Origin of the sequence: Frankia sp. Mgl5 (assembly GCF_023242985.1) — a bacterium.
Classification (GTDB): Bacteria; Actinomycetota; Actinomycetes; order Frankiales; family Frankiaceae; genus Parafrankia; species Parafrankia soli.
On sequence record NZ_JALKFY010000006.1, the window covers coordinates 57,672 to 115,342 of the forward strand.

The 57,671-nt window shown below is 72.1% G+C and carries 44 protein-coding genes and 6 pseudogenes (2 of these 50 cut by a window edge); 25 read left to right on the forward strand and 25 right to left on the reverse strand.

Going from position 1 to position 57,671, the window contains the following annotated elements:
- From MXD62_RS04550 to MXD62_RS04560, 3 genes are all read left to right on the forward strand, one after another.
- On the forward strand, positions 1–1,650 hold the 3' portion of the coding sequence (locus tag MXD62_RS04550) for a hypothetical protein (protein ID WP_248828171.1). It extends 702 nt beyond the left edge of the window; the window shows 1,650 of its 2,352 coding nt (coding positions 703–2,352); the start codon falls outside the window, past its left edge; it ends in the stop codon at positions 1,648–1,650.
- Positions 1,647–5,588: a hypothetical protein gene (locus MXD62_RS04555; RefSeq protein WP_248828172.1), complete on the forward strand. Its 3,942-nt coding sequence runs from the start codon at positions 1,647–1,649 to the stop codon at positions 5,586–5,588. The genes MXD62_RS04550 and MXD62_RS04555 overlap by 4 nt, the downstream gene beginning before the upstream one ends.
- A 66-nt stretch (positions 5,589–5,654) precedes the next feature.
- The gene (locus tag MXD62_RS04560) at positions 5,655–7,070 is read left to right on the forward strand and encodes a hypothetical protein (RefSeq protein WP_248828173.1); all 1,416 of its coding nucleotides are present in this window, start codon (positions 5,655–5,657) and stop codon (positions 7,068–7,070) included.
- Positions 7,071–7,127: 57 nt separating this feature from the next.
- Here MXD62_RS04560 and MXD62_RS04565 read toward each other — a convergent pair whose 3' ends face one another.
- The 6 genes from MXD62_RS04565 to MXD62_RS04590 all read right to left on the reverse strand — a co-directional run bounded on the left by MXD62_RS04565 (position 7,128) and on the right by MXD62_RS04590 (position 13,999).
- The gene (locus tag MXD62_RS04565; RefSeq protein ID WP_248828174.1) at positions 7,128–7,922 is read right to left on the reverse strand and encodes an SDR family NAD(P)-dependent oxidoreductase; all 795 of its coding nucleotides are present in this window, start codon (positions 7,920–7,922) and stop codon (positions 7,128–7,130) included.
- Between the two features lie 89 nt (positions 7,923–8,011).
- Entirely contained in the window at positions 8,012–9,202 is a 1,191-nt protein-coding gene (locus tag MXD62_RS04570) for an acyl-CoA dehydrogenase family protein (protein WP_248828175.1), read from the reverse strand.
- A gap of 97 nt (positions 9,203–9,299) precedes the next feature.
- Entirely contained in the window at positions 9,300–10,850 is a 1,551-nt protein-coding gene (locus tag MXD62_RS04575) for a class I adenylate-forming enzyme family protein (protein WP_248828176.1), read from the reverse strand.
- Positions 10,835–11,638, reverse strand: coding sequence for an enoyl-CoA hydratase/isomerase family protein (locus MXD62_RS04580; protein WP_248828177.1), 804 nt, complete (start codon positions 11,636–11,638; stop codon positions 10,835–10,837). The genes MXD62_RS04575 and MXD62_RS04580 overlap by 16 nt, the downstream gene beginning before the upstream one ends.
- A 57-nt stretch (positions 11,639–11,695) precedes the next feature.
- Positions 11,696–12,706, reverse strand: coding sequence for an acyl-CoA dehydrogenase family protein (locus tag MXD62_RS04585; RefSeq protein WP_248828178.1), 1,011 nt, complete (start codon positions 12,704–12,706; stop codon positions 11,696–11,698).
- A gap of 42 nt (positions 12,707–12,748) precedes the next feature.
- Entirely contained in the window at positions 12,749–13,999 is a 1,251-nt protein-coding gene (locus tag MXD62_RS04590) for an amidohydrolase family protein (protein WP_248828179.1), read from the reverse strand.
- A gap of 228 nt (positions 14,000–14,227) precedes the next feature.
- Between MXD62_RS04590 and MXD62_RS04595 the strand changes: the two genes are divergently transcribed.
- Genes MXD62_RS04595 through MXD62_RS04605 form a run of 3 tightly spaced genes read left to right on the forward strand, consistent with a single transcriptional unit; the run spans position 14,228 to position 17,556 of the window.
- Positions 14,228–15,112 carry an enoyl-CoA hydratase gene (locus MXD62_RS04595; RefSeq protein WP_248828180.1) on the forward strand — a complete coding sequence of 295 codons (885 nt, stop codon included), beginning with the start codon at positions 14,228–14,230 and terminating at the stop codon, positions 15,110–15,112.
- Between the two features lie 5 nt (positions 15,113–15,117).
- Positions 15,118–16,761: an NAD(P)/FAD-dependent oxidoreductase gene (locus MXD62_RS04600; RefSeq protein ID WP_248828181.1), complete on the forward strand. Its 1,644-nt coding sequence runs from the start codon at positions 15,118–15,120 to the stop codon at positions 16,759–16,761.
- 9 nt (positions 16,762–16,770) lie between these two features.
- Complete coding sequence (locus MXD62_RS04605; RefSeq protein WP_248828182.1) at positions 16,771–17,556, forward strand: alpha/beta fold hydrolase; 786 nt, start codon at positions 16,771–16,773, stop codon at positions 17,554–17,556.
- A gap of 11 nt (positions 17,557–17,567) precedes the next feature.
- Here MXD62_RS04605 and MXD62_RS40040 read toward each other — a convergent pair.
- A pseudogene (locus MXD62_RS40040) lies at positions 17,568–17,705 on the reverse strand (transposase); the annotation flags it as partial.
- Here MXD62_RS40040 and MXD62_RS04610 point away from each other — a divergent pair.
- On the forward strand, positions 17,643–18,716 hold the full coding sequence (locus tag MXD62_RS04610; protein WP_248828183.1) for a transposase: 1,074 nt from the start codon (positions 17,643–17,645) through the stop codon (positions 18,714–18,716). The pseudogene MXD62_RS40040 and the gene MXD62_RS04610 sit on opposite strands and share 63 nt — an antisense overlap.
- Before the next feature lie 93 nt (positions 18,717–18,809).
- Here MXD62_RS04610 and MXD62_RS04615 read toward each other — a convergent pair whose 3' ends face one another.
- Positions 18,810–19,406, reverse strand: coding sequence for a DUF4062 domain-containing protein (locus MXD62_RS04615; RefSeq protein WP_248828184.1), 597 nt, complete (start codon positions 19,404–19,406; stop codon positions 18,810–18,812).
- Entirely contained in the window at positions 19,357–19,779 is a 423-nt protein-coding gene (locus MXD62_RS04620; RefSeq protein WP_248828185.1) for a hypothetical protein, read from the reverse strand. Before MXD62_RS04620 ends, MXD62_RS04615 begins: the two co-directional genes overlap by 50 nt.
- A gap of 398 nt (positions 19,780–20,177) precedes the next feature.
- Between MXD62_RS04620 and MXD62_RS04625 the strand changes: the two genes are divergently transcribed.
- The gene (locus MXD62_RS04625) at positions 20,178–20,396 is read left to right on the forward strand and encodes a hypothetical protein (protein WP_248828186.1); all 219 of its coding nucleotides are present in this window, start codon (positions 20,178–20,180) and stop codon (positions 20,394–20,396) included.
- 233 nt (positions 20,397–20,629) lie between these two features.
- Here MXD62_RS04625 and ssb read toward each other — a convergent pair.
- Positions 20,630–20,851, reverse strand: a pseudogene (gene ssb / locus MXD62_RS04630) (single-stranded DNA-binding protein); the annotation flags it as partial.
- Positions 20,852–21,178: 327 nt separating this feature from the next.
- On the opposite strand from ssb, the gene MXD62_RS04635 reads away from it, so the two are divergent.
- Positions 21,179–21,460 (forward strand): hypothetical protein, encoded by a 282-nt coding sequence (locus tag MXD62_RS04635; RefSeq protein WP_248828187.1) that lies wholly within the window; start codon positions 21,179–21,181, stop codon positions 21,458–21,460.
- 32 nt (positions 21,461–21,492) lie between these two features.
- Here the strand turns inward: MXD62_RS04635 and MXD62_RS04640 are convergent, their stop codons facing one another.
- From MXD62_RS04640 to MXD62_RS04655, 4 genes are all read right to left on the reverse strand, one after another.
- On the reverse strand, positions 21,493–22,065 hold the full coding sequence (locus tag MXD62_RS04640; protein ID WP_248828188.1) for a hypothetical protein: 573 nt from the start codon (positions 22,063–22,065) through the stop codon (positions 21,493–21,495).
- Positions 22,062–22,199, reverse strand: coding sequence for a hypothetical protein (locus tag MXD62_RS04645; RefSeq protein WP_248828189.1), 138 nt, complete (start codon positions 22,197–22,199; stop codon positions 22,062–22,064). The genes MXD62_RS04640 and MXD62_RS04645 overlap by 4 nt, the downstream gene beginning before the upstream one ends.
- A 61-nt stretch (positions 22,200–22,260) precedes the next feature.
- A complete protein-coding gene (locus tag MXD62_RS04650) occupies positions 22,261–23,160 on the reverse strand; it encodes a carotenoid biosynthesis protein (RefSeq protein ID WP_248828190.1) in 900 nt (299 codons plus the stop codon).
- A gap of 8 nt (positions 23,161–23,168) precedes the next feature.
- On the reverse strand, positions 23,169–23,930 hold the full coding sequence (locus MXD62_RS04655; protein WP_248828191.1) for an SDR family NAD(P)-dependent oxidoreductase: 762 nt from the start codon (positions 23,928–23,930) through the stop codon (positions 23,169–23,171).
- 223 nt (positions 23,931–24,153) lie between these two features.
- On the opposite strand from MXD62_RS04655, the gene MXD62_RS04660 reads away from it, so the two are divergent.
- Genes MXD62_RS04660 through MXD62_RS04685 form a run of 6 tightly spaced genes read left to right on the forward strand, consistent with a single transcriptional unit; the run spans position 24,154 to position 31,006 of the window.
- A complete protein-coding gene (locus MXD62_RS04660) occupies positions 24,154–25,002 on the forward strand; it encodes an enoyl-CoA hydratase/isomerase family protein (RefSeq protein ID WP_248828192.1) in 849 nt (282 codons plus the stop codon).
- Positions 24,999–25,679 (forward strand): hypothetical protein, encoded by a 681-nt coding sequence (locus MXD62_RS04665; RefSeq protein ID WP_248828193.1) that lies wholly within the window; start codon positions 24,999–25,001, stop codon positions 25,677–25,679. Before MXD62_RS04660 ends, MXD62_RS04665 begins: the two co-directional genes overlap by 4 nt.
- Positions 25,676–27,340, forward strand: a complete 1,665-nt coding sequence (locus tag MXD62_RS04670) for a class I adenylate-forming enzyme family protein (RefSeq protein ID WP_248828194.1) — start codon at positions 25,676–25,678, stop codon at positions 27,338–27,340. The genes MXD62_RS04665 and MXD62_RS04670 overlap by 4 nt, the downstream gene beginning before the upstream one ends.
- The gene (locus tag MXD62_RS04675) at positions 27,327–29,078 is read left to right on the forward strand and encodes a class I adenylate-forming enzyme family protein (protein WP_248828195.1); all 1,752 of its coding nucleotides are present in this window, start codon (positions 27,327–27,329) and stop codon (positions 29,076–29,078) included. The genes MXD62_RS04670 and MXD62_RS04675 overlap by 14 nt, the downstream gene beginning before the upstream one ends.
- The gene (locus MXD62_RS04680) at positions 29,075–29,905 is read left to right on the forward strand and encodes an amidohydrolase family protein (RefSeq protein ID WP_248828196.1); all 831 of its coding nucleotides are present in this window, start codon (positions 29,075–29,077) and stop codon (positions 29,903–29,905) included. Before MXD62_RS04675 ends, MXD62_RS04680 begins: the two co-directional genes overlap by 4 nt.
- Positions 29,906–29,920: 15 nt before the next feature.
- Entirely contained in the window at positions 29,921–31,006 is a 1,086-nt protein-coding gene (locus MXD62_RS04685) for a TIGR03857 family LLM class F420-dependent oxidoreductase (protein WP_248828197.1), read from the forward strand.
- Between the two features lie 87 nt (positions 31,007–31,093).
- On the opposite strand, the gene MXD62_RS04690 is transcribed toward MXD62_RS04685, so the two are convergent.
- On the reverse strand, positions 31,094–31,654 hold the full coding sequence (locus MXD62_RS04690; protein WP_248828198.1) for an NUDIX hydrolase: 561 nt from the start codon (positions 31,652–31,654) through the stop codon (positions 31,094–31,096).
- Between the two features lie 200 nt (positions 31,655–31,854).
- Here MXD62_RS04690 and MXD62_RS04695 point away from each other — a divergent pair, with 200 nt between their 5' ends.
- Positions 31,855–32,070, forward strand: a complete 216-nt coding sequence (locus tag MXD62_RS04695) for a hypothetical protein (protein ID WP_112105491.1) — start codon at positions 31,855–31,857, stop codon at positions 32,068–32,070.
- Between the two features lie 370 nt (positions 32,071–32,440).
- Here MXD62_RS04695 and MXD62_RS04700 read toward each other — a convergent pair whose 3' ends face one another.
- Positions 32,441–33,715 carry an acyl-CoA dehydrogenase family protein gene (locus MXD62_RS04700; protein ID WP_248828199.1) on the reverse strand — a complete coding sequence of 425 codons (1,275 nt, stop codon included), beginning with the start codon at positions 33,713–33,715 and terminating at the stop codon, positions 32,441–32,443.
- Positions 33,715–34,893, reverse strand: a complete 1,179-nt coding sequence (locus MXD62_RS04705) for an acyl-CoA dehydrogenase family protein (RefSeq protein ID WP_248828200.1) — start codon at positions 34,891–34,893, stop codon at positions 33,715–33,717. Before MXD62_RS04705 ends, MXD62_RS04700 begins: the two co-directional genes overlap by 1 nt.
- A 415-nt stretch (positions 34,894–35,308) precedes the next feature.
- Between MXD62_RS04705 and MXD62_RS04710 the strand changes: the two genes are divergently transcribed.
- From MXD62_RS04710 to MXD62_RS04720, 3 genes are all read left to right on the forward strand, one after another.
- Positions 35,309–36,409 carry an NAD(P)-dependent alcohol dehydrogenase gene (locus MXD62_RS04710; protein WP_248828201.1) on the forward strand — a complete coding sequence of 367 codons (1,101 nt, stop codon included), beginning with the start codon at positions 35,309–35,311 and terminating at the stop codon, positions 36,407–36,409.
- A 92-nt stretch (positions 36,410–36,501) separates the two neighbouring features.
- Positions 36,502–38,019: an AMP-binding protein gene (locus MXD62_RS04715; protein ID WP_248828202.1), complete on the forward strand. Its 1,518-nt coding sequence runs from the start codon at positions 36,502–36,504 to the stop codon at positions 38,017–38,019.
- Entirely contained in the window at positions 38,016–39,467 is a 1,452-nt protein-coding gene (locus MXD62_RS04720; protein WP_248828203.1) for an aldehyde dehydrogenase, read from the forward strand. The genes MXD62_RS04715 and MXD62_RS04720 overlap by 4 nt, the downstream gene beginning before the upstream one ends.
- A 24-nt stretch (positions 39,468–39,491) precedes the next feature.
- Here MXD62_RS04720 and MXD62_RS04725 read toward each other — a convergent pair whose 3' ends face one another.
- Positions 39,492–39,887 carry a hypothetical protein gene (locus MXD62_RS04725; RefSeq protein WP_248828204.1) on the reverse strand — a complete coding sequence of 132 codons (396 nt, stop codon included), beginning with the start codon at positions 39,885–39,887 and terminating at the stop codon, positions 39,492–39,494.
- Positions 39,888–39,979: 92 nt separating this feature from the next.
- On the opposite strand from MXD62_RS04725, the pseudogene tnpA reads away from it, so the two are divergent.
- Together tnpA and MXD62_RS40045 are read left to right on the forward strand one after the other, a co-directional pair.
- Positions 39,980–40,401, forward strand: a pseudogene (tnpA, locus tag MXD62_RS04730) (IS200/IS605 family transposase).
- Positions 40,398–41,596: pseudogene (locus MXD62_RS40045) on the forward strand (RNA-guided endonuclease InsQ/TnpB family protein). Before tnpA ends, MXD62_RS40045 begins: the two co-directional pseudogenes overlap by 4 nt.
- 414 nt (positions 41,597–42,010) lie before the next feature.
- Here the strand turns inward: MXD62_RS40045 and MXD62_RS39630 are convergent.
- Positions 42,011–42,304: pseudogene (locus MXD62_RS39630) on the reverse strand (hypothetical protein); the annotation flags it as partial.
- Between the two features lie 154 nt (positions 42,305–42,458).
- Here MXD62_RS39630 and MXD62_RS04750 point away from each other — a divergent pair.
- The gene (locus MXD62_RS04750) at positions 42,459–43,643 is read left to right on the forward strand and encodes an amidohydrolase family protein (RefSeq protein ID WP_248828207.1); all 1,185 of its coding nucleotides are present in this window, start codon (positions 42,459–42,461) and stop codon (positions 43,641–43,643) included.
- A gap of 78 nt (positions 43,644–43,721) precedes the next feature.
- Here the strand turns inward: MXD62_RS04750 and MXD62_RS04755 are convergent, their stop codons facing one another.
- Positions 43,722–45,182 carry an aldehyde dehydrogenase family protein gene (locus MXD62_RS04755; protein WP_248828208.1) on the reverse strand — a complete coding sequence of 487 codons (1,461 nt, stop codon included), beginning with the start codon at positions 45,180–45,182 and terminating at the stop codon, positions 43,722–43,724.
- 230 nt (positions 45,183–45,412) lie between these two features.
- Here MXD62_RS04755 and MXD62_RS04760 point away from each other — a divergent pair, with 230 nt between their 5' ends.
- The gene (locus tag MXD62_RS04760) at positions 45,413–46,498 is read left to right on the forward strand and encodes an acyl-CoA dehydrogenase family protein (protein WP_248828209.1); all 1,086 of its coding nucleotides are present in this window, start codon (positions 45,413–45,415) and stop codon (positions 46,496–46,498) included.
- Positions 46,499–46,502: 4 nt separating this feature from the next.
- Entirely contained in the window at positions 46,503–47,663 is a 1,161-nt protein-coding gene (locus tag MXD62_RS04765) for an acyl-CoA dehydrogenase family protein (RefSeq protein ID WP_248828210.1), read from the forward strand.
- A gap of 169 nt (positions 47,664–47,832) precedes the next feature.
- Here MXD62_RS04765 and MXD62_RS04770 read toward each other — a convergent pair whose 3' ends face one another.
- Complete coding sequence (locus MXD62_RS04770; RefSeq protein ID WP_248828211.1) at positions 47,833–48,612, reverse strand: FadR/GntR family transcriptional regulator; 780 nt, start codon at positions 48,610–48,612, stop codon at positions 47,833–47,835.
- A 361-nt stretch (positions 48,613–48,973) separates the two neighbouring features.
- Here MXD62_RS04770 and MXD62_RS04775 point away from each other — a divergent pair, with 361 nt between their 5' ends.
- Positions 48,974–51,577, forward strand: a complete 2,604-nt coding sequence (locus MXD62_RS04775; RefSeq protein WP_248828212.1) for a sensor histidine kinase — start codon at positions 48,974–48,976, stop codon at positions 51,575–51,577.
- Between the two features lie 54 nt (positions 51,578–51,631).
- Here the strand turns inward: MXD62_RS04775 and MXD62_RS04780 are convergent, their stop codons facing one another.
- The 4 genes and pseudogenes from MXD62_RS04780 to MXD62_RS04795 all read right to left on the reverse strand — a co-directional run.
- Positions 51,632–52,882, reverse strand: coding sequence for an ABC transporter substrate-binding protein (locus tag MXD62_RS04780; protein WP_248828213.1), 1,251 nt, complete (start codon positions 52,880–52,882; stop codon positions 51,632–51,634).
- 449 nt (positions 52,883–53,331) lie between these two features.
- Positions 53,332–53,487 (reverse strand): annotated as a pseudogene (locus MXD62_RS04785) (CoA transferase); the annotation flags it as partial.
- Positions 53,483–56,359, reverse strand: coding sequence for a branched-chain amino acid ABC transporter permease/ATP-binding protein (locus MXD62_RS04790; RefSeq protein WP_248828215.1), 2,877 nt, complete (start codon positions 56,357–56,359; stop codon positions 53,483–53,485). The gene MXD62_RS04790 and the pseudogene MXD62_RS04785, both read right to left, overlap by 5 nt.
- Positions 56,360–56,415: 56 nt before the next feature.
- Positions 56,416–57,671 carry the 3' portion of an ABC transporter substrate-binding protein gene (locus MXD62_RS04795; RefSeq protein ID WP_248828216.1) on the reverse strand. The gene runs 1 nt beyond the window's last position, so only the last 1,256 of its 1,257 coding nucleotides appear in the window; the start codon is cut by the window's right edge — 2 of its three bases fall inside, at positions 57,670–57,671; it ends in the stop codon at positions 56,416–56,418.

Sequence of the window (57,671 nt, forward strand, 5' to 3'; positions counted from 1 at the left end):
GGGACCGGCACGAAGAACATCGTGCATCTCGTCTCCCTGGAGGGCCACGAGCGGATCCTCGCGGACACCCCGGACTTCCGGGGTCGCTCCTCGGTGGCGCTGCTGTCCCTGTGCAGCTGGTCGTTCCAGGCCCAGCCCGACCGCGAGGCGGACTTCGCCGACCTCGCCGAAGGACTCACCCAGACCCCCTCCGGCACCCGGGCCGGGCGCGACGACATGTGGCTGCGCCTGCCCGGCCCTCCCGGGCAGACCGACACCGCCGCGCGGCGACACGTGGCCCGGCGGCTCGACGACGGGTACCTGCCGTTGCCTTACCTGACCCGCTCGGGCGAGGCCACCTACGGCTGGTACCGAGGGCCGCTCACCCCCGTTCTGCCCCTGGCCACCGACCGGGCGGCGCAGGCCACCACCGCTGACGCGCTCATCGCCTACGACCCGGCCTGGGGCAGCTTCGACCTGTCGCTGGCCGCCGCGTTCGAGACCGGCCGGGCCCTCGCCCTCGCCGACGCCCCCTTCGCCCAGCACCTGCTCGCGTTCAAGCAAGCCACCCGGCACCTGGTGGACAGCCTCCACCACCAGGCCACCAGCACCCACCTGCAGCAGGACGGCAGCGGGAGCACGCGGCCGAGGACGGCGCGCGCCGCGTTCGGCACGCTGCTCGACGGTCGCCTGCTCACCGCCCTCGGCACGCCACCGGGCCGGCCCCGCGCCGCGTGGTCCCCGCCGGCACCCGCCGCGCCGTCCGCCGACCCGGCCGGCGGGCTCGAGACCGTGCTGCGATCCGACGCCACCCGGGCCGCCCTCGCCGCGGCGATGGACGCCGACGACGGCCTCGGGGAACACCTCACCCGGGTCGCGGACTGGCTCGGGCGGCTCCTGCTGCTCCACCCCGTGCCGTTCACCCACCTGGTGCCCGACGAACGGATGCTGCCGCGGGAGTCGCTGCGTTTCTTCCACCTCGACCCCGGCTGGCTGGACGCCGTGGTCTCCGGTGCCCTCAGCATCGGCGCGCAGTCCAGTCGGGACACCCTCCAGGACCAGGTCGTCGCCGCGACGATCCGGGCCGCGGCGGCGGAGAAGGCGGCGGGGTACCGCGCGACGCAGCGCGGCACCGAGGCCGGTGACCCCGCACCTGTGGACACGGCGTTCGGGCCGGTCTCCGGGCTGCTGCTGCGCTCGGCGCTCGTCTCCGGCTGGCCGAACCTGGCCGTGCGCGCCCTGGACGAGGCCGGTGAGCTCCTGCCCGTCCTGCGGATGGACCACCTCTCGCCCACCGTGCTGCTGTGCCTGTTCGACGGCCTGCCCGCGGCCGTCGAGCTCAGGGAGCCCCAGGAGGGCTTCCGGTTCGGCGTCGAGGACCACGGCCTGATCCCGCTGCGGAACCTGCTGGCCCCGCCCCACGCGTCCGGGGGCCGCCCGCTCGGCGAGCAGATCGGCCCCGACGTCACCTTCCCCGTCCTGGACCACGTCCGGGCCGGTGCCGGCGGCCCGGTCCTGGACCTCGGTTCGCTCATCCCCGCGCTGACGGCGGCTCTGGACGCCGCGCACGGCACCGCCGTCGGCCCCATCGGCCCCGCCGACCTGGCCCTGCAGATGGTCAAGGTCCCCGAGGCCATCCGCTTCACCGGCCCGAACGGAGACCGAGGTTGACCGCCCGCCCCGCGCTCGTCGTCCCCGTCGACCTCGACGTCCTCGTGGTCAACCGGGCCCTCCAGGGCCGCGACGCGTTCCGTAGCTGGCAGCACACCTACCTGGCGCTGGACGACTACCTGAGCCCGGAGCCGGACGGGGGAGACCGCCAGAGCAACGACCCGGTGCACAGCCACACCGGCGTCCATCTGCACTGGACCCTGCCCAGGGGGCTGCGCCACGGCGTGCAGGACCCGGCGACCGGTGAGATCGGCTACCCGCTGGTGCCCAACCGCTGGCTGGTGATCCGCTTCAGCGGTACCGGCACCCGCCTCGCCAGGGCGTGGGTGATCGAAAGCGACTGCCCGTACAGCCCGCGGGCGCAGGACGACGGACACGACCTCGCGCGCTCCAGCCCCTACCTGGTCGACGCCGCCACCCTGCGCGCCTGGCAGGCCAGCCCGGACCCGTACCGCAACACCATGGACCCCGACGGCGGGCAGGTCCAGATCGGGCTCGCCTTCCCGCACACCGACACCCCGTGGACGGAACGCGCCGCCCGGGACCCCCTTTTCGTCACCGCCATGGCCACCGGGGACCCGTACTTCACCACCTACACCCCGCACAACACCAACGTCTTCTCCTTCCTCGACGACCTCTCCGACCTCACGTCCGCCACCGCCCTCGGCTACCGGGTCGTCGGCTGGTACTCCGATCCGGACGCCGACGTCCTCGCGTCCCGCCCGCCCGGCACCTCCTACGCCGACCAGCTCGCGCACCTCGGCTGGCAGGATCCCCGCCTGACCGGCGAGGCCGGTCACGACGCCGCGGTCAGCCCGATCACCCGCAGCCTGTACGCCGGTACGGCCCTGACCGTCGGCTGGGATCCCGCCGCGAGCGCGGCGCCCGTCCCGGACCCGCTGGACACGATCCAGGACAACGGCGCGCTGAGCGTCGCCCTGGGCAACACCACCGAGGACGCCTTCACCGCCCTCGCCGGCCAGGCGCTGCACGCGACCGGCGCCGCGCCCTCCGCCGCCGACGTGGCGCTGCTGCGTGCGTTCCTGCACGACCTGCTCGCCGTCGCCGAGGAGAAGGGCGGCGACGAGCGGGTACGCCGCCACGTCCACGACGCCTCGTTCGCCGCGTCGACCGGCGGCCATCGTTGGACGGTCACACCGCCCCCCGCTGACACCTCGCCCGCCGGCAGCCCGTCCACCGGCAGCCCGTCCGCCGAGGCCGCGGCGCCGCGCCCGTTCGTCCCGCCGGCCTGGCTGGCCACACTCAACGACGATCAGCGTCAGCTCGACGAGCGGCTCGGCGAGCTGCGGGACCTCCAGTGGCGGCTCAACGCCCTGTGGCTGAAGAACGGGATCGCGGGGGCGTCGATGTTCCCGCCCGACGACGTCCCCGACCAGGACCTGATGGCGCGGGAGCTCGACGCCGAGCGGGAGGGATCTCTCGCCCACACCGTGGGCGTCCGAACCGCCCAGGTGAGAGAACTGGCCGCGAAGGTCCCCCAGCCCGACCACACCCGGCCCCACGCCAGCGCCCATGACGCGTTCCTCGCCGGGGTCGGCGCCTTCGCCGCGGCGAAGGGGCTGGGCGGGGGCGCCGAGCTCAAGGCCGTCCCGCGCCCCCCGTACGCGCAGAGCAACAACCCCGTGGTGAGCCTGTCGGGGATACTGCCCCCGGCCGACGCGACCGTTCCCGACCAGCCCGTACCCGTACGACCACTCACCGACGACGGCGCCGCGCTGATCAGCGCCGTCACGGTCGCGGGCACGACGATCACCGCGGTACCCGGCCGCGGCCCGGTGCCCGCCGTCGCGGGTCTCGACGCCTTCCCGCCCGAGGTGCCCGGGCTGCTCGCGGAGTACTTCCTGCTCGATCCCGGCAACGCCGCCGCGCTGGCCGCCGCCGGCGGCCAGCCGGCGGAGCAGGTCAGGGCCGTCCTGAGCGCCCACCCACCCGCCGCCTACACGGGCACGCTCCCGGAGCTGGGTCTGGAACCCTGGACCCAGCCCTGGGAGCCGCTGTTCATGGAGTGGAAGATCTCCTACCGGCACATCCCCCACACCGTGGGCGCGCGGCGCTGCTGGACCTTCGACGGCACCGACTACCGCTTCACACCGGAGGGCGTCGACGTCCCCCTGGACCGGGTCACCGTCACGGGTGTCTCCGCGCTCGGCCCGCACCCCCGGTCCCTGTTCGCGGCCAGGATGAAGGAGTACGTCGCCCAGCACGGCACCGACGACCAGCGTGACCAGCTCGACTCCTGGCTCACCGCGATCGGCGACTGGGGGCTGCTCGCCCAGGAACTCACCGGCTTCAACGATCGCCTGGCCGCCCGCGACCTGCGCGCCTTCCGCCGCCCCACGACCGACGACACCGACTTCCCCGCCGTCGCCGGCCTCGTCGGCTACCCGGACGCCGCCACCGAGGACGGCCTGCCCGCGCGTTACCGCGGCCGGGTCAGCAGCATCCCGTACCTGCCCGGCAGCGCCAGCGCCCCCTTCCACGAGACCCGGCAGGGGCAGATCTGCGTCGAGGAGCTCTTCCTCTACGACAAGTTCGGCCGAGTCCTGGACGTCGTCAGCGCCGACACCCGGAGCGGTGGCCTGCACGACTACCGCAACTTCCCGCTCACCGTCGACACCGCCCTCGCCGTCGGGACCTCGCTGACGCCCACGATCGCCTCCGTCGCCCAGCTACCCCCGCGCCCCCTGCAACCCGCCCGGCTCGACTTCGACCTCCTGGACGGCCAGGCCGGTACGCGCGTCGTCGGCACCGCGGCCGACCCCAGCCCCATCAGCGGCTGGATCCTCCCCAACCACCTCGACCACAGCCTGCTGCTCTACGACCCGGCGGGGCTCCTGCTCGGCACCTACCGGCTGCTCACCGGAGCCGACGGCCGGCGCACCGGCCAGTGGGAGCCCCCGCCCGGCAGCGCCATCACCACCGCGGACCAGCTCGCCGCCCACGCTCCCGAGATCGCGGCCCTCATCGGTTCCCCGAAGCTCGCCGCGGAGGCTAACTTCACGGCCTTCCTCGACGTCGTCGACTCCACCCTGTGGACCACCGACCCGCTCGGTCGGCGCGCCGACCAGAACCTGTCCCTCCTCCTCGGGCGCCCGCTGGCCCTCGTCCCCGCACAGCTCCGGCTGACCCTCGAGGGACCCCCCATCCGCGACACCGGATGGGCCGCCACCCTCGACCCGCCGCCGCCGGCCTTCACCGGCGACCGGTTCGAGATCCGCCTCGGCGACGTGGCCGCCCGCGACGACGGCCTCATCGGCTACTACGCCACCGACCCGCGCGGGGCCTACGACTACGACTGTTTCCACAGCGTCAGCGCTCCCGACGACCAGCAGGACTACACCGCCCAGATCGGGCCGCCCGGCGCCGCGGACACCGCGGACACCGCGGGCACGGCGCCGGGCGGAACCGGGCCCACCGGAACCGGGCCCACCGGAACCGGGCCCACCGGAACCGTGCCCACCGGAAACTACGTCCCCCTGACGTTCGGCGACCCGGCGCCCACCCGGCTGCTCCTGCTTCTCGATCCGCGTGCCCCCGTCCACGCCACCAGCGGCATCACCCCCACCGCCACTGTCACCGTCCCGCCCCGGCACACCGACGACGCGCTGCGGCACCTGCAGGCGCTCTTCCGTTTCGGCCCCGTACTCACCACCGAACACGCTCCGGCCAGCCAGCCCGACCCCGACCCCGACCGCGACCACGACCACGGCTCCGACCACGACTCGGAGGCCGGGACGCTCGCCTTCCCCCGGCCGGCCGAGAAGAACGGCTCGTGGTCCTGGCTGCGCCCGGTGCCCGGCGAGGCTCCCTGGGTGCCGTACGCGCTGATCCCGGCACCGCTGGAGGCGCGGTTCCCGGACAGCCCCGTTCTTCTCGAGGACGGCCTGCTCCGCTTCCTCGCCGACCCGGAGCAGTAACCACGTTCCCTCCCCGACGCACGTCAGGACACCGCAGTAAGGACCCGCACGCCAGGAGGATTCGCAATGGCCGCAAACCCTCTGTTCGACTACCTACCCGCCACCAGCCCGTCACCGCTCGAGGCGGGCGGTGACCCGGAGAAGGGCACCAAGGCCCGCATCAACATCTCCGTTGCCCACGGCGACCAGAACATCTACGCCGACAAGATCGCGATCTCGGTGCCGGTCAACCAGCAGAGCGGCACCGCGTACTTCACCGAGAATCCGCACATCGCGGTGAACGACGACAGATGGAAGCCGGTGTCGCTGGCGGCGAACACCGAGCAGGAGCTCACCGAGCATCATCAGCTCACCTTCCACAACGCCAACCCCAACGATCCGGTCACCTACCCCCTGGCCTTCAGCGTCAGCGGCCTGATCGCCACCGCCACCGGTGACCCGCTCGTCGTGCAGATCGTCGAATCCTCCAACACGCAACCGCAGAAATTCACCCGCAAGAATCCGCGGACCCTGACCCTGCCCGTCATCGAGCCCGTCTTCTACCTGCGCAACTTTCTGGCCCGCAGCACGGACAGGCCAACCGTCCCCAGGACGAGGATCGACGCCGGCGAGTCCCTCCAGCTCTCCTGGGAGAGCAACGGCTCCTACTTCTGGCTGTACGACGGCAGCAACGCGGCCCCCGTGTTCGAGGGAACCGGCACCTCGTGGTCCGCCCCGTCGGGCACGATCCTGCGCGACACCACCTTCATCGTGAAGGCGTCCGCCGTCGGCGGCGGACAGCAGGCCGCGGAAGGCTTCGAATCGGTCGAGCAGTACGCCAGCCTCACCATCGCCGTCAACAACCCCACCCTGACCGGACTGACCGTCTCCGGCCCGGTCACCGCCACGTCCACCCTGACCGTCTCCGGCTCGGTCACCGCCGAGTCCACGCTCGACGTGTACCGGTCGCTGTCCGCCCGCGACGACGTGACGGTCCAAGAGGAGCTGACGGTCTCGGGCAATCTCACCGCCCGGTCCCGGCTCGACGTGAACGGGCTGCTGAGCGCCAACGACGACCTGACGGTCGGGAGCAAGCTGAGCACACAGGGCATCAACGGCGCACGGTTCGGGGAGGACATCGACGTCGGCGACAAGATCAGCACCTATGGTCACAACGGACTGAAGGTGCTGCACGACCTTTCGGTCGATGGCGGCGCCGAATTCGTCGGGAGCGGAAAAATCGTGCGTATCCGTGAGCTGCGGGGGCCCTACGGTGAGGATCTGACCATCAACAGCACCGTCCGGGTGCTGGAACAGTGCGGGTTCACCATCGCCGGCAGCACGGTCCTGCGCGACGGGGACAACATCGGCCTGCAGAACAGGCAGAAGGACGGCTGGCTCTACGCGGCCGCCTACAATCACGACGGCGACCGCGGCTATATCTTCAGGTGGAATCCCGGTAACCGGGTGGGTGGGGACAGCTGGCGGGTGACCCGCGACTGACCGGGCGTTTTGTCTCCCGCCCGGTTCTGAGCCGGTCCGGCTAAGAACCGGTCCGGCTCAGAACCGGGTGCCGCCGTCGATGTTGATGACCGCGCCGGTGAGGTACCCCGCGCGGGGCGACAGGAGGAAGGCGAACAGGTCGCCGACCTCGTCCGGTGTGCCCGGCCGGCGCAGGGCGACGTCCATGTGCCACTCGTCGACCATGACCTGCTCCAGGAGGCCGGCCGGCGGGACGCCGCGCTCCCGGGCGAGCGCCCCGCGCAGGGCCGCGAGCGACCCGGTCTCGACGGCGCCGGGGCAGACGCAGTTCGCCCGCACCCCCGAGCCGCCGTACGCCCTGGCGACGGTCTTGGTGAACGCGGCCACCCCGCTCTTCAGCGTGACGTACGGCAGCCGGTCGGGATGATAGGCGCGCATTCCGTACGCCGCCGTGGTGACCACCGTGCCCCCGCCGCCGGCGACCAGGTGCGGAACGGCCGCCCTGACGGTGCGGACCGTCCCCATCAGCACGTCGTCGATCGCGTCCGCCCACACCGCGTCCGAGGCAGCGTCGAGGCTGGCGTGCGCGGCGGTCGACGTGCCGGTGGTCACCGCGACACCGGCCAGCTCGCCGAGCGTCCCGACCGCCTCGCTCACGATCCGTTCCGCCTCACCGGGGCGGTTGACGTCGCCGACGACCGCCGTCGCGTTCCGCCGGCCCAGCCGCTCCACGGCCGCCCGCGCCCGGCCGGGGTCCCGCCCCACGAGTGCCACGCGCGCGCCGTCGGCGACCAGCACCCGCGCGGCGGCGAGACCCATGCCCGCCGTCCCGCCGACGACGAGGAAACCACGATCACGTATACCGAGGTCCATCTCAACCCTCTTTGTTGCAGGCGGGGGCCGAGGCCGCCGCCGGTGGAGGAACGACTGGTCGCTTTCCCGTTCTGCGCCCGGACCCGGCGTCAGGCCACGCGGGGCATCCCGAGGACGCGTTCGGCGATGAGGTTGCGCTGGATCTGCGAGGTGCCGGCCGCGATCGTGTACTGCAACGACCAGAGGTAGGCCCGGGCGATCTCGGCGCCGTCGAGGCCGTGACCCCGCACGCCGCCCGTCGCCGCGCGGCCGAGAACGCGCACCGCGAGCTCGCTCAGCTCCTGGCTGAGCTCGCTGAACCGCAGCTTGACGGCGGAGCCGGTGGGTGCGGGCAGTCCGGTGGCCTCGGCCTCGGTGATGCCCCGCTGGGTCATCCGCCACAGCCCGTCGACGTGTGCATCCAGGCGGCCGACGTGCCCGCGCAGCGCCGGGTCGTCCCAGGCGGTGCCGCCGCCCGGCGCGGGCACCAGCCGGGCCGCCCTGACCAGGTCCCGCAGCTGGGAGCGCAGGGTGATGATGTGCTGGGCGAAGGCGGTGCCGCGCTCGAAGCGCAGGGTCACGTTCGTCACCCGCCACCCGTCGTTCTCCGCGCCGACGAGATTGGCCACGGGCACCCGGACGTCGGTGAGGAACACCTCGCAGAAGTGGCTCTCGCCGTCGATGGCCCGCATCGGGCGGACCTCGACGCCGGGGGAGTGCATGTCGAGGATGAGCCAGCTGATGCCGCGGTGCTTGCGCGCGTCGGGGTCGGTGCGGACCAGCAGCTCGCCGTAGTCGGCCACGTGCGCCCGGGTACTCCAGATCTTCTGGCCGTTGACGATGTACTCGTCGCCCTCGAGCACCGCGCTGGTGCGCAGGGAGGCGAGGTCGGAGCCGGCCTGAGGCTCGGAGAAGCCCTGGCACCAGACGTGTTCGCCGCGCAGGATGCGCGGCAGGTGGTAGGCCCGCTGCTCGTCGGTGCCCTCGGCGATCAGCGTGGGGCCGGCGTGCATCATCCCGACGAAGTTGACGCTGATGTAGGGGGCGCCGGCGCGGGCGTATTCCTCCAGGTAGACGAGCTGCTGGGTGACCGGCAGACCGCGGCCGCCGAACTGGCTGGGCCAGTGCAGGCCGGCGTACCCGGCGTCGTACAGCCTGCGCTGCCAGCCGGTGTCGTAGGCGCGTCGCGCCGGCCAGTCACCGGGGGGTGGGGGCGGGCCGTGCGTGGGCACCTCCGCCTGGAGCCAGGCGCGGAGCTCGGCGCGGAACGCCTCGTCCTGCTCGCTGTAGGTCAGGTCCATACCGCGCTCCTCCGGTTGTTCGTGGGCCGCTGGCTGTTCGTGCGTCTCCGGCTGTTCAGGACGCTGGCCCCTCGGCCGGCTGAGGGCTGCGGGGTGCTCAGGGCTGCTGGGTGAACAGCTCGCGCACGGCGGCCAGGTCGACCTTGCCCGAGGGCGTCCGGGGAAGAGCCTCGACGACTCGCAGCTGAGCCGGCAGCTCGTAGCGGGCCAGGACGCCTGCCGCCGCCGCCAGGAGGGCCTCGGCGGTCACCGTGACCCCGGGGCGCGGCTCGACGGCCGCCACCGGAACGGCACCCAGCCGGGCATCGGGACGGCCGACGACGGCGGCGCCGCGCACCCGCGGGTCGCGTTCCAGGGCGACGCGCACGTCGTCGGGCAGGATCTTGAACCCCCCGCGGATGATCGCCTGGTCGGCGCGGCCGAGGATCCACAGGAAGCCGTCGGCGTCGATCCGGGCGAGGTCGGTGGTCCGGGTCCAGCCGCTGTCGGCACCGAGCTGCGCCGCCCGAACCTCCAGCAGCCCCGGTTCGTCCGGTCCGCGGGGTGCGCCGGTGTCCGGGTCGACCACGCGCAGCGCGCAGCCGGCGTGGGCGCGCCCGACGCTGCCGCGCTTCGCGGCCCAGTACCGCTCGTGGTCGGCGAGGTTCCAGCCGGCGACGCCGCCGCCGAACTCGGTCGCCGCGTACGAGGTCAGCACCGGCACCCCGAACCTCGCCTGGAAGGCGTCGGCGTCCTCGGGCGACAGCGGCGCGGTACCCGAGATCACCGACCGCACGCCGGACAGGTCGGCGGGCTCGAGGTCGGCGTCGAGGACCATCCGCAGCGCCGCCGGGACCAGGCTGACGGTGGAGGGCCGATGCCGGCGCACGGCGTCCGCCCACTCCTCGACGCGGAAGCGTTCGAGCAGGCAGAACGAGCGGCCGTCGTTGACGCACTGCAGGATCCGGAACAGCCCGCCCAGGTGCACCAGCGGCGCGTTCACGACGACCACGCCACGGCGCAGCCGCAGGCCGGAGTCAGCGCCGCGCTCGTAGTGCCTGGCTCCGGCGAGCACGCGCCGGAAGGTCTCGTAGGTCAGCGGCACCCGCTTGGGCGGCCCGGTCGTCCCGCTGGTGAGCATCTCGACGGCGACCTCGGGGCGCGGCGTGCCGCCGTCCGGTGCGGGACGGCCGAGGTCGCCCCGTGCCGGTGGGCCGCCGTCCGGTGCCGGCCCGTCGCCGGTGACGATCAGGGCGCCGAGCGCGTCGCTGGCGAGCCGGCGCGCCGGCGGCGCGAACGCGGCCAGATCGGCCCGGTCGCCGGCGACCGTCGTGACGGCCAGGGAGTCGAGGTCGGCCCGGACCCGCTCGGCTCCGCGCCCCGGGTTGACGGCGACCACGCAGGCGCCGGCCCGGAGCAGGCCGAGAAGCAGGCCGAGCTGCGGTGGCCGGTTACGCAGCAGCAGGGCGACGCGTGCGCCCGGCCGCACCAGCGGTGCGACCGCGTCGGCGGACGCCGCCAGCTCGCCCCAGGTGTGCCAGTGGCGCTCGAACTCGACGGCCGGTGCCGACGGGTCGAGCGCGAGCACCTGCCCGATGCGTTCGCTGAGCGCGGGCAGCCCGCGCCTGGGCGACTGAGCCGTCCCGGGGCGGGTCAACGGCACTTCCATTCCGGCTGGCGCTTCTCCAGGAAGGCGCGGGGGCCCTCCTTGGCGTCCTCGGTGCGGACCACCCGTTCCCGGAACGTCTCGGCCATCACCTCGGCCTCGTACAGCGGAAGGTCGCGGCCGCGGCGGATGGCCAGGCGGGTGCCGCGCACGGCCAGCGGCGCGTTGCGGTTGACGGTGCGGGCGATCTCCCGGGCCCGCTCGAGCAGCCGGTCGTGCTCGACGACCTCGGAGACCAGCCCGAGGTCGTAGGCGCGCCGCGCGCCCATCCGCTCGTGCCGCCCCATCAGCGCCATCCGCATCGCGATGTTGGTCGGCAGGGCGCGGGCCAGCCGCACCACCTCACGGCCGGAGACCAGGCCGATGCTGACGTGCGGGTCGAAGAACTCGGCCCGGTCCGAGGCGATGACGATGTCGCCGGTGGTGACGAGGTCGAGCCCGGCGCCGCAGCACAGGCCGTTCACGGCGGTGAGGATCGGCTTGGTCATCGACCGGAACGGCGGCGTGCCCTCCTGCGGAGCCTCCCACTGCGGGAACGTCGACAGGTACGGCTCGTCGTAGACGACCCGCCCGTCGTCGGGGATCTCGCCGACGTCGGCGCCGGCGCAGAACGCCCGGCCGTTGCCGGTGACGAGCAGGATCCAGACCTGGTCGTCGGCCTCGGCGTCGGCGTAGGCCTGCCGCAGCTCCCGGACCATCGTCGGGCTCAGCGCGTTGAGCGCCTCGGGCCGGTCGAAGGTGATCGTGGCCACCCGTTCCTCGACCTGGTAACGGATCGTGTCGAATCCCATGCGCGAACAGCCTTTCGCTCTACCGGCCGGCGGACCGGGTGAACGCCTGCGCCCCGGTCACGGGGTGGCGGCCTCGTCGCCGACCGCCGCGCCGAGCCGGGCGGCGTGCCAGGACGTGGTGCCGAACCCGTTCTCGAGGACCCAGGCCCGCTTCAGGAAGTAGTGCGGGAGCATGTCCCAGGTGAAGCCCATGCCGCCGAGGATCTGCACGGCGGCCCGGCCGTTGGCGATGCCCGCCTCGCCGGCGAGTAGCTTCGCGGTGCTCGCGGCGCGGTCCGGGTCGCCGGCGCGTGGGTCGGCCGCGGTCGCGGCGGCGGCGTAGGTCGCCGACCGCGCGAGCTCCACCCGCACGTACATGTCGGCGAGCAGGTGTTTGACGGCCTGGAACGAGCCGATGGGAACGCCGAACTGCACCCGCTCGAGCGCGTGGTCGCGGGCGGTGTCGAGCGCGCCCTGGGCGACGCCGACCAGCTGCGCGGCGCTGAGGATCTCGCCCGCGCGCCGCAGCCGCCGCGCGTCCGCCGCCCCGCCGACCACCTGGCCCGCGGGGACGTGCGGGAACACGGTGACGGGCGTCAGCGGGTCGAGCGGCGCGCCGTCCAGCGGCGGCGGCAGGTCGGCGCGTGGGCACACCTCCAGCCGGTCGTCGCGCAGCAGCAGGAGCACGTCGCACTCGTCGGCGTGCTCGACGACCAGCGGGCCGCCCGTCCCGCCGGTCCCGCCCGTCCCGCTCGTCCCGTCGGCCAGCTCGACGCCGGCCACCCGGACCCTCCCGTCGGCGGCGCCGGGGACGAACGGCGCGGCGAGGGTCGACCACAGCACCGGCCCGCCGGCGAGATGCTCGCCGAACTGCTCGAACGCGAGGGCGGCCGCGACGACGCCGATCCCGCCACCGTCCGCGTCGCCGAGGACGCCCAGCACACCGAGCTCGGCGAGCGCCGGCCACAGGCCGGGCGCGAGGGGCTTTCCGGCCCGGTCCGCGATGCCGGTGAATCCGAACCTGTCCGCGCAGAACGCCCGGACGGCGCCGCGCATCGCCAGCTGGTCCTCGTCCAGGCGGAACTGCATGGGACGTCACCCCTACCGTCAACAGCTGGAAACATCTAGATATCAGAGCGTGGACGGGTGTCGCCGGTCGGGGCCGGTCGCGGGGGGCCGGCGTGGGTCGGCGTGGGTCGGCCGCGGGAGGTCGAGGAGCTCGAACATGTTGGTCGACATGATCCGCTCGATGTCGTCGAGGGCGAGGCCCGCGAGCTGCTCGGTGAAGGAGAGGGGCTCGGCCAGGCCTTCGGGGTGGGGGTAGTCGGAGCCGAAACAGACCCGGTCGGGGCCCATGAGGGAGATGAGGTCCGCCAGTGAATCCTCCCAGAAGGGGTTGATCCAGATGTTGCGCCGGAGGATTTCGAGGGGATGGGTGGGAAACTCGCCGGGCATTTTCTTCCAGGCGAGCTCGAGGTTGCGGGCGAGGACGCCGACCCAGCTGCCGCCGTTCTCGACGCTGATGAGCCGCACTCGGGGAAAACGGTCGAGCATGCCGTGGCAGATGGCGGAGGCGAGGGTGTCCTGGATGGTGCGCCCGCCGTCGGTGACGTGCGCGAAGGTCCTCGGGCGGAAGGCGACGTACTCTCCGCCGCCGCCCTCCCAGGTGTTGAGGTAGTCCTGGTAGCCGCTGTCGGAGGCGTGCAGGGCGACCAGGACGCCGGCCTCCTGGACGCGGGCCCAGAACGGGTCGAACTCGGGGAGGAAGGGCGAGCGTGGGCCGCGCAGGCCGGCGACGGGGGCGGGGCGCACGAGGATGGCGCGGGCGCCGCGCCGCAGGACCCGGTCGAGCTCGGCGATGCCCCCGGCGACGTCGCAGGGCGAGACGATCGGTGTGGTGAGGATCCGGTCGGAGCGGTTGTAGGTCCAGTCGTCGTGCAGCCAGTCGTTGAAGGCGCGGATGGCGACCTGGGTCAGCGCCGGGTCGTCGCGTAACCGTTCCTCGACGAGGCTGGCGAGGGTCGGGAACAGCAGGCAGGCGTGCACACCCTGCTCGTCGAGGAGCTCCAGGCGGGCCTTCGGCTCCCGGAAGGCGGGAATGCTGCGCATCGGTTTCCCGGTGAGCTCGCGCAGCGACTTCCCCTGCGGGTTGTCGCCTGAGTAGAAGGCCATGTGGGCGCCGGGGCGGGCCACGACCTCGAAGGTCGGGTTCGGGATGAACTCGGTGAGCAGGTTGCGGACGACCAGCTTCTTCCGGCCGTTCAGCTCGACGAAGCGGAACAGGTCCCGGTGCCGCGCCGGGAGGTGCCGGGTGAACGCGTCCTGCGTCTCGTAGAGGTGGTGGTCGGCGTCGAACACCGGGAAGCCGAGCGTCGGGGCCATGATCTGCGCCTGTCAATCTCCGCGGGGACCGGGAACCGGGGACGAGGACTGGGGACCGGGGACGAGGAGCGGGGCGTCGGCGGCGTCGCGGTGCGTCGCCGACGGCTCGGGTGGGTGTTGGAAATATCTAGATATTCAAGGTACGGTCGGGCGGCCGGGCGACGCAACCTGGGCAGTGGGGCGGCAGGGGCCGCCGGTCCGGCCCGGAACCGTGCGAGGAGAGCGTTCGTGAGCGAGAGCTTCATCGAGTACGAGGCGTCCGGGCGGATCGCGACGATCACCCTCAACCGGCCGCGGGCGGCGAACGCGCAGACGCTCGAACTGCTCGACGAGCTCGACGGGGCCTGGCGGCGGGCGGCCGAGGACCCGGACGTCCGAGTGATCATCCTGCAGGCCAACGGCCGGCACTTCTCCGCCGGGCACGACATCAAGGGCGTCGGCACCGACGCCGGCAGCGGCGACGGCGCGAGCAACAGCAACGGCGCCGCTAATGGCGCAGGCAGCGGCAGCAGCAACGGCAGTGGCGAGGACGGCCGGAGGCCGGGCTGGACCCTCGCCGGGATCTACGAGATCGAGGCGAAACGGTTCCTCGAGTACTCGCTGCGCTGGCGCAACGTGCCGAAGCCGTCCATCGCCGCGGTGCAGGGCGTGTGCATCTCCGGCGGCCTGATGCTGTGCTGGCCGTGCGACCTGATCATCGCCGCGGACAACGCGGTCTTCTCGGATCCGGTGGTCAACATGGGCATCGGCGGGGTCGAGTACCACGGCCACACCTGGGAGTGGGGCGCCCGCAAGGCCAAGGAACTGCTGTTCACCGGCCGCGGGATGGACGCCCACGAGGCCGAGCGGGTCGGGATGGTCAACCGGGTGGTGCCGCTCGACGAGCTGCGCCCGGCCACCCGGGAGCTGGCCGAGCAGATCGCCCTGATGCACCCGTTCGCGCTGCGGCAGGCGAAGCGGGCGGTCAACCAGACCCTCGACGTGCAGGGCTTCTACGCGGCCGTGCAGTCCGTGTTCGACATCCACCAGACCGGCCACGGCCACGCGCTCAGCGAGTCCGGGCTGCCGTTCCTCCTGCTCCTGGACGGCATGAAGGACCGGATCGGGAAGTAGCGGCCGTGACGGAAGGCGAGCGGGCCCAACGGTACGACGTCATCGTGGTGGGCGCGGGGTTCTCCGGGCTGTACGCGCTGCACCGGCTCCGCGGGCAGGGGCTTCGGGTGCGGGTCCTCGAGGCCGCGGACGGGGTCGGCGGGACCTGGCTGTTCAACCGCTACCCGGGCGCCCGCTGCGACATCGAGAGCGTCGAGTACTCCTACAGCTTCTCCGACCAGCTCCAGCAGGAGTGGAGCTGGACCGAGCTCCTCCCCGGGCAGGCGGAGATCGAGGCCTACCTGAACTTCGTCGCAGACCGGCTCGACCTGCGCCGCGACATCCAGTTCGACACCCGGGTCGCCGCGATGACATTCGACGAGGACGACGCGTCGTGGCTGGTGGAGACGGCGGAGGGCGAGCTGTTCGCCGCCCCCTTCGTCGTCGCCGCCACCGGCATCCTCTCGGCGCCGCTCGACCCCGGTATCCCGGGGCTCGACACCTTCGACGGCACCGTGCTGTTCAGCAACCGGTACCCGCGGGAGGGCTTCGACTTCACCGGGAAGCGGGTGGCCGTCGTCGGCACCGGCTCGACCGGTGTGCAGGCCATCCCGGTGGTCGCAGAGCAGGCCGCCCACCTGTACGTGTTCCAGCGGTCGGCCGCCTACACGCTGCCCTCGCCCGCGCGCGCCTACGAGCCGGGTGAGTTCGAGGGCCTCAGGGCCCGGTACGACGAGATCCGGGCGGCGCAGCGGGCGGCGCACGTGGGGGCCGCCCGGACCAGCGCGTTCTCGGTGCTGGTCGACATGGCGTGCTTCCCGGCCCTGCGGACGGCGTCGCGGGAGGAGCAGCTGCGCGCCGTCGAGGAACGCGGCGTCCTCGGCGCGCTCTACTGGAGCGACGTCCTCGTGGACCCCGAGGCCGGCCGGCTGGCGACGGCGCTGTACGGCGAGGCGGTCGCGCGCATCGTGCGGGACCCGCGGACCGCGGCGTCGCTGGTGCCGACGTACCCGTTCGGCTGCAAGCGGCCGATCATCGACGTGGGCTACCACGAGACGTTCAACCGCGCCAACGTGACGCTGGTCGACCTCCGCGCCGGCCCGGTCCAGGAGATCACCTCCTCCGGCATCCGCACCGGGCAGGGCTCCTACGACGTCGACGTCATCCTGTTCGCGACCGGTTTCGACGCGCTCACCGGCGCGCTGTCGCGTATCGACGTCCGTGGCCGGGGCGGTGCGCTGCTGCGCGACCTCTGGCGGGACGAGGGCCCCGTCTCCTACCTCGGCCTGCAGGTGGCCGGGTTCCCGAACCTGTTCATGATCCAGGGGCCGGGCAGCCCGTCGGCCGCCTCGAACTTCCTCGCCGCCATGGAGCACCACGTCGAGTGGATCGCGAACTGTGTCGCGTACCTGCGTGACGGCGGCGGCCGCACGATCGAGGCGCTGCCCTCGGCGCAGGCCGAGTGGATCGACGAGGTCCTCTCGTTCGTCACCGGCAGCGTGCTGGTCCACCCGGACTGCAACTCCTGGTGGAACGGCGCCAACGTGCCCGGCAGGAAGCGCATGTACACCACGTACGTGGGCGGCCTTCCCGAGTACCGGCGGCGCTGTGACGAGATCGCGGCCGGCGACGGCACCGGCGTCAGATACACCGGCTTCAAGCTCTCCTAGGGGGATCCGGTGCCCTTCGCCGAGCTCGGCGACGTCCGGCTGTTCTACACCGACGAGGGGAGCGGCGACCGACCGCTGCTGCTCGTCCACGGCTACACCGCCGACTCCCACGACTGGAGCTGGCAGCTCCCGCACCTCGTCGCCGACCACCGGGTGATCGCGGTCGACCTGCGCGGCCACGGCTGGTCCAGCGCGCCGGCCGAGGGCTACACGACGGCGCAGTTCGCCGCCGACCTGGCCGGGCTGCTCGACCACCTGGAGATCGAACGGGTCGTCGGGATCGGGCACTCGATGGGAGGCAGCGTGGTCAGCGCGCTGGCCGTCGAGTACCCGGACCGGGTCGACGCCGTCGTCGCCGTCGATCCCGCCTACCTGCTCCCGGACGAGACGGCCGGCGCGATCGGGCCGATGCTCGACCTGCTCGCCGACACCGACCCGGTGCCGTTCGTCCAGCAGCTGGTGGGCGGCATGGACTCGCCGGCGCGGCTGCCGGCCCTGCGGACCTGGCAGGTGCGCCGGATCGCCGGGATGGCCGGCCACGTGCTGCGGCAGTCGCTGGAGGCGCAGGCGACCGGGATGGCCCTGCACTCGCGCAGCGAGCCGTATCTGCGCCGGCGGCGCTGCCCGGTGCTGACCTTCTACGCCGACCCGGCGCGGGCCGCGGTCGAGCGGGCCGTCTTCACCGACCCCCGATCGCGCGTGGTGACCTGGGAGGGTGCCGGCCACTGGCTGCACCAGGAACGCCCGGCCGAGTTCAACACGCTTGTCGCCGGCTGGCTCGCGTCGATCGCCTAGTGCAGCGTTCGTTAAAGGTAGTAAACAAACCGGCGGCGGGGCCTGCGGGTGGGTGGAGCCGGACGTCCCCAGATCCAGGGTTTCGCGTGGGCGTTGAGCTGGGCGGTGGCGATCCGGGTGGCCTGGTCGATCTCACCGGGGTCGGCGAACATCCGGAGAAACCGCTGGTAGTAGACGACGGCAGGTACTACGTGTCGTTCGTCGTCGACATCGACGACGTCCCCTACCCGGCGACAGGCGCCGAGATCGGCATCGACCTCGGGGTGGACCGGCTCGCGACCCTGTCGACGGGACAGATCGTCGCGAACCCGCGTCCTCTGCGGTCGCGTCAGCGCAGGCTCGCCCGCGCACAGCGGGCACTGGCCCGCAAGCGGAAGGGTTCGGCGAACCGGCGCAAGGCGGTCCGCCGGGTCGCGGTCGAGCATCGGAAGGTACGGGAAACCCGCCGGGATCATCATCACAAGCTCGCTGCTCGGCTGGTCCGTGACAACCAAGCGGTCTATGTCGAGGATCTGGCGGTAGTCGGGCTGGCCCGTACGCGGCTGGCCCGGTCGGTGCACGACGCGGGCTGGTCGATGATGGTCGGTCTGCTCGAGGAGAAAGCGGTCCGGCGTGGCCGGGTCGTGGTGAGGGTGGGCCGGTTCTTCCCGTCGTCGCGGATCTGCTCGGCCTGCTGCCACCGGGACGGCCCGAAGCCTCTCAAGGTCCGGACGTGGATCTGTCCCGGGTGCGGTGTCAGCCACGACCGGAACCTCAACGCCGCGCGGAACATCCTCGTCGAGGGTCAGCGCATGGTCGCCGCCGGGCGGAAAGGCGTGGCTGCTGGCAGCGCAGACGTCTCCGTCGTGGTCACCGAGGTCACCCCCGGCTACTGGGCCTGGGGCTGCCTCCTGCACGCCGGCCGCGGCGCCGAGTGCTTCTCGAGCCGCGAGAGCGCTGAGTGGGATACCTACTGCTCCGGACATGACCACCCCGACTGGGCCCGGGGCTCGGGCCCGTGTCCGGTGGGCGATGGCCGGGTGGGCATGCTGGGGCTACGCGCCCCGGTAGGCATCTGGGGCAGCGAGCTGGTGCAGGACCCGCCGGGCCGCCTCGGCGTCGCCGTGGAGGCGGCTACCCGCACACCTGGTGAGATCCGCGGCGGGCTCAGCGATAGGTAGATAGATTAGAAACGCGGCGACGATCCCGGGGTAAATCGCCCCCGGGTAGTGGCGGTCTATCCTGCGAGATTGGCGCCGTCGAACGTCCTCACTCTACGGCCAGCCTATGGCGTCAGAAATGCCTGACGCGATCTCCGGAGCCCAACCCTTCAGACCATTCGCGTCACACGCCGGGCCGATGCCCGGAGGGTCCTGCCGGGCGCGCTTCCTCGCGGCGCGTTTCGGCGGGCGGGACCGCCAGCCCTCCAGCGCGATCCGCGCCAGCCGATGCAGTTCCTCGTCGTCGACGAACCAGCCGCGCAGCCCGTCCTGCCGTACTCGTTCACGGAACGCCTGTTGACGACCGTCGATCGACTCGGTCTCGAGGGTTCTGACGAACACGATCCGGTCGAGGCCGGCCTTCTGCGCGGCGGCGTACTCCAGCTCGAGGTAGGACCGGGACGGCAGGTCGACGACCTGGGAGCCGTACTCACGGCCGATGAGCCCCAGGTATACGTCGCACGCGCCGACCTGCCGGCAGCGCTCCTCGGCCGGAGGGTCTTCGTGCCCGGTCGAGCCCGAAGGAGCGGCCACTCGGCAACCCGAATCGCGCACCGCGGCGTACGCGGCGGCGGCGAACGATCGCGGCCGGGGCGACAGCTCAAGTTCCTCCGCGCAGCTCACGAACACGACCGGGGAGACCCTGCCCATGATCATCATCATAGTGTGGAGGCGGCGAAATGGGGGAGCGTGTCGCGCGGCCGACGTACAGCCGACCGTCGTCCGCGGGGGCGCCGCGCCCGGGATCGGCGGGAGCACGCGGCGGAATCGGCCAGAACCGGCCGATTTTCCCATCGGCCAGCAGGAGGACGGAAGAGTCCATCCAGGGGCCCTCTCCGTTCCTGATTCCAGCCATCTTGGACAGCACCCAGCAGCGCTGCTCGACCGCGACCCCGTAACGCTGTCCGGCCGGATCACGGTAGATCTCGCCATGCTGGAGCCGCGTCGCCCTTTGCGCCCGAACGAACGTTTCGACCCCCAACTCGGCCAGGTGCGTCACGGCCTCTGCTGCCAGCACCTGCACGTGGATCCGTCCGTGCTGCTTTCGCTCCTGGGCTTGCCGTGCGCTGGCGCCACGGCGTGCATGTCCGCTTGGGATCGAGCTGCGTTGATCGCGTCTTCAAGGCTCACGGCATGAAGGTACAAATGACCATCGACGTCGACCGGGCAGACGCTGGAATCGTGGGAGCGGATGAGTGCGGACGGACCGGGGAGCCCACGTCGTGAGCGAAGGGCGGCACCGGCGGGGTGAGCCATGTCATGTCACGTCCACCGTCGCGCCAGCGGTGCCCGCGGCCGGAGGCGTTGCCCCGGTGCCAGCTCCAGATCCAGATCCAGGTCCGCTCCGGCGCGTGGCGGAACCGTTGCTTCCCGCGCTGGAACGCTGACGCGCCGTGGCCCGGAGTGGGTCATGATGGGCAGATGAGCGTGTGTCGCCCCCCGCGCCCCCGTATCGATGGCCACCGCGTCCTGGTCGATCAGAATGCGTACCTGCTGGCCGCGACCGGCGCAGTGGCCAAGGTGGACCCGAACCGCCTCGACGACGCCGGGCTCCTGGCCTACGCGCAGGTGTGCGCCACCATCTCCCTGGTCGGCGTCACCGACGACCTGCCGGACCAGGTGGCCCACGCGATCAGGTAGGCGCGGCTACGCCGCCGAGCGACCGGGTCCGGCGCGGCGCCATCTGGCCGCATCGCCACGACCTCGCCCTCCAGTACGCGGCGCCGCCGGCGCCGGGCTGTTGACCGGCCAGCTCGTCACAGCGGCGGTCCCGAGCAGTTCGTCCAGTTCGGCCCGCAGCCCGCGGGTGGCCGCGACGGCCGGGCCGAGCTTGAGCAGCGTCCAACTCTGCGGCTCGCCGTCGACGCGCGCGTGCCCTTGGCCAGCGACTCGGCGACGTGCTCCGCGGCCTGCCGCCAGATCGAGCAGCGCAGGAAGAGTGCCTCTCCGTCCTTCCACTCGTTCGTGGTGCGGTCGAGCGTGCGCGGGGTGGACGCGACCGTGAAGCTCGCGACCGCGGCGCCGTTCGGCGTGAACTTCAGATCGGGGTCGCTGGTCAGATTCCCAACAACAGTGATCACGGTGTCTCCGGCCATGTGGATCTTCTTCTGGGGTGGGGGAACAGGAAGTCAGCAACGCCGGGGCTACGCCCAGGTGCTGAAAGATCGGGTTTGTGGCACCTCTGTGCCGCGGGTATCCGCGCAGGTCACAGGACTTTCACAACGGGACGTGTGGACACCCACGTAGGCCCGTCGGGGTGGCAGGATCGCCGCACGAACTCCTCGGCGTGCCGGCGAGATCGACCCCGCCTTGCCCGACGTTCTTCCGGAAAGGACGCCTCTGCCGTGCCTGAACAGACTCCCCGTCGCAGCATTGAGTCCTGGGCAAGCGAGCTGCCTGGCAGCTTTGTGGAATGCCGCACCATGGGTCACCGCTGGCAGCCCCACACCGCGACCTGGGACCGCGAAGCGCGCGCCTATCACGTCATCCACGCCTGCGATCGCTGCGACACCCACCGCAAGGCCTGGTGGACCCGCAACGGCGCGGTCACCTCCGCCGGCTACGACTACCCCGAGGGCTACCTCACCCGCGACGTCGGCTACATCGGCGCTGACGGCCGCGGCGTCCTGCGCACCGAGTACCTCGCCCGGATGTTCGACGCCACGCCGGGGAGCGCTGGCAACGGGGGTCGTCCCGCTTCCTGATCGGGGCCCGAGCCGCTGGTCGACGTTGCCCTTCACGCCGCCTCCTCGCGGATCACGGCTACATGCCACTGGACGGTGCGCGAGCTGGTGTCCAGCCGCCTGGCGACCTCCCGGGCCGAGAGTTTCCGGCCGTGCAGGAGCTGGATCGCGGCCTGCCGCTCAGCGATGGTCATGTGCTCGGGCGGCTCGCCAGCGACAGCCCGCTCGACGGCGATCTCGTCGACGTCGCTCGCGCCACGCCAGCAGCTCAGGCAGTACACGGTCCCGTTGACCCGCGTGCGCAGCTCGTGCCCGTCGTGCTCCGCGAGGAGCTCCTCGCGGGCCAGACGTCGCGTGTGCCTTTCCCGCAGCCGCTGGCACTCGCGGCAACGCCTCGATCCCTGAGCATCGGCGTAGCCGTGTTCGGCATAGGCATGGTCGCGGCGGCAGTGGCTGCGAGGGGAGTCGTCGAGCGCCTTCCAGGTGCGCCGGTACTTGATCTTGACGATTGCGGCGACCGACACTCCGTACTGCGCGGCGAGGTCGTCGTTGCGCGCGCCCGCGGCGATCTGCTCCAGGATCTCCACCACCTGGGCGGGAGTGAGCTTGGCGGCGGGGCGGCTCATGACGCCTTCAGGGCGGCGAGGATCTCGGCCGGAGTCAGCATCCGGAATGTGCAGGCATCGACCTCGTCGTCGTCGACCTGGTCGGGCGCGCGGGCAATGAGCGCGAACCGGTCCCGGGTCGACAGAGTGGGCACCGGAGCATCGACGTGGGTGCAGGTGCCGTTGCCGTACTGGTCGAGTCCTGACCCGCGCCGCCTACCCGACGGACGTCTCCCTCGGCCGATTCCCGGGCGGTGGTTCCCTGGGGGCGGCGACCGGCCGGACCCGGGCACGCGACGCGGCGAGAGCGGCGGGCAGGAGCATCGTCAGGATGGCGGCGGTGGCCGAGGCCTCGTAGACGTCCGCGACAACGAACTCGCGTCCCCCTCTCTCGACGGTGCCCTCGGGGGCGTTGACGAGGTCGGCGAGATAAAGGACCGGGATGAGCGCCCAGATGGCGCACGGCCACAGCCGGTGCCCGAGCTTGGCCGTCGCCGGGGAGAAGCGATCCGCCACGAGCGCGAACAGCTGGAAGATCACCCAGCCGCTGAGCAGCCAGCCGAGGAAGTTCGACAGGGGAACCCCCATGAATCCGCTCGGGTCCCGATAGGTGTACAGGTCGCGCACGGTCGACCCGATCGCGTCGTAGCCGAAGTCCCAGCCCGCGAGGATGAACGCGGCTACCAGGGGCGTGACGACGCGGTCCGCGCGGGACCCTGGCTGCGGAGCGGCCGGGGCGGCCGGGGCGGCCGGGGTGATGAGTCTCGCGAGAGTCCAGGCGAACCACCCGTAGGTCACGTAGGTCATCGGGACGACTACGGGCACGTCCAGGAGCCGCGGACCCTCGGTGTGGTGTACGTAGTGGCCGAAGGGAAAGCCGCTGGCGATGCTGGTGGCCTCGAACGCGAAGGCCACCAGGTAGCTGGTCGCGAAGTAGGTGACGAAGCCTCGCCAGCCGATCGAGAGCGACGCGTGGACGACCGTGAATCCCAGCAGGGCGCCCAGTTGCAGGCCCTCCAGGGTGGTGGCGGGCCGCGTGATCGTCGGCAACCGCGCGACCACCGAGAAGACCAGCCAGAGGCCCGCGAAAACCCAGCAGAGTACGTAGCGGGCCATGCCCTGACCTACTTCGGGGCGAAGCGCTGGCCGCCGTCGAGGCGGATGGTGGAGCCGTTGAGCATGGGATTCTCGATGATGCCCAGGGCGAGGCGCGCGTACTCCTCGGGCCGCCCCATCCGCTTGGGGAACGCGGCGTCCTTGGTGAGGACCTTCTCGTACTCCTCCGGGATGCCTCGGGTCAGGCCGGTCTGGAACAGACTCGGTGCGATGGCGTTTACCCGGATCCCGAGAGAACCGAGCTCACGGGCCATCGTCAGGCTCATCGCGGCCACCCCGCCCTTCGCCGCGGTGTAGGCGATCTGTCCGATCTGCCCCTCGAACGCGGCGATCGACGCGGTGTTGATGATCACGCCTCGTTCGCCGTCGGCGTTCGGCGCGTTGCGGCTCATGTGCCACGCGGCGAGGCGGGCCACGTTGAACGTGCCCGTCAGGTTGAGATCGATGATGCCCTGGAACGTCTCTATCGACAGCGGGCCGTCCTTGCTCAGCGTGCGCCCGGGAGTCGCCCCGCCGGCGGTGTTCACGACGACGTCGATCCCCTCCAGCGCGGCCACCGCGGTCTCGATGACGCCTTCCATCCCCGCGAAGTCGGTGACGTCACAGGCGTGGAAGCTGCCCTTGAGACCTTCGGCCACCGTCGCGCCGTCGCTGCTGTCCCGGTCCAGGATCGCCACCCGCCCACCGCGAGTCGCGATCAGCTCGGCCGTCGCCCTGGCCATCCCGGACGCGCCGCCCACGACGACCGCCCGCAACCCCTTCGGTTCCACGCTGTCCCTCTTCTGCGCGTCGGGAATGATCCGACCGCAGCCTAACCTAAATCTCTATATATATGCCACGGGTTGGCGGTCGCAGTCGCACGCCCGAGGTTCTCGCCCGCTGGCGCGCCCTCTCGCTGATCGGACGCGCGATGTCATGCTATATCTCTATACATTTTGAGAGTTGCGAGCTACCATCGCCGCGATACACCGACAAGGCGGAGTGGCGGGACACATGACGTCGACCTACTCGACCATCCGGTACGAGACAGGGCCCGACCGAGTCGCGACGATCACCCTGGACCGGCCCGAGGCGCTGAACGCCTTCGACCGGCGGATGTGCGGGGAGATCCGCGACGTCTGGCAACGGGTGAAACTGAACCCGGAGGTGCACGCGGTGGTGCTGCGGGCGGCCGGGGACCGGGCGTTCTGCGCCGGGCTGGACGTGAAGAAGCCGTTCGGCCAGCCCGAGGACGTGTGGAACCACGAGGACCCGGGCGAGCTGCTCAGCCCGAAGTGGCAGAAGTGCTGGAAGCCCGTGGTGTGCGCGGTTCAGGGCATCTGCACCGCCGGTGCGTTCTACTTCCTGAACGAGGCCGATGTGGTGATCTGCTCGTCGGACGCCACGTTCTTCGACTCGCATGTCACCTACGGTCGGGTGTGCGCGGTGGAACCGATCGGGCTGATGCGGAAGATCGGGCTGGGGGAGACGCTGCGGATCGCGTTGTCGGGCAATGACGAGCGGGTCTCGGCCCAGACCGCGCTGCGCATCGGCCTGGTGACCGAGGTCGTGGACCGCGCGCGGCTCTGGGAGCGTGCCCACGAGATCGCGGCGGGGATCGCGCGCAAGCCGTCGGCCGCCACGCAGGGAACCGTGCGCGCCATCTGGGAGTCGCTGGACCGGCCGTACCGCGCGGCGATGGAACAGTCGCTCATCTACACCCGGCTCGGCAACCCGATCGGGATGGCCGAGGCGGAGGCGGATGCCGAGGAGCCGCCCGCGGGCGGCACGGGCAGGACGGGCAGGACGGGCGGGACGCCGGACGGGAATCCGACAGCCGGGCGGTCGTGGAGACTGCGGTGACCGACCTGACCCCGGCCCCGCCCTGGACGTTCGGCGTCGAGCCGCTCCCGGAGACCGTCGAGGCCGCGGACCGATTACGGCAGGTCATCGGTCTACTGCTCGCGCTCGAGCATCCCGACCCGGAGGTGGACGCCCTGCTCGCCGCCCTCGACGTGGCGCAGCGGCTGCTGGGCCGGCGCGTCCCGGCCGACCCGGCGCCCCGCGTGGGCACGGCGGCGGACGGCGACGGCCGCGTCTACCTGGACCACTCCCGCCACATCGGCGCGTTCAATCCCTGCTTCCCCGGTTACGAGATCGCCGTCGACGGCGACCGTGCCGAGGGCACGGTCAACTTCCCGATCGCCTACGAGGGCCCGCCGGGCCTGGTCCACGGCGGTTTCCTCGCGCTGTTCTTCGACGCGGTGATCCAGCACCACAACTGCGACCTCGGCCTGGCCGGGAAGACGGCGGGGCTCGCGCTGCGTTACCGACGGCCCGTCCCGCTGCGCACCGATCTGCGCTTCGTGCTGGCCCGGTCGGCCGCCGGGCCGCGGATCAGGACCACCGGCCGGCTGCTGGCCGGTGACCCCGCCGGTAACCCCGCTGGTGACGTCGTGCTGTGTGAGGCGGAGCTGGACGCGGTCAAGGGCGACCAGGCTCGGCTGCCAGACGTCTCACCGCGCAGGGCGCAGCCGTGATCGCCACGACCATCGAGGCGGGGGACGGGCTGCCGCTGACCGTCCCGGCACTGCTGCGCCGGCAGGCCGACCGGTACGGCCCGCGGGTCCTGCTCGCCTGCGACGAGGACGTGCTCACCTACGCCGACGCCGACCGGCGGTCGCGGGCGCTCGCCCGCGGCCTGCTGGCGGTGGGTGCCGGCCGTGGCACGCACATCGGGCTCCTGCACCCGAACGGGAGCGAGTTCGTCGTCGCCTGGCTCGCCGCCGCGCGGATCGGCGCGGTGAGCGTGCCGCTGAGCACCTTCTCCACCAGCACCGAGCTGCGGACCCTGCTGCGCAACGCCGACATCGGGGTGCTGCTGAGCGCGCGTTCCCACCGCTCCCACGATTACGTCGCGGCGCTGCGGGACGCCGTCCCCGAGTTCGGCGAGGCCGCGGCACCACCCCTGCTCGCCCCGTCCATGCCGGTGCTTCGGCACGTCTTCGTCGGCTCGACGGCGGATGCCGAGCCCGGGATGGCAACCGACGGAGGGGGCGGCGCCGGTCCCGCCTGGGAGGTGCACGCCCTGCTGACCCGGGGCGCCGAGGTGGGCGAGGACGTCGCCCGCGCCGCCGAGGACGCGGTGCACGCGAGTGACCGGCTCGTGATCGTGCATACGTCGGGGTCGACGAGCGTGCCGAAGGGTGTGATCCACACCCATGGCGCGCTGATCCGCCACCTCGCGAACCTGAACGAGATCCGCCGTTACACCGCCGACGACGTGCTGTTCTCGAACTCGCCGTTCTTCTGGATCGGGGGGTTCGCCTACGCGCTGCTCGGCACGCTGCTGGCCGGTGGCCGGCTGGTGTGCTCCAATGCGCCGAGCGCCGCCGGTGTGCTCGACGTGCTCGAGCGTGAGCGCCCGACGATGGTCAACGGCTACGCGCAGTCGGTGGCGCGCCTGCCAGCCGACCCGACGTTCGCCCGCCGTGACCTCTCGTCGATCCGGCGCGGGAACCTGTACGCGATCATGCCGGGCGACGTCCGGCCGGCCGACCCGCAGCTGCGCCACCAGATGCTCGGCATGACCGAGACCGGCAGCGTGTGCCTGGTCAGCGAGGACGAGGACGACCAGCCCGAACACCGGCGCGGCTCGTTCGGACGTCCGGCGCCGGGTTTCGAGGCCCGGATCGTCGATCCCGAGGACGGGCGGGTGCTCGGCGCGGGCGAGGTGGGGGAGCTGTGGCTGCGGGGCCCGTTCCTGATGGAGGGCTACTACGGGCGGGAACGCCACGAGGCGTTCGACGCCGACGGCTGGTACCACTCCGGTGACCTGTTCATCGTCGACGACGAGGGGTTCTTCTACTTCAAGGGCCGGGGTGGCGACGTCATCAAGACGGCCGGCGCCAACGTCTCGCCGCTCGAGGTCGAGGCCGCCATCCGGGACGTCGCCGAGCTGACCGCGCACGTCGTCGGCCTGCCGGACGCGGCCCGCGGCGAGATCGTCGCCGCGGCGGTCCGGGTGCCCCCCGGGCGGACCGTCGACCCCGACGGGCTGCGCCGCCAGCTGGCCGAACGCCTGTCCGCGTACAAGGTCCCCCGGCGCATCGTGCCGATCGCCGACGACGAGGTGCCGACGATGTCCAGCGGCAAGATCGACAGGACCGCGCTCAAGGAGTTGCTCCGTGCCGCCGGATGAGACCCCGCCCGACCCCGCGCTGTCTGAGGAGGCGGTGCTGCCTGATGTGTCGGTGCTGCCGGGCCAGCTGACCATCCCGGCGCTGCTCGCGACCCGGCGGCGCCTCGACGGCGCGGTCCAGGCGTTCGTCAGCGACGACGAGGAGATCACCTTCGCCGAGCTCGACGACGCGAGCCGGACCCTGGCCGGGCGGCTGGTCGGCGCCGGCGTCACCAAAGGCAGCAGGGTCGGGCTGGTGATGCCGAACGGCATCGGGTGGGCGACCGCCGCGCTGGCGGTGATGCGCGTCGGTGCCGTGCTCGTCCCGCTGAGTACCCTGCTGCGGCCGCCGGAGCTGCTCGCCCAGCTTCGCGCCGCCGCCGTCACCCAGCTGGTCGTGGTGCCGCGGCTGCGCGGCCGCGACTATCTCGACGAACTGGCGTCGGCGGCCCCCGGGCTGACCGAGCATTCCCGGCGCGGCCGCCCGCACCCGGATCTCCCGTCACTGCGCTGGATCTGGACCTCGGACGAGTGGGCCTCGGACGAGCTGCCCGCCGGCGCCGCACCGGCGCCGCTCGTCGAGGCGCTGGTGGTGGCGCGCGGCGGGGCCGGCCGCCCGGCCGACGACCTGGCCGTGCTGTTCACCTCGGGCAGCCGCGGCACCCCGAAGGGCGTTCTCCACACCCATGGCAACGGGCTGCGGGCCGTCGCGTCCAGCCTGGACAGCCGCCGCATCGGGCGGGGCGAACGGCTCTACATCCCGATGCCGTTCTTCTGGACCGGCGGGTTCGGTGGCGGACTGCTCTCGGCGCTCGTCGCCGGCGCCACCCTGCTCACCGAGGCCGTGCCGGAACCGGCCCGCACGCTGCGGTTCCTGGAGCGCGAACGCGTGACGCTGTTCCGCGGCTGGCCCGACCAGGCGGCACGGCTCGCCGCGCATCCGGCGTTCGCCACCACCGACCTGTCGACACTGCGGCCCGCGAGCCTCGGCGCGGTGCTGCCGCCGGCGGCGCGGCCGGGGCCGGGCGCCCGGGCGAACCTGTTCGGTATGACCGAGACCTTCGGGCCGTACTGCGGTTCGCGGCTCGACACGGACCTGCCCGCCGGCAAGCACGGCAGCTGCGGCCGGCCGTTCCCCGGTGTCGAGGTGCGGATCGCCGACCCGGCGACCGGAACCGTCCTCCCGCCCGGTACCGAGGGCGAGATCCGGCTGCGTGGGCCGAACGTCATGCGCGGCATCGCCGGCCGGCACCGCGCGGACGTGTTCGACGCCGACGGGTTCTATCCCACCGCGGACCGCGGCCTGCTCGACGCCGACGGTTACCTCTGGTATCGGGGCCGCCTCGACGACATGTTCAAAGTCCGGGGCGCGACGGTCTACCCGATGGAGGTCGAGGCGGCGCTGCGTGCGCTGCCCGGCGTCACCGACGCCTACGTCACCGACGTCACTGCCGCCCACGTCACCGCCGCCCAAGTCACGGACGTCTCCACCGGACCGGGAGCCGCGGGCGCCGCCGGCGCCGTGGGGGCGCGGGAGGTCGCGGCGGTGGTCGTCGCCAGCTCGCTCGACGGCCCGGACGAGCTGGCCGAGCAGGCCCGGGCCAACCTGAGCAGCTTCAAGATCCCGACCCGCTGGCTGATCGTCCGCGACCCCCACCGGGTGCCGCGGCTGGCCAGCGGAAAGGTCGACATCGACGCGCTCCGCCGCCTCCTCGTCGAGGAGGGCACCGCGGGTTCCCTGAAGGCGAGGTCAAGGTGAAGGCCATCGACTGCCTGGTCAACGTGGACATGGGGGACAGCGCGCCGCCCGACTGGATGATCCGGGTGAAGGAGGACTACTTCAAGGGCGGGGCGGACTTCCTGCGCAGCCCGGAGCTTCCCGAGCTGGTCGACGCGATGGACGCGGCCGGTGTCGAGCGGGCGATCCTGATCTCCAAGGCGGGGCGGAAGGACGACCGGGCGCGGCGCTACGCCGAGGAGCGTCCGGACCGTTTCGCGCTCGGGATCGGCGGTTTCAACCTGCTGCGTCCGATGAGCGCGCTGCGCGCGCTGGAGTCGTTCGTCCGGGACTACCCGGTCGTGTACGCCACGGTCGGGCCGAGCTTCTGGGGCGACGGGATGTACCCGCCCAGCGACGCGGTCTACTACCCGCTCTACACCAAGTGCTGCGAGCTCGACCTGCCGTTGTGCGTCAACACGGGTATCCCGGGGCCGCCGATCCCCGCGGAGCCGCAGAACCCGATACATCTCGACCGGGTCTGTATCCGGTTCCCGGAGCTGCGGCTGTGCATGATCCACGGGGCTGATCCGTGGTGGGACACCGCGATCCGAATGATGATCAAATATCGCAATCTGCGGCTGATGACGTCGGCGTGGTCCCCCAGGCGGCTGCCGGCGTCGCTGCTGCACTACCTGTCGACCCGGGGCCGCGACCGGATCATCTTCGCCTCGGACCACCCGGTCCTGTCCATGTCCCGGTGCACCGGAGAGGTCGCGAACCTCGACCTGACCGACGAGGTCCGCCAGGCCTGGCTCCACGACAACGCCCAGTCCTTCTTCTTCGCGGAGCGCAAGCCGGGCTGGTAGGGAGAGACCACCCCCATGACGACCGACCAGCTCACCGAGCTCGGCTTCTACACCCTGCCCGGACACTCCGGCACACCACGTGACCTGGTCGCGGAGGTCCGGGCGGGGGAGGAGCTGGGCCTGGGCGCCGCCTTCGTCTCCGAGCGTTTCTCGACGAAGGACGCGGCGACCCTGTCCGGCGCCGCCGGCGCGCTCACCGAGACGCTCGGGATCGCGACGGCGGCCACCAACCACCACACCCGCCACCCGCTGGTCACCGCGACGTTCGCGACGACCATGCACCGCCTCACCGGCGGGCGGTTCGCGCTCGGCCTCGGGCGCGGCTTCGACCAGTTCTGGACCTGGGTCGGGCTCAGTCCGGTCACCGGCGCCCAGCTCGAGGACATGGCCGGGCTGCTGCGCCGGCTCTGGCACGGTGAGCTGGTGCTCGACCATGACGGCCCCGCCGGGAAGTATCCGTACCTGCACCAGGACCCGGACTTCGACGAGGACGTGCCGCTCATGCTGGCCGCGCTCGGTCCGAAGAGCCTCGAGCTCGCCGGCCGCTGCATGGACGGCGTCGTGCTGCACACGTACTTCTCCGACACCGCGCTGGCGGAGTCGGTCGAGGCGGTCCACCGCGGCGCCAGGGCGGCCGGGCGGGACCCGGACGGCATCCGGATCTGGTCGGTCCTCGCCACCGTCGGCGACCACATCGCACCGGAGCACCGGCCGCGCCGGACCGTGGGCCGGCTGGCCACCTACCTGCTCGGCTACGGCGACATCCTGGTGCGGGTCAACGGCTGGGACCCGGCGGTGCTGGCCCGGTTCCGGGCCGACGAGTTCGTCCAGGGGTTCCGCGGCGCGTTCGACGCCAAGGCCGACGATCGGCAGCTGGAGCACCTCGCCACGCTGCTTCCCGACGAGTGGCTGGCGGCAAGCGCGACCGGGACGGCCGAGCAGTGCGCGGCGGCCGTCGTCCGCCAGTTCGAGCTGGGCGCGACCGGCGTGATTCTGCACGGTGTCTCGCCCGATGAGGTCGCCCCGGTGGTGGAGGCATACCGGAAGATCCGGCCGTTGTCGGTGACGGGCCTGCCGGCGAACCCGGGGCGGCTGTCCTGAGCTCGGAGCGGCCGTCCGGCGCTCACTCGTGCGAGGTCGGTAAAGGTCTGCGAGCGGGTACGGCCAGGGTGGCGTGACTATGTCGTCTCAGATGTGTTCTTCGTTTGGGAAGTCGTCGCGGGGGAGGCCGAGGATGACCACGGCGGCTTCCGTGGCCGCGGCCACCTGCCGGTGGCCGTGTTCGCCCCAGTCGAGGAGCGCCCCGGCCTGGGCGGGTGGGACGAGTAGCCGCTGGTACTGGCGGCCGGTGGCCGGGTCGGGGGCGGCCGGTAGGACGGCGCTGATGGGGCCGACCATCCGTACCTGGGCGTAGCAGGTGCTGCCGTCTTCATCGTCAACGTGCTGGTAGCCGAGGGGGACGACGGGCTGACCGAGGACGACGGCGACTTCTTCGTGGGCTTCGCGGCGCAGCGTGGTTTCGGCGTCTTCGCCGGGTTCCGGGCGTCCGCCGGGTAGGGAGCAGCGGCCGCGGTCGACGAGAAGAAGTAGCCGACCGTCGGCGGCGAACAGGAAACCGTAGACCTGCCGGACGGGCAGTTTGGCGGGTGCAGGCTTGGGATGCCAGGTGAACCTGGTTATGGGGACCTCCTCGGTGTGGGTACGTGCGCGGCGGCTGCTCTGGCCACCGACGCGACGGCGGATGGTCAAGGCCCAGCCCTGTGGTGGTGACTCCCTGTATGAGGGGCGTCCTGCTGCTGGCGTCGGTGGCCTCGTCGCGCCGGCCTGTCCCACGACCGCCGTAGTGCCGCTGGCCACCTTTCCCGACATCATCGTGGCTTCCCCCGTAGCGTCAGCATGACCCTCTCGGTACAGGGGGCGATCAGGTTCGCGACGAAGGGCATGTGACGATGGCGGACGTATCGGTGCGGTTGCAGGCGGACGCCGGCGCCGAGATCGTTCTGAATCTGTCTGTCCTTCAGGCGATCCGGCTGGTCGAGGCCATCGCGAGCAGGGCCGCGGACATGATGCCCGAGCCCGGACGGGCACAGGTCGACCCACGTTGGCTGGTGCCGCACACCGGTCCGCAGACGGCAGCCGCGGCACCACTCCGGCCGGGCCAGTGAAGCGGTCCGGTTCTGCGACGCCGGCGGACGAGTACGTGACCGCGGCGAGCTACAAGGTCACGCCTCTACCGGGTCAGGCAGGGGAGTAGGCGTCCCATGCGTCGAGAGCTGCCTGGAGTCGTCGCGTGAAGTCCGCGTCGAGGCCTCGGTGGCAGGCCATGCGTCGTAGTTAGCCCTCGGCGCCTTGTAGCAGCCCGGACTCGGGATGGGTGAGGATGTGCCGCCCTGGCTGCCGTGCTTCTCGATGTGGCTCCAGGAGTCGGTGTCGGGACCGTTGCCCGCCACGGGGACGTGGCCCTCGACGAACCGGTCTTCTCGGTTGCGGCACCCCAGGTGAACTCGTGGAGGACGCAGGCAGGCCACAGTTGGATCAGGTACTGCTCCGTCCGCCGCTCGCCTGTGGCCCGCGCGGGACGTCCCGGAAGGGGCCGGTGTCGGCGCGGTGCTCGCGGGGCATGCCGAGCAGCCGTTCGCTGATCACATTGCGGGCCATCTCGGTCGTGCCGCCGCCGATACAGGCCGCCTGGCGGACCAGGTAGCCGCGCGCGACCTGGGCGGAGGTCTCGTCGTGTGGTGCCCAGACCACCCCGGTGTCACCGCACAGCTCCGTCGCTATCGCCGCGCGGCGGCTGGTCGCGGTGCCGCTGAACAACCGGCACATGGCGGCGGCGTGGTGCGGCAGGGCGCCGGTGGCCATCTTGCGGGTGACCGACTCGACGAGGGCCCTGGTGACGAGGGCGAGGATCTGCCCCTCGCCGATGAGGTCCCGGGTGCGGCTGTCGTCGATCGCGCCGAGGCGCCGGGCGGTCTCGAGTATCACCCGGGGCTCGTAGGGGCCGTCGTTCGGGCGGTTGCCGCTGCCGGTGACGTAGGGCGAGCCCCCGGAGACGGTCCGCTCGTGGTGGAGCCAGCGGGTGACGACGCCCCAGCCGGCGTCGACGTCGCCGACGCGGTCGTGGTCGGGTACGACGACGTCGGTCAGGTACTCCTGGCAGAACTCCTTCGAGCCGTTGACCAGCTCGATCCGGTGGGTGTCGACGCCCGGGGCGCTGACCGGCAGGCTGAACACGGTCAGCCCGATGTGTTTCCCGACGTCCCAGTTCGTGCGGGCCAGGCACAGCGCCCAGTCGCCGTACCAGGCGGAGGTGGTCCAGATCTTCGATCCGTTGAGGATCCACCGGTCGCCGTCGCGGGTCGCGGTGGTGACCGCGCCGGCGGCGTCGGATCCGCCCCCCGGCTCCGACAGGAGCTGGACCCAGATCTCCTCGCCGCGCAGCATCGCCGGGATGTGGCGCAGTTTCTGTTCGTGGGTGCCGAACTCCAGCAACACGGCCATGCACGGGATGAACGTCGACGCCTGGATCTCCGCCGGGTAGTCGTAGCCGCGGATCTCCCGGTTGAAGGCGGCCTGGTGCGCCGGTGTCAGCCCCTGCCCGCCGTACTCCGCCGGCACGCAGATGCCGGCGAACCCGCCGTCGAACAGCCGGCGCTGCAACTCGCGGCAGGTGGCGACGCGGGCCAGCTCCTCGGCCTCGGGGCGCTGGGTAGCCGTCAGGAAGAACTCGGTGGTGCCTGGATCGGCGGGTGGCATGTTCTCGGCGAGCCAGCTCCGGGCGCGCGCGGCGAACTCCTCGACTGTGATCATTACGCTCGTCCTCCGTCTGCCACGGCGGCCTCGACGAGGCGCACGAGCCGTTCGGTGAAGTAGGCCGGCGTGCCGAACAGCTGAGCGTCGACCAGAGCTCGGCGCAGGTACAGGTGCAGGTCGTGTTCGTAGGTGACGCCGATCCCGCCGTGCAGCTGGACGCAGTCCTGGATCGCCTCGGGGCCGACCCGCCCGACGTAGGCCTTGGCTGTGCTGGCCCACGTGCGGGCGTCCGCACGGCCGGTGCCGACCAGGCGCGCGGCCTTCTCGGTGATCGCCGCGCTCGCCTCCAGCTGGGTGCGCAGGTCGGCCATCCGGTGCTTGATCTCCTGGTACGACCCCAGTGGCCGGCCGAAGGAGTAGCGGTCGTTGGTCCATCGCAGGGTCAGCTCGAACGCGCGGTGCGTCGCCCCGACGATCTCACCGGCCTGCAGCACGGCGCTGATGTCGAGCAGCGCGGCGTCGTGGGCGTCGGCGGTGCCAGGCTCGCCGACCCGGGCGGTCACCGGCACGGCCACCGCCCGCAGCGTCACCGTCTGGTAGCGGCGGGTCAGGTCGATGCTGTGGAGCGGGGTCGTCTCCACGCCGGGGGCGCCGAGCGGGACGAGGAAGTGCGACCGCGCGCCGTCGCCGGCGGCGCTGTCCGGACTGGTGGCGCTGTCCGGACCGGTGGCGGCGACGAGGAGGTAGCCGTTCGGACCTCCCCGCTCGATGCAGGGGACCGTGCCGTCCAGGATGACCCGGTCGCCCGAGCGGGCGGCCCGGACCTGCGCGCCCGCGCGCCGTCCGGTCCGCGGAGAGTGCCCCCATGCGGCGGTGGCGCCTCCGTCGAGCAGCTCCGCCAGCGGGCCGGCGTGCAGCTCCGCCGAGCCCCACCGGCCCAGCGCCGCCGCGACGACGTTCGTCCCGATCAGTGGCCCCGGCGCGGCGTGCCGGCCGAACTGGAAGGTGACCGCCAGCAGGTCGGCCAGCCCGTTCCCGCTGACGGAACCACCGCCGGCGTGCTCCGGGACCAGTGGCGTCGTCCAGCCGAACTCGGCGCCCTGCTTCCACAGGGTGCCGTCGAATGTCTCGTCCTGCCGCGCCAGCTCGCGCACGCGGGACGGGGGGTATCTCGCCTCCAGGTACTGCGCCGTCGTGTTCCCGAGCAGATCCTGGTCCGCGGTCTGGGTGAACATCGTCCTCCTGGGGCGGTGCCCGAGGTCGGCGCCGTCGCCGTGGCGGTGCTGCACCGCGGGGCTGACGGGCGGTGGGGCCGCTGGGTGTCCAGTGGGCGCAGCCTACGCCCGCAGGCGGCAAAAGGTCTACATGTAATCCGGGTCGGGATGTCGCGGGCACGGGCCACCGCGGACCGCCGCGGTGCGGCGGTCTCCCCGTCGCGCCGCGGGCGTCCCCGGCGGCCGGACGGGCTGCGGGCGCGGACAGGCCGGGAGCGTCCGGTGGTGCGTCCGCGCCGGCGGCCGCCGCATCTGCCTACTTCTGGTGATATTGAAACATCTAGATCTATGACTTAGGGTTCCGGGTGAACGGCCCGCGTGCCGGAGACGCGCCGGCAGGCCGACGAGCGGACGACTGGAACTGGGAGAGCGCGGGATGAAGGCGACTGCGGCGGTGCTCCGGCAGGCGGACGGGCCCTACGTGCTCGAGGAGGTCGAGCTCGATCCGCCCGGACCCGGCGAGGTGCTGGTCCGCGTGGTGAGCGCCGGCATGTGCCACACCGACGTCGTGCCGCGCCAGGACGGGGCGCCGGCGCCGCCGCCGATCATCACCGGGCACGAGGGCGCCGGCGTGGTCGAGGCTGTCGGCGAGGGCGTGGCGCGGGTGTCGGTCGGTGACCACGTGGTGCTTTCGTTCGACTCCTGCGGCGAGTGCCCGAGCTGCCGCCGGGGCGCCCCGCCCTACTGCGATCTGTTCCTGTTCCGCAATTTCTTCGGTCGCCGCCTCGACGGCACCACCGGTGTCCGCGACGCCGACGGGGGCGAGATCGCCTCGCGCTGGTTCGGCCAGTCCTCGTTCGCGACCCACTGCGTCGCCGCGGAGCGCGGCGTCGTCGTGGTGGACCGGGACCTGCCGCTGGCGAAGCTGGGCCCGCTGGGCTGCGGCATCCTCACCGGCGCCGGTTCCGTGCTCGTCGACCTGAACGTGGGGGAGGGGGACAGCATCGCCGTGTTCGGCGCCGGTGCGGTGGGCCTCGCGGCGATCATGGCGGCCCGGGTGGCCGGCGCGGGCCCGATCATCGCGGTCGACCTCCACCGGCACCGGCTGGAGCTCGCCACCGAGCTCGGTGCCACCCACGTGCTGGACGGCGCCGGCACGGATCTCATCCCCCGGATCCAGGAACTGACCGGGGGCGGGGCCCGGTTCGGCTTCGACACCACCGGAAACGTCGCGGTCATCGCGACCGCCGTCGGCGCGCTGCGGACGGGCGGGCACTGCGGGCTGGTGGGCATCCAGACCGAGCCGATCACCTTCGGCCCGGTGGCGCTCCTCGGCAAAACGGTGTCGAGCATCCTCGAGGGTGGCGCCGACCCGCAGATCGTGATCCCGCGGCTCCTCGAACTGCGGCGGGCGGGCCGCTTCCCGTTCGACCGGCTGATCGAGACCTACCCGCTCGAGGCGATCAACACCGCGGAGGAGGCCTCGCGGTCGGGCAAGGTCGTCAAGCCGGTCCTGCTCCCGTCCGGGCAGGCCTGATCCGTCGACGGCAGCGGCGCGGGCGAGTCCGCACCGAGGTGGCCCGGACCGAGGCGGTCCGCGCTGAGGGAGTCCGCACCGGAGGAGTGTGCATGGACATCGAGCATCCGAAGCGGTTCGCGGCGTCCGCGCCGGACCGGCCAGCTGTGATCATCGGCGATCGGGTGTTGTCGTACGGGGAGCTGGAGCGGCGATCCAACCAGGTGGCGCAGGCGCTGAGGTCGTCCGGGCTCGGCGTCGGCAGCCACCTCGCCGTCCTGATGGAGAACCGGACGGAGTACTTCGAGGTGGTCTGGGCGGCACTGCGCGCCGGCCTCCTGGTGACGCCGATCAACTGGCATCTGTCGGCCGCCGAGGCCGGGTACATCGTCGCCGACTGCGGTGCCGCCGCGCTGGTCGTGTCCGCGCCCCGGGCCGACGTGGCCGCCGGGATCGACGCCCCGGCGCTGAAGGTGCGGCTCGCCGTCGGCGGGCCGGTCGACGGGTTCGACTCGTACGAGGAGGTCACCGGTGCCCAACCGGCGTCGCCGGTCGACGACGAGTGCGAGGGCACCTGGATGTTCTACTCGTCGGGCACCACCGGCCGGCCCAAGGGGATCACACCGTCGAGTGTCGGTGGCCCGGTCGGCGCGGGCGACCAGTTCACCGGGATGGTCAGGCTCCTGTACGGCGCCGACGAATCGACGCGTTACCTGAGCCCGGCGCCGCTCTACCATGCCGCGCCGCTGGCCTGGGCGACCGCGGTCCACCGGATCGGCGGCACGGTCATCGCCACCGAGCGGTTCGACCCGCTGGAGTTCCTCCGGCTCGTCGAGCGGCATCGGGTGACCTTGAGTCAGGTGGTCCCGACGCACCTCGTCCGGCTGCTGAAGCTGCCCGCGGCGGACCGGGCCCGGTTCGACCTGTCCAGCCTGCGGACGCTCGTGCACGCCGCGGCGCCCTGCCCGCCCGAGGTCAAGCGGGCCGTCCTGGACTGGCTCGGGCCGGTCGTGTACGAGTACTACTCCGGCAGCGAGGGAGTCGGGTTCTGCGCCATCGGTCCCGAGGAGTGGCTCGCCCATCCGGGCTCGGTCGGCAGGTCGCTGCTGGCCCCGGTGCACATCGTCGACGGGGACGGCGACGAGGTGCCGCCGCGCACCGAGGGCCGGGTGTACTTCGAGGTGGCTCGGCCGTTCGCGTACCACGGTGACCCGGAGCGGACGGCCGGCGCGTTCGACGAACGAGGGTGGGGCACCTTCGGCGAGGTCGGCTGGGTGGACGAGGACGGCTACCTCCACCTCACCGACCGGGTGTCGAACATGATCATCTCGGGTGGCGTGAACATCTACCCACGCGAGGTCGAGGACGTGCTGATCCTGCACCCCGCCGTCACGGATGTCGTCGTGATCGGCGTGCCGGACGCCGAGATGGGCGAATCGGTGCGCGCGGTCGTCCAGCCGGCGGAGCCCCCCGCCGACACCGCTGTGCTCGAGGCGGAGCTCATCGCGTTCGCCCGGGACCGCGTCGCCCACTACAAGTGTCCCCGCTCGGTCGTGTTCCTGGCCGAGCTGCCGCGCCTGCTGACCGGCAAGGTCGCGCGGCGCCTGTTACCCCCGGAGGTGACCGCGTGACGCCTGTGATCGAACGCGACCAACTGCTCATCGGCGGCCGCTGGCTCAGTCCCGCCTCGGCCGGCCGCATCGAGGTCCGCTCGCCGCACGACCAGCGCCTCGTGGCCACCGTCCCGGCGGCCGGCCAGGCTGACGCCGACGCGGCCGTCACCGCGGCACGGGCTGTCCTGGCGGATGGCGACTGGGCGGCGACCACCGGCGGCGAACGCGCCGGCCTGATCCGCAAGGTGTCCGGCGGGCTGCAGGCCCGGGCCGAGGAGCTGGCCGGGCTGGTCACCGACGAGATGGGCGCGCCGGCGAAGTTCTCGATCTTCGGCCAGGCCATCAGCCCCGCTCTCATCCTGGACGGCTTCGCCGACGTCGCCGAGCGGTTCGCCTTCACCGAGGAGCGGGCCGGCGTGATGGGGCCCTGCCTGGTGCAGAAGGTGCCGGTCGGGGTGGCCGTCGGGATCGTGCCGTGGAACGTGCCGGTCTTCATCTCGTGCATGAAGCTCGGCGCGGCGCTGGCGGCGGGCGCCCCGATCATCCTGAAGCCGGCGCCGGAGGCGCCGCTGAGCGCGTTTCTGCTCGCCGAGGTGCTCCTCGAGGCCGGAATCCCGGCGGGCGTGGTGAGCATCCTGCCCGGCGGCGCCGACCTCGGCCGGTACCTGGTCGCGCACCCGGGCGTCGACAAGGTGTCGTTCACGGGAAGCACCGCGGCCGGCCGGACGGTCGGGGCCACCTGCGGGGAGCTCGTGAAGCGGTGCACGCTGGAGCTCGGCGGCAAGTCGGCCGGCATCATTCTCGACGACGCCGACCTGGCGACCGTCGTCCCGCAGATCCTCGGCTCGGGGCTGCAGAACAACGGTCAGGTCTGCGCCGCGCAGAGCCGCATCCTGGCCCCGGCCGCGCGCTACGACGAGGTCGTCGACGCGCTCGCCGACCACGTGCGCACGCTGGTCGTCGGTGACCCGCGCGACCCGGACACCGACGTCGGCCCGGTCGTCTCGGCCCGCCAGCGGGACCGTGTCGAGGGCTACATCGCCGACGGCCGGGCCGGTGACGCCCGGCTGGTGGTCGGCGGCGGCCGGCCCCCCGGCCTCGACGCCGGCTTCTACGTCGAGCCGACGCTGTTCGCCGACGTCGACAACGCCAGCCGGATCGCCCGGGAGGAGATCTTCGGGCCGGTGGTGACGGTGATCCGGTACGCGGGCGAGGACGAGGCGGCGGCGATCGCCAACGACTCCGAGTACGGTCTGTCGGGCTCGGTGTGGACCGCCGACACCGCCCGCGGCGTCGCGCTGGCCAGCCGGATCCGGACCGGCACCTGCGCGGTCAACTCGATCGCGATCGTCGAGCCGCGCAGCCCGTTCGGCGGGTTCAAGCAGTCCGGGATCGGCCGGGAGATGGGCCCCGAGGGCGTCGAGGCCTACACCGAGACCAGGACGGTCGTCCTGCCCTTCGGCTGACTCCGCCCACCGGGCTTACCCCACCTACCGGGCCGGGCCCGCCCCGAACACGTGCCGACCGTTGATCATCGGCAGGTCGAGGAAGGTGCGGATCCCGGGCCGCGCCCGGCAGACCGGCCCGATCGTATGCACGGCGTGCATCGCCGTGCCGAGGCAGCCCTGGTCGGTCTCGTCCTCCCCGTGGACGGCGATCCTGGCCTCGATCACCATCGACGGCCGGCCCTCGACGGCTACCCGCCAGCCCCGGCCGGTGGGCCAGTCCGGCGCCTGCCCGGACCCGACGCGGGTGATGTGCTCGACGGTCAGCGCCGGGCGGCCCCCGATGACGGCGGTGCAGGAGAACCGCTGCGCCGAGACGGTGCCGGCCACCGCCGGGTCGGACATCGGCACGGCGGCGCCGGGTGCCCGCCCGAAACCCATCAGGATTTCCCGAGGGGGCTGACGTCTTCAGGCGTGAGGGGAGTCGGGTACGGACCGTGACCGTTGGTGTACGTCGCTGGTATGTTCGGATCATGGTTCGGGGGGTGATGGTGGGCGTGGGTGGTGTCTACGACCTTGGGTATCGCAGGGTGTGGTGCCCGAAGTTCCGCGGCCCTGTGCTCGCTGGTCCTGTCGGTGACCGCTGTGCGGAGCTGGTCCGACGGAAGTGCGCCGGGTATGGGTGGATGGTCGTTGCGTGGAGGTCATGCCCGACCCTGTGCGCCTGTTCGTCAAGGCTCACCTGAAGCACTTCCCGTCGTGTGTCGCCAACCAGCTCAAGGGGTTGACGTCCCGGGTGCTGCGCGCGGAGTTCGGGCATCTGTGTTCCCGGTTGCCGGCCATGTGGTCGCGGTCGTACTTCGCCGCCACCGTCGGCGTGGTGTCCGCTGAGACTGTCCGCCGGTACGTCGACACCCAGGACGAGTGGCCGTGGCGTGTGGAGCGGGCCCGGTGAGGCGGGCGTTCAAGTTCCTGCTCCGCCCGACGGCGCGGCAGGCCACCGCGCTGACGGCGATGCTCGATGATCATCGGGCGCTCTACAACGCCGCGTTGCAGGAACGACGCGACGCCTACCGGCATCCGTCGAAGGCGACGGTTCGCTACGGCGACCAGTCCGCCCAGCTCAAGGAGATCCGCGCCTGCGACCCGGATCAGGGCCGCTGGTCGTTCTCCTCCCAGCAGGCCACCCTGCGTCGCCTCGACAGGGCGTTCGCCGGCTTCTTCCGCCGCGTCAAAGCAGGCGAGACCCCTGGCTACCCGCGGTTCAGAGGCGCGGGCCGGTTCGACACGGTCGAGTGGCCGAGGGACGGGGACGGTTGCCGGTGGAACTCCCAGCCTGAGCATCCCACCCGGACTCGGGTCCGGCTTCAGGGTGTGGGTCACGTCAAGGTGCACCAGCATCGGCCGGTGGCGGGCACGGTCAAGACGGTCTCGGTGAAGCGGGAAGGTCGCCGCTGGTATGTGGTCCTCTCCTGCGACGACGTGCCCGCGCGGCCGCTGCCGGCCACCGGGGTGGTGGTGGGGGTGGATATGGGTGGGCGTCGCTGGTGACCCTCTCGGATGGCCGTCAGGTCGGTAACCCGCGTTTTCTTGCCGTGGCGGCCGGTCGGCTTGCGCGTGCGCAACGGGAACTGGCCCGTAAGAAGCGGGGGTCGACCCGGCGCCGGAAGACCGTCGCGAAGGTCGCCGCCCTGCACCGCAGGGTTCGCCGGCAGCGCTTCGACCTCGCTCACACGGTCGCACGCGACCTGGTCCGCGACCACGATCTGATCGCCGTGGAGGCACTGCGGGTCGCGAACATGACCCGCCGGGCCGTGCCGAAACCCGACCCCGACCGGCCTGAAGCTTTCCTGCCTAACGGGCAGGCGGCGAAGTCCGGGCTGAACAGGAGCGTTCTGGACGCGGGGTGGGGGGTGTTCCTCGCTGTGCTGCGTGCCAAGGCTGAAAGTGCCGGACGGGTGGTCGTCGAGGTGAACCCCGCCAACACCTCCCGCACGTGTGCGGTCTGTGGGCACTGCCACGCCGACAACCGCAGGACACAGGCCGCGTTCGTCTGTGTCGCGTGCGGGCATGTCGCGCACGCCGACGTGAACGCGGCGATCAACATTCTTCGGGTCGGGCTGGCCCGTCAGGGCGCGGAAGCGGCCTGAGAAGCCGACGGCTCCAACCGTCGGAGGAGTCACGATCTCGAAGAGCATGCCGGCGCTGTCGTAGGTGGAGTAGTCGAGCAGCTCCTGGACGAGCAGGGAGTCGATCCGCCGGAACAGCGGGGACATGGTGAGGGGCAGCACCTCGGCTGCCCAGCCGGGTTCGATGCCGGTGCCGTGGAAGGACGTCCCGCCCTCGGCGCAGGCGGCCTCGAGCCGTTCGACGACGCGGCGGCCCGCGCTGCGCGGGTAGATGTGCGCCGTCACCGCCGTCGACACCACGTTCTTGCCCGCCGCGAGCAGCCGGCAGATGTCGTCGAGCGCGCCGGCCGGGTCCATCTCGCCCTGCGCCATGTACAGGACGCAGTCGGCGTCGAGGACGACGATCTCGTCCCGGTTGCGGGTGGCCGGCACTCCGAGCTCGCCGACGCCGCAGAGCTCGCCGACGTCCCGGCCGGCCTTCGCGTCGCTGTACACCAGGGCGCCCATCAGTTCCAGGTCGGGATGCCGGCTGAGGGCCGCGACGGCGTGCCGGCCGACGCTCCCGGTGCCCCACTGGATCACTCGAAGCACGGTCGCCTCCTGGTCCCGTCGTGGCCGCGGGTACGCAAGATATCTATATGTTAATGGGAGTGCAATGCCGCGGACGGACCGCTCGGACCGGCTCGTGCCGGGCTGGGTGAGACGGGGTCGGACGTCGTCCGGTCTCACGGGGCCGGCGGGTTTCCGGCGGTGATCGGGCGATCGTCGCGCGCCGGCCCGCAGCGGACCGGACGTCCCCAGTCGACTGGAAAAATCTAGATGTTATCGCCTAGACTCCGGGTGACCGAGGAGTCCGCGGGGGTCGAAACGGAGAGGATGCGCGATGGAGCTCGACTTCGGAGCGATCGACGCCGACAACCACTACTACGAGTCGATCGACGCGTTCACCCGGCACCTCGACCCCCGGTTCAAGACCCGGGGCGTCCGGGTCGTCACCGAAGGCAAGCGGACGCACATCCTCATCGGTGGGCGGGTCAATCGGTTCATCCCGAACCCGACGTTCAACCCGATCGTCGTGCCCGGCTGCCTCGACCCGCTGTTCCGTGGCCAGGTGCCCGAGGGGGTCGACCCGAGAACGCTGATGCGGGTCGAACCGCTCAAGGTGGAGTACCAGGGCCGTGACGAGCGCGTCGCGGTGGCGGAGAGCCAGGGCCTCGACGCCGTCCTGCTGTTCCCGACCCTGGGCTGCGGCGTCGAGGAGGCGCTGAAGCACGACGTGGACGCGACGATGGCGAGCCTGTCGGCGTTCAACCGGTGGCTCGAGGAGGACTGGGGCTTCGTCCACCGCGGCCGTCTCGTGTCGGCGCCCATGCTTTCGCTGGCCGATCCGGAGGCGGCGCTGGCCGAGCTCGACAGCCTCGTCGAACGTGGCGCCCGCATCGTGCACATCCGGCCCGCGCCGGTGCCGGGCCGGCACGGCACGTCGCGGTCGCTGGGTGACCGCGCGCACGATCCGGTCTGGGCCAGGCTGGCGGAGGCCTCGATCCCGGTGGCCTTCCATCTCGGGGACAGCGGCTACAACGCCTTCACCGCCATGTGGGGAGGGTCCGCCAACTTCGAGGGCTACGGCAGGGTCAACACGCTGAGCAAGATCCTCGTCTCCGACCGGGCCATTCACGACACCGTCGCCTCCCTGGTCGTCGACGGGGTCCTACACCGCCATCCGACCCTGCGCGTCGCGAGTATCGAGAACGGCTCTGACTGGGTGTCGCTGCTGGTCAGGCGGTTGCGGAAGCAGGCGAACCAGACGCCGTGGGACTTCCCGGAGGAGCCCCTCGAGGCGATCCGCCGCAGTGTCTGGGTGACCCCGTACTACGAGGAGGACCTGCCGGCGCTGGCCGAGCTCATCGGGGTCGAGCGCGTGCTGTTCGGCTCCGACTGGCCCCATGGCGAGGGGCTGGAGCAGCCCCTGGACTTCCTCAAGGAGCTCGACGGCTTCAGCGGGGCCGAGGTGCGCAGGATCATGCGGGACAACGCGATCGAGCTCCTCGGCTCCGCGCCGCTCTGACGGTGCGGTCGCTCGGGCAGCGCGGTCACCCCGGTGACCTGGCCGAGTCGCCGCCCGGGCGACCGGTGGCGAGGTTGGTCAGACGGGCCACGCCACCGTCTTGGTCTCGGTGAAGATCTCCAGGCCCTCGAGGCCGCACTGACGTCCGACACCGGACTGTTTGTAGCCGCCGAACGGGGCGTCGGCGCCGTACCACAGGCCGCCGTTGATGCCGAGCGTCCCGGTGCGGATCCGGCGCGCCACCGCCTTGGCCCGGTCCAGGTCACCCGACGTGATCACCCCGGACAGCCCGTACGGGGAGTCGTTGGCGATGCGGATCGCGTCCTCGTCGTCCTCGAAACCGATCACCACGAGGACCGGCCCGAAGATCTCCTCCTGCGCGATCGTCATCCCGGGCTCGACGTCGGCGAACAGCGTCGGCTCCACGAAGTACCCGCGGGTGAGGTCCGACGGCACGCCGCCGCCCACCACGACGCGCGCACCCTCCCGGCGGCCCTTCTCGATGTAGCCCAGGACCCGCTCCTGCTGACGCTTCGAGACCTGCGGGCCCTGCAGCACGGACGGATCGGTCGGGTCGCCGTACCGGACGTCCTCGAACGCCGCCCGGGCCAGTTCGACCGCCTCGTCATAGCGCGAGTTCGGGACCAGCAGCCGGGTCGGCATCGCGCAGCCCTGACCGCCGTGCATGCAGACCATCGCGGCGGGCGGTACGGCCTTGGCGAGGTCGGCGTCGGCGAGGACGAGATTGACCGACTTGCCGCCCAGCTCGAGGAAGGTGGGCTTCACCGTGCCGGCGGCCGCGGCCATGACGCGGCGCCCGGTCGCCGTCGAACCGGTGAAGGCGACCATGTCGACGAGAGGGGAGGTGGACAGGACCTCGCCGACGAGGTGGTCGGAGGACGGAACGATGTTCACGACGCCCGGTGGGATGTCGGTGTGCTCGGCGATCAGCCGGCCGATGCGGGTGGCGTTCCAGGGGGTGTCCGGCGCCGGCTTGAGTACGCAGGTGTTACCCATGGCGAGGACGGGCCCGAGCTTGTTGAGCGCGATCTCGAACGGGAAGTTCCACGGCACGATCACGCCGACCACGCCGAGAGGCTCCTTCCAGACCTCGCGGGCGGACGGGAACCCGAACCCGAAGGCGTCCTTCGGGGGGAGCGTGCGTGACCAGGGGAACGACTCGATCATCTCCGCCGGCCAGCGCAGCGCCTCACGCAGCGGGGCGTCGAGCTGCGGCCCGTAGGTCGTGATCACGGGGCATCCGACCTCGGCGACGAGCTCGGCGCGCAGGTCCTCGGCCTCGCGCTCAAGGGCCGCCTGCAGTTGCAGCAGAGCGGCGTGGCGGCCGGCGTGGTCACGGGACCACGCGGTCCGGTCGAACGCGGCGCGGGCCGCGGCGACGGCCCGCGCCATGTCGGCGGGGGAACCGTCGGCCGTGGGGCCGAGCACCTCCTCGGTGGCCGGGTCGATGTTGTCGAAGACGCGGCCGCTCGCGGCCTCGACGAGGCTGCCGTCGATCAGCATGCGGTGCTCGGGCATCAGTCCTCCAGGGAAGCTGACGTCGTGGACTGGCAACCGACGTTACCGCATCGAAGCCAATAGATCTATATATATGTGATGATGGAGGGTTGGGTGGACGGCGTCCGCTCACCAGGTTTCCGTGGCGGCCGGCCTGCTCCGCCGCCGAATCGGGATCGCATGCCTGGAAAAAATGTATATGTTTTGGTAGCCTCTGGCTGTGCGGATCGTGCTGCCATGGACCTGAAGCCATGGACCTGAGGCTCAGTGCGGAACAGCGGGCGCTCGTCGCCTCGTTCGCCGAGCTGCTCGCGAAGCACGCCCCGCCGGAACGGGTGCGGGCCGCCGAGCCGGTGGGCTTCGATCCGGTGCTCTGGGCGGTGCTGCGCGACGTCGGAGTGGTCGAGATGGCCGTCCCGGAGGAGCGCGGTGGCTGGGGAGCGGCGCTTCTCGACCTCGTCCTGGTGGCCGAGCAGGTCGGAGCCGCGGTCGCGCCGGCGCCCGTCGTCGAGACGCAGGCCGCGGCCTCGCTGCTCGCTGTTCTGGCCGGCGCCGGCCTGGACGGCGCCATCGATGTCAGCGACGCCGATGTCAGCGACGTCGACACCGACACGGCGCGTACCGCGCTGACGACCGCCCTGCGCGGGGAGCGGCTGGTGACGCTGGCCGTGCGCCCCGCGCATGGCGGCACGGCGTCACTCGTGCCCGCGGCGGCGGTCGCTGACGACACCATCGTCCTCGACGGCGAGCGGCTGCTGCTCGTGCCGCTGCGCGACGGGACGCGCCGCGCCGTCGCCAACCTCGCCTCCGCCCCGCTCGCGGACGTCACCCTGGACGCCGGCGCGGTCGAGCTCGCGCGCGGCCCGGCGGCGGTCGCCGCCTTCGAGGCCGCGCTCGACGACTGGCTGGTGCTGACCGCCGGCGGCCTCGTCGGGGTGGCCGCGGCGGCGCACCGGGCCACCTGCGAGTACGCGCGGGAGCGGCGGGCGTGGGACATGCCGATCGGCGCCAACCAGGCGGTGTCGCATCCGTTGGCGAACGGAGCGACGGCCCTGGACGGCGCCCGGTTGCTGGCGGTCAGGGCGGCCGCGGAGCCGGGGCGGGGATCGCCTCGCGCCCGCGAGCTGGCCGCGATGGCCTTCGCCTTCGCGGCGGAGACCGCCCGGCAGGTGACCTACGACGCTGTCCACTTCCACGGCGGCTACGGCTTCATGTTCGAGTACGACCTCCAGCTGTACTACCGGCGGGCGAGGGGCTGGGCGCGCGTGTGGGGCGAGCCGCGGGACGCCTATCGGCGGGCGGCCCGGGCCCGGTACGGCGGCGACACGGAGGTCTGAGCGCGTGGATTTCGAACTGGACGAATCCGTGTCGGCGTTCCGTACCGAGGTACGGGAGTTCCTCGCGCGGGAGCTGACGCCCGAACTCGACGAGCGGGTGTACCGCAGCGGCGTGTCACACGACGCGACCTTCGCCCGGCGGCTGGCCGAGCGCGGCTGGGTCGGCCCGGGCTGGGAACGTGACGACGGCCACCGGCGGCTGAACCCCTACGAGGTTCACGTCCTCGAGGAGGAGCTGACGAGGGCGGAGGCGCCGATCTACGCCGTCGCCACCACGGAGATGGTCGCCAACGTCATCCGGGTGGTCGGCTCGGCGGAGCTCAGGGCTGAGATCCTCCCGCGGTTCCTGCGCGGTGAGCTCACCATCGCGCTGGGCATGACCGAACCCGAGGCGGGCTCCGACGTCGCCGGTGTGCGTACCCGGGCCCGCCGCGACGGCGACCGCTGGATCGTGGACGGCCAGAAGATGTTCACGACCAACGGCCACGTCACCGACTACATCTTCCTGCTCACCCGCACCCGTCCCGACGGCCCGAGGCACGCCGGCCTCACTTTGTTCCTGGTGCGGCTCGACCAGCCCGGCATCGAGGTACAGGCCGTGTACACCCTCTCCGGGGAGCGGACGAACATCGTGTTTCTCAGCGGGGTGGCGGTCGAGGACCGCTGGCGTATCGGCGAGGTCGACGGCGGGTGGCGGGCGCTGATGCTCGCGCTCCAGGACGAGCACTCCGCCGCGTTCAGCCCGCACCTGGACCGCCTGCTCGGGGCGGTGGAGGATTGGGCACGCGCCAGCGGGCGGCTGAACGAGCCCGACGTGCAGGCGCGGCTCGGTCGCTGGGCGGCCGCGCTCGAGGTCGCCCGGCTGCTGGAGCTGCGCACCACCTGGATGAGCGCCACCGGGCAGGTCCCGGTGGCCGAGGGCCCCATGTCGAAGCTGTTCAGCACCGAGTCCCTGGTCGCCGCCGCCGAGGACCTGACCGAGCTGGTCGGGCCGGACGCCCTGCGCAGCCGGCTCGACCCCACGGCGCTCGCCGACGGCCGCATCGAGCACGCCCTGCGGTTCTCGCTCGGCACGGCGATCTACGCGGGCACCAGCGAGATCCAGCGCAACATCATCGCTGCGCAGGCCTGCCGCCTGCCCCGGAGCCGGCACCCGTCCGGCTGACAGGCGCCGCGCCCACGAGGTGTCGATCTCGGTGAGGGCAGTGGCCGGGCGGCGAGGGAGACCACGGTCACGGTCATGCGTTCAGCGAGTCCGGCCTGCCGATCCTGATGCTGCTGGACAAGATAAAGGGCCACTGGGCCGGTAACCAGCCGCTGCGTGCGGACGAATATCAGTACTGATGTTGCATCAGGTCGATGACTGATTTGGCGCCCTGGGAAAACAGCACCTTTCCCACCCTCGTCATGTGTTCTTTCCAGTGTTCTTCCGCGCCGGCGGCGTCGCCCGCCTCGATGAGGCCTGCCAGTCGGGCCTGGGAACGCAGTCCACGTAGTCGGGTGTCCGTGGTGTCTTTTCCGTCCTCGGGTCGGCTGACCGCGGCGACGGCTCGGCTGACAATTTCGTTGAGCATTTCCGCGACAATGCCCAGGGTCTGGTTTCCGGCCAGTTCGACGAGTCGGGCGTGAAAACGCGAGTTGGCGTTCCCGAACGCCTCGGGGTCGTCGATCACCTCGAGCTGCTCGGCGGTGAGCCGCCGTAGTTCGTTGGCCGCCGCGAGACGACCCCGGGACGCGGCGACAAGCCGTGCGGCGACCGGTTCGAGCAGGCTACGGGCGGCGTGGACGTCCGCGAGCGGCACGTTGCGGGCCTGGAGCACGAGGGCCGCGGTGCGCGCCGTCATCCGCTGGTCGGGCCGATGGGCGACGATTCCGCCGAGGACACCGCGTTTGACCGAGATCAGCCCCTCGGTCTCGAGTATGCGCAGGGCTTCGCGCAGGGATGGGCGGGAGACCCCGAAGCGTTCCACCAGGTCCGGCTCGTGGCCGAGCGATTCTCCCTCCGAAAGATCGCCCTGGACGATGAGCTGTCGAAGCTCGTCGGCAATGCGCTGGGGCTTTTCGCGCAGCGTCGCCCGGTCGCGATTCCGTGCTTTTCTCGGCTCGGCCACCATGATCGACCTTCTCTCCCTCGGCCGCTTCCGGTAGCCGACATGGACCTGATGTGCAGGGTGGTGCACCCGCTGTTGTGCCTCGATGGCCCGCTATGGCTCGACACCGCTCGGTGGACCAGTTTTTGCGGTTGACCCAGCTTACCGGGGCCAGACGATACGGAGTTGACAGCCGGGCGCGACCCGGCCCGAGGCCGTCGGCACGGACCTCGGGACCCCGTTGAGACCGGCCGCTGCCTGGACACCAGTGGCCACCCGGCGATGATTCCACGGCGGCATCGTCCGGGTGCGCCGATACCCAGGGGACGTTCGGCCACTCGATGGTTGCTGGGATGCCCGGTGAGCTTCGTGGCAGGGTGGCGTCATGGGGACGTCAGACGGGGGCGGGGGCCACGAACGCCCGCTGCCGTCGGGCGACCGGGCCTCGCCCGTGGCTCTCGGGGCTCCCCCGGCCACGCCGATGTCGGCACCGTGGCCATCGGTTCCGTTCGCGACCGGCCGTCCCGGGTACCGCGACGACCTGGCCGGCGCGGCGTCATCCCGGGCCAGCGCGGCGTTGGAGCGGTCGACCGTCCGGGCGCTCGCGGCGCTGCGGTCGGCCGGCCTCGTCCTGACGCCGGTCTACCTCGCGGTGTGGAACTCCTGGTACGCGCACGAGGCCGCCGCGGTGGCGGTCGTCGTGGCGGCCTCCGCGTGGGGTGTCCTCTTCGTGGTCGTCAGCCTGCGCCACGGTGTGGGCGTGCCGCTCGCTGCCGGCACCGTCGTGGCTGCGGCCGCCCCCGCGGCGCTGAGCTCGGTCTGCCTGCCGCCGGCGTCCGCCGGTGACACCGGGAGCTGGGTGATGCTCGCCGTCTTCCATGCCGGGCTGACGGCGGCGTGGGCGCTGCCGCCGCGCGCGTTCGCCGCTGCCGAGACCGTTCTGGTGGTGTCGGTCGTCGTCGGCGGACATGACGGGCGGCCCCAGGTGTTCACCGCGGTCACCTTCACCCTGGTCGTGCCCGTCCTGTTCGCGCTCGCCGCGTGCCGCCTGCGCGAGTCGACCAGGCGGGCGGACGACCGCCTCACCTCGGCGATGCTCGGCCACCGGGCCAGGGTGCTCGTGCTCGCGCTCGACCGTGACCGGCGGGAGCGCCAACGGCTGCTGCACGACACTGTCCTCAACATCCTGACGGGCATCGCCTGGGGCGGCGGGGACGATCTCGCGCTGGCGCGGCGCCGGTGCGCGGCCGGCGCCGCGGCGGTGCGCCACCTGCTCGCCCACGATCACGGCCCACCGGCCATCGGCCTGGACGCCGCTCTCGCCGCGGTGGTGAGCAGCACCCGGGAACGCGGCCTGACCGTGCACCTGACCGGAACGGCGCCGCTCGAGCACGGGCAGCCGGCCGACGGGCAGCCGGCCGACGGGCAGCCGGCCGACGGGCATCCCGCCGCCGGTGAGGAGGCCGGCGGGCCGTCGGCGGCGGTCGTGGCCGCGCTGGCCGGCGCCACCGGTGAGGCGTTGGCCAACGTCGAGCGGCACGCGGGGACGGGCGAGGCGTGGGTGTGCCTGGAGCGGTCGCCACGGCGGCTGACGATCCGGGTGAGCGACCGGGGCGCCGGCTTCCAGCCGGGCAGATTCGCTCCCGACCGGCTCGGGGTGCGTCAGTCCGTCCTCGCGCGGGTCCGGGACGCCGGCGGCCTGGCGACGATCGACTCCGCGCCCGGGCGCGGCACCACCGTGACGCTGACCTGGCCGGACCACGGCGCGAACGCGGACCCACGTCCGGCCGCCGACAACAGCGCCGGCAGCGCATCCGGTAGCCGGGCCGGTGCGGAGACCACGCGTGAGACGACCGCGGCGGACCTTCGGTACGACTACGCCGCCGGCCTGCGCGTGGTGATCGCCGCCCTCGCCATCGCCTGGCAGGTCCTGATGCTGCTGCCGCTGCTCGTCACGCTGGGACGGGTCCACTCCGCGGCCACGGCTGTCGGTGTCTGGCTGGTGCTCGCGGCCGCGACGGTCACCGTCGCGTCGGTGGTCCGCCGCCGTCCGCTGTCGGGGCCGGAGGCGGCCGGTGTGACGGCGCTGGCCATCGGGGCGGTGCTGGCCAGCGCCAACGTCGACGACGGCGACCTGCTGCGGGTGGTGAACTGGCCGCTGATCGCGGTGGGGTTACTGGTCGCGTTCGTGACGGCGTCCCGGCGGGCGGTGGAGTCGCTCGCGGCGATGGCCGTCGTCGTGGCCGCCGTGGTCGCGACCGTCGTCGTCCGCGGCGTGACGGATCCGCTCACCGTCTCGCGGCTGCTCTCGCTCGCGTACGGAATCACCGGGCTTCAGCTGATCGTGGCCATGATGGGACCGTTGCTGCGGCGGACCGCCGACACCACCGCGCGGGCCGTCCGCGCCGAGGCGGAGACGGCCGCCGGCCGGGACTCCGACGTGATGATCCGCCGGGAGCGGGCGCGGTGGCTGGGCGCCATCCGCGACGACGTGCTGCCGACCCTCGACGCGCTCGCCGACGGGACAGCCGACCCGCGGGACCGCCGGTGGCGTCGGCAGTGTGCCCGGCAGGCGGCGGCGATCCGCCGCATGCTCGTCCAGGGCGGTTCGCCCTCCACCCTGGCCATGCTCGCCGCCGACATCGAGGCGGTCGTCGCCGCCGCGGAGGGCCGCGGGATGACCGTCGAGGTGCAGGTCGCGGGGGAGCCGGCGAACATTCCGCTGGAGCTGCGGGCCGGGCTGGTCGACCTGCTCGACCGCACGCTCGCGGTGCTGCCGGAGAACCGGGCGCTGCTCACGCTGTGGAGTGACGCCGAGGGCGGCAGCGTCTTCGTCTCGGCAGCCTGGCCGGGCCAGACGGAGCCCCCCGCGCTGACCGGAGCCGTCCAGGCGATCGTCGATGTCGACGACGGGCGGATCACGGTCGAGCTGCGCTGGGACACCCGCGGTCCCGAGGGTGCAGGCCGGCGGCCTGCCGACGCCGAGTGACATCGGCAGGCCGGTCATCCCGGTTGAGGCTGTGACAGCGAGCTGGCCGTCGTCTCAGTCCTCGATCGGCGTCACTCCGACCGCCTCGTACGTGGTGGGCTGGCCCTTCTTGTCCAGGGTCGTGATGAGACCGCCTCGGGAGCATTCCGCCGGGAGGGCCGGATAGGCCTTGCCGTTGCAGCGGAACCGCAGGCCGGTCGCGCCCGGCAGGTCCTTCTCCGGCATTGCCTTGATCTTGGCCGTGACGGTGGCCGGGGTGAGGTCGCCCGTGATCCCCTCGAGGGCGGAGTGGAGGGCGGAGACCGTGAGGTACATGCCGGCCGCCCCGGCCTCGGTCGTGTCGATGTCCTTGCCGTAGGTCTTCATCACGGCCTCGAAGCGGCGGATCGCCGGGTCGTCCGAACCGAGCGGGGCGGACGCCGTGACTGTCATCCCCTCCAGGAAGTCGCCGGGCACGGCTTCGCGGGTCGCGTCGGTGATGCAGTGCGCGATGGCCGCGAGCGGCCCGTCGTACCCGACCGCGCGCAGTCCGTTGAAGGCGCTGATGCAGAAGGCGTCGCTGCCCACCACCTGCACGATCCCGGGGTCGCCGCCGACGATGCTCTGCATCTGCGGCGTCATGTCGGCCGTGCCCGGCGGGACCAGGATGACGTCGAGCGCGATGCCCTGCTTCTCGAACTGAGGCCTGGTGAGCTGGTAGAGACCGGTGGTGACGGGCAGGTCGATCGCGATGACCGTGACCTTCTTGGCGCCCTCGTCCTTGGCCACCTTGATCGGCATGGTGACCAGGGGGAAGAACTGGTCACTGAGGGCGAAGGTCGACTCGCCGTCGGCGAGCGACCCGGCGCCGTTGGCGGTGTAGGACATCACCGGGACGTGCGCGGCGTGCAGCGGCGCCCAGATCTGCTCCCCGGCCCCGGAGGAGCCCACGACGACGGCGGTGACGTTCTCCTCGATCATCCGGTTCGCGCAGTCGGTGGCCTTGGCCGGGTCGGCCAGCGCCTCGCACTGCACCAGTTCGATGGGCCGGCCCGCGATGCCGGAGCCGTGCTCGTTGAGGTACTTGACGGTGGCCTCGGCGGTGGTGAACTCGTAGGACAGGTCCGCGGCGGGGCCCTGCCCGTCCGAGACGATACCGATCTTCACCGGGTCGCCCTTTGCCTGGGCCACCGGGCCCAGGATCTCGGCGGTGGTCCCGGTGTCGCCCGCCGTCCCGCTGCCCTCGTTGTCGTCACTGTCACCACAGCCGGCGAGGAACAGGCTCCCGGCCAGGGCGCCTAACGCCCCTAACGCGGCTAAGCGCACGCCTACCGGCTGTCCCGGTTGCCGCCTGCGCGTCAACCTATCGAGCAGGATCCCCGACTTCTGCATGTTGATGTCCCTCGTCTCGCGTTGGGTGTGCTGTACCGCCGCCGGCCGGGACGGTGTGGTTCGTGGCGAGACCACAGGTCCCCGGGTCACCCGCCGCCGGCACGGTCGAGTTCCCGGCCAGCCGATCCCGTCGAATCGGACCGCCGGTCCGGTATGCAGGGAGCCACCGTACGGACCACCGGTCCGCCTCACAAGCGGAATCCGAAGAAAGACGCAGGTGACGATGGTCTGAACGGGCGAGCCGAGGCGGACGGATCGCTGCCGGTGGCCGTTCGGCGACCCGCACGGCGACGGCGGCTGCCCGGATACTGGGCGTGGGTGATGCGCCCGTGGACGAGTCCGCCGGGTAGCGGTCGCGTTATCTGACGTTCCCGTGGCCCGGGTCAGATCGCCACGCCGTCGATCTTCAGCTGGATCATCTCGTCGTCCGACCAGCCCAGCTCCCGCAGGATTTCGTCGGTGTGCTCGGCGAAACGCGACGCGCGGCCGAGTTCCGCGGGTGTCTCGTCGAACTGGACGGAGTTCACGACGAGCTCACGAGATCACCGCTGGGGTGTCGTGGGTGGTGCCGAGGTAGGCATCGGCGACGGCCCGGCTGGCGCGGATCTCGGCCGGGGTGCCTTCGGCGATGACCGTTCCGAAGTCAAGCACATAGATGTAGTCGCAGACGCCGAGCACGAGGGCGATGTCGTGGTCGACGAGCAGCAGTCCGACGCCGGACCGGCCGATCGCCTGGATGCGCCTGCCGAGCCACGCGGTCTCGGTGGAGTCGAGTCCCGCGGCCGGTTCGTCGAGCAGGAGGATCCGGGGGCCGGTGGCACAGGCACGGGCGATCGAGACCAACTGGCGTTCACCCTGGCTGAGCTCACCGGCGGGCCGGTCGGCCCGGTCACCGATGCCGACGAGGTCGAGCGCGGCGTGCAGGGCACGGTGAAGCCCCTCGCCGCGGGTGCCGAACAGGGCGGCGCCGACGTTCTCCTCGACGGTGAGGTCGTCGTAGAGCTCGAGGGACTGGAAGGTCCGGGCCAGGCCGCGCCGCACGAGCTGGTGCGGCGCCAGCTGGTCGATGCGCTGCCCGCCGAACCGCACCTCGCCCTGCGCTCGGGTGAAGCCGGTGACCGCGTCGATCACGCTGGTCTTGCCCGCGCCGTTCGGGCCGATCAGGCCGACGATCCGCCCGGCTGGCACCCCCAGCGAGACGTCCGAGACCGCGACCGTGCCGCCGTAGCGCACGGTGAGCCCGGTGACGTCGAGACCCGGCGCCCCTCCCACCGCCGCGTCCACAGCGGTGCCGGCGTCCACAGTGGTGCCGGCTTCCGGGGCAGCTGCCGTCTCCGAGGTCGCGTCCGCCCTTGCGACCGCCGCCGGCTTCCCCCCGGTCGGAGCGTGCTGCGCCGCCATGTCCTGTACTGCCGCGTCCCCCGCTGCCACGCTCTGTGCCGGCGCGGACGGTGCCGGCTTTCCGCCGATCCGGCTCCGTCCGCCGCGAAGGCGGGCCAGGCGATCGGCGAGGTGGTGGCCGGCGCTGGCCGCCCCCTCGGGGTGGACGAGGACGACGGCGACCACCCCGAGCCCGGAGAGGACGGGGAACCAGTCCCCGAGGTCGACCCACCGGTCCAGGGCGATGAAGATGATGCCGGTCCCGGCCGTCACGCCGGCGAGAATGCCGCCGTACACCGAGGTCACTCCGGCGAGGTACGCCGTCGACAGCAGAGTCAGGCCACTGATCGCGGTGAACGATTCGTAGGTGACCGTGCTCTGCCGGTAGGCGAGCAGGCTGCCGCCGAGACCGGCGATGAAGGACGCCAGCGCGAAGCTCGCGACCTTGATGAGCACGACGTTCACGCCGATGCCGGCCGCGGACCGCTCGTTGGCGCGGACGGCGAGCATGGCCGACCCCAGCGCGCTTCTCCGCAGGCGGGCGACGCCCCACGCGGTGGCGACGAGCACGGCCAGGCAGAGCAGACCGAACTGGACGCGGGGGAACGCGTGACCGGTGCCGATGCTCAGGTCGAGGCCGAACAGCGAGGGCTGGGTCACCAGGGCGCCGCTGGCGCTGACGATGTCGGTGTTGCGGAACCAGACGGCCTCGATGGCGTGGGCGAGGGCGAGGGTGACGACCCCGAGGGTCAGGCCGCGCAGCCGCAGGGCGGGCAGCCCGACGAGCACACCGAGGACGGTGGCGACCAGGGCGGCCAGCAGCGGCGCGAACGGGAACGGCACATGCCAGCTCCGGGTGAGGCCGGACAGGGTGAAGGCGGCGCTGCCGGCGAGGGCGAGCTGGGCCAGCGACACCTGGCCGGCGTAGCCGGTGACGACGACGAGGGACAGTCCGATGACGGCCGCGATGAACGTGCCGATGACGGCGCTGCGCCAGGTTCCGTCGGTGGCGAGCAGCGCGATGACGCCGATCAGGGTGCCGATGACGGTCGGCAGGAGCAGCGAACGTGGCCGGGGCGCCCGGCCTAGGGGCTGGCGGACGAGAGTGCCACGCACGGGCAGGCCCCGTCCGGTGGCCAGCAGCGCCACCAGGATCACCACCAGTGGCACCAGCTCCGCCGACCCGCTCTGCGGCAGCCAGGAATGGTTCGCGGCCAGCGCGATCGCCTCCGCCTGGAGCATGCCGATGGCAAGCCCGGCGGCGGCGGCCGGAAGCAGATGCTGGAAGCCACCGACGACCGTGGCGGCCAGCGCCGGAACGACGAACAGGGTGTAGGTGGCCGGCGCGAGCGGGGTCAACGGGGCGATGAGGATCCCGGCCGCGCCGGCGACCGCGCTGCTGATCATCCAGTTGAGCAGGGCCACCCGGTCGGGGTTCACGCCGCTCACGTACGCGCCGGTCTGCGACTCGGCGGTCGCCCGGGTCAGCAGGCCGAATCGGGTGAAGCGGTAGACGGCGGTCAGCGCGAGGGTCAGCACCAGCACTGACAACGCGAGGTAGAAGCGGTCGGAGAGCACGGTCAACGAGCCGAGCCGCCAGCGTTCTCCCGGGAAGATCGTCTTGACGCTGACCGGTGCCACGCCGACCCGGATCACCAACAGCGACTGGATCACGAGGAGAACACCCAGGGAGGCGACTGCTCTGGCCAGCGGCGGCGCCTCGCGCAGCTGTCGGAACACCAGGAGGTAGAGCAGCGCGCCGAGCAGCGCGCCGATCGCGAGGGCGGTCGGCGCCGCCGCGGCGAAGCCCAGCGGCCTGCCGAGGCCGACCGACGTCGGCAGGCCGGGCACGAGCACGAGCAGCTCGCCGTCCCGCAACCAGGCGTACGTGTAGGCGACGTAGGAAGCGATCGCTCCGGTCGCGAAGTTGATGACACCCGAGCTGCGGTAGGTCAGCACGAGTGCCACGGCCAACGCCGCGAACACCCCTCCGTTGCCGAGCCCGAGGAGGAGCGAGGCGACATGATCCATGACGATCTCCCGACGTCGTCCCGGTCGAGGGCTGTGACAGCGAGCTGGCCGTCGTCTCAGTCCTCGATCGGCGTCACTCCGACCGCCTCGTACGTGGTGGGCCGGCCCTTCCCGTCGAGGGTCGTGAGGAGACCGCCCCGGGAGCATTCCGACGGGGATGCCGGATACGCCTTGCCGTTGCAGCGGAACCGCAGTCCGGTCGCGCCCGGCAGGTCCTTCTCCGGCATTGCCTTGATCTTGGCCGTGACGGTGGCCGGGGTGATGTCCCCAGTGATCCCCTCGAGCGCGGAGTGGAAGGCGGAGACCGTGAGGTACATGGCCGCCGCGCCGGCCTCGGTGACATCGATGTCCTTGCCGTAGGTCTCCACCACGGCGTTGAAGAGGCGGATCGCCGGGTCGTCCGAGCCGATCGGGGCGGTCGCGGTGATCGTCATGCCTTCCAGGAAGTCGCCGGGCACGGCTTCGCGGGTCGCGTCGCTGACGCAGTGCGCGATGGCCGTGCGCGGCCCGTCGTACCCGACCGCGCGCAGTCCGTTGAAGGCGCTGATGCAGAAGGCGTCGCTGCCGACCACGTGCACGATCCCGGGGTCGCCGCTGATGATGCTCTGCATCTGCGGCGTCATGTCGGCGGTGCCCGGCGGGATCAGGATGACGTCGAGCGCGAGGCCCTGCTTCTCGAGCTGAGGCCTGATGATCTGGAAGAGGCCTTTGGTGATGGGCAGGTCGATCGCGATGGCCGTCACCTTCTTGGCGCCCTCGTCCTTGGCGACCTTGACCGGCAGGGTGACCAGGGGGAAGAACTGGTCGGCCAGGACGAAGGTCGACTCGCGGTCGCCCAGCGACCCGGCGCCGTTGGCGGTGTAGAACATCACCGGGACGTGCGCGGCGTGCAGCGGCGCCCAGATCTGCTCCCCGGCCCCGGCCGAGCCGACGACGACGGCGGCGACGTTCTCCTCGACCATCCGGTTCGCGCAGTCGGTGGCCTTGGCCGGGTCGGCCAGCGCCTCGCACTCCACCAGCTCGATGGGCCGGCCCGCGATTCCGGAGCGGTGTTCGTTCAGGTATTTGACGGTCGCCTCGGAGACCTTGAACTCGTAGGAGAGGTCCGCGGCGGGGCCCTTGCCGTCCGAGATGATTCCGATCTTCACCGGGTCACCTTTTGCCTGCGCCACCGGGCCCAGAACTTCGGCGGCGGTCCCGGTGTCGCCCGCCGTCCCGCTGCTCCCGTTGTCGTCGCTGTCGCCGCAACCGGCGAGGAACAGGCTCGCGGCCAGAGCGCCTAAAGCTCCTAACGCGGCTAAGCGCACGCCCA

Excerpts from the sequence above, each read along its gene's own strand:
- MXD62_RS04580 (WP_248828177.1), bottom strand. The coding sequence starts at position 11,638 with ATGGGATTCGACACGATCCGTTACCAGGTCGAGGAACGGGTGGCCACG.
- MXD62_RS04685 (WP_248828197.1), top strand. The coding sequence starts at position 29,921 with ATGACGACCGACCAGCTCACCGAGCTCGGCTTCTACACCCTGCCCGGA.
- MXD62_RS04770 (WP_248828211.1), bottom strand. The coding sequence starts at position 48,612 with ATGGTGGCCGAGCCGAGAAAAGCACGGAATCGCGACCGGGCGACGCTG.
- MXD62_RS04640 (WP_248828188.1), bottom strand. The coding sequence starts at position 22,065 with ATGAGCCGCCCCGCCGCCAAGCTCACTCCCGCCCAGGTGGTGGAGATC.
- MXD62_RS04710 (WP_248828201.1), top strand. The coding sequence starts at position 35,309 with ATGAAGGCGACTGCGGCGGTGCTCCGGCAGGCGGACGGGCCCTACGTG.
- MXD62_RS04775 (WP_248828212.1), top strand. The coding sequence starts at position 48,974 with ATGGGGACGTCAGACGGGGGCGGGGGCCACGAACGCCCGCTGCCGTCG.
- MXD62_RS04585 (WP_248828178.1), bottom strand. The coding sequence starts at position 12,706 with ATGCAGTTCCGCCTGGACGAGGACCAGCTGGCGATGCGCGGCGCCGTC.
- MXD62_RS04660 (WP_248828192.1), top strand. The coding sequence starts at position 24,154 with ATGACGTCGACCTACTCGACCATCCGGTACGAGACAGGGCCCGACCGA.
- MXD62_RS04760 (WP_248828209.1), top strand. The coding sequence starts at position 45,413 with ATGGACCTGAGGCTCAGTGCGGAACAGCGGGCGCTCGTCGCCTCGTTC.
- MXD62_RS04575 (WP_248828176.1), bottom strand. The coding sequence starts at position 10,850 with ATGGAAGTGCCGTTGACCCGCCCCGGGACGGCTCAGTCGCCCAGGCGC.
- MXD62_RS04560 (WP_248828173.1), top strand. The coding sequence starts at position 5,655 with ATGGCCGCAAACCCTCTGTTCGACTACCTACCCGCCACCAGCCCGTCA.
- MXD62_RS04700 (WP_248828199.1), bottom strand. The coding sequence starts at position 33,715 with ATGATCACAGTCGAGGAGTTCGCCGCGCGCGCCCGGAGCTGGCTCGCC.
- MXD62_RS04695 (WP_112105491.1), top strand. The coding sequence starts at position 31,855 with ATGGCGGACGTATCGGTGCGGTTGCAGGCGGACGCCGGCGCCGAGATC.
- MXD62_RS04635 (WP_248828187.1), top strand. The coding sequence starts at position 21,179 with ATGGGTCACCGCTGGCAGCCCCACACCGCGACCTGGGACCGCGAAGCG.
- MXD62_RS04570 (WP_248828175.1), bottom strand. The coding sequence starts at position 9,202 with ATGGACCTGACCTACAGCGAGCAGGACGAGGCGTTCCGCGCCGAGCTC.
- MXD62_RS04615 (WP_248828184.1), bottom strand. The coding sequence starts at position 19,406 with ATGGGCAGGGTCTCCCCGGTCGTGTTCGTGAGCTGCGCGGAGGAACTT.
- MXD62_RS04650 (WP_248828190.1), bottom strand. The coding sequence starts at position 23,160 with ATGGCCCGCTACGTACTCTGCTGGGTTTTCGCGGGCCTCTGGCTGGTC.
- MXD62_RS04590 (WP_248828179.1), bottom strand. The coding sequence starts at position 13,999 with ATGGCCCCGACGCTCGGCTTCCCGGTGTTCGACGCCGACCACCACCTC.
- MXD62_RS04705 (WP_248828200.1), bottom strand. The coding sequence starts at position 34,893 with ATGTTCACCCAGACCGCGGACCAGGATCTGCTCGGGAACACGACGGCG.
- MXD62_RS04755 (WP_248828208.1), bottom strand. The coding sequence starts at position 45,182 with ATGCCCGAGCACCGCATGCTGATCGACGGCAGCCTCGTCGAGGCCGCG.
- MXD62_RS04565 (WP_248828174.1), bottom strand. The coding sequence starts at position 7,922 with ATGGACCTCGGTATACGTGATCGTGGTTTCCTCGTCGTCGGCGGGACG.
- MXD62_RS04715 (WP_248828202.1), top strand. The coding sequence starts at position 36,502 with ATGGACATCGAGCATCCGAAGCGGTTCGCGGCGTCCGCGCCGGACCGG.
- MXD62_RS04625 (WP_248828186.1), top strand. The coding sequence starts at position 20,178 with ATGAGCGTGTGTCGCCCCCCGCGCCCCCGTATCGATGGCCACCGCGTC.
- MXD62_RS04725 (WP_248828204.1), bottom strand. The coding sequence starts at position 39,887 with ATGGGTTTCGGGCGGGCACCCGGCGCCGCCGTGCCGATGTCCGACCCG.
- MXD62_RS04790 (WP_248828215.1), bottom strand. The coding sequence starts at position 56,359 with ATGGATCATGTCGCCTCGCTCCTCCTCGGGCTCGGCAACGGAGGGGTG.
- MXD62_RS04750 (WP_248828207.1), top strand. The coding sequence starts at position 42,459 with ATGGAGCTCGACTTCGGAGCGATCGACGCCGACAACCACTACTACGAG.